Annotated in this window: 52 protein-coding genes, 2 pseudogenes and 1 riboswitch (1 of these 55 cut by a window edge); of the genes and pseudogenes, 20 read left to right on the top strand and 34 right to left on the bottom strand. The window is 63.2% G+C overall.

Going from position 1 to position 56695, the window contains the following annotated elements:
- A protein-coding gene (locus EOB36_RS11310) for an ABC transporter substrate-binding protein (protein ID WP_126105512.1) crosses the window boundary here: on the top strand, window positions 1-1553 show its 3' portion. It extends 34 nt beyond the left edge of the window; 1553 of the gene's 1587 nt are visible here — the last part of the coding sequence; its start codon lies off the left edge, out of view; the stop codon is at window positions 1551-1553.
- 324 nt (window positions 1554-1877) lie between these two features.
- The gene (locus EOB36_RS35065) at window positions 1878-4025 is read left to right on the top strand and encodes a hypothetical protein (RefSeq protein ID WP_245467745.1); all 2148 of its coding nucleotides are present in this window, start codon (window positions 1878-1880) and stop codon (window positions 4023-4025) included.
- Between the two features lie 140 nt (window positions 4026-4165).
- Here EOB36_RS35065 and EOB36_RS11300 read toward each other — a convergent pair whose 3' ends face one another.
- The 6 genes from EOB36_RS11300 to EOB36_RS11270 form a co-directional block, all read right to left on the bottom strand.
- Complete coding sequence (locus EOB36_RS11300) at window positions 4166-4822, bottom strand: hypothetical protein (RefSeq protein ID WP_127205007.1); 657 nt, start codon at window positions 4820-4822, stop codon at window positions 4166-4168.
- Window positions 4823-5091: 269 nt separating this feature from the next.
- On the bottom strand, window positions 5092-5829 hold the full coding sequence (locus EOB36_RS11290) for an MOSC domain-containing protein (protein ID WP_164759142.1): 738 nt from the start codon (window positions 5827-5829) through the stop codon (window positions 5092-5094).
- Between the two features lie 25 nt (window positions 5830-5854).
- Window positions 5855-7516 (bottom strand): dipeptide ABC transporter ATP-binding protein, encoded by a 1662-nt coding sequence (locus tag EOB36_RS11285; RefSeq protein WP_127205005.1) that lies wholly within the window; start codon window positions 7514-7516, stop codon window positions 5855-5857.
- An 11-nt stretch (window positions 7517-7527) separates the two neighbouring features.
- Window positions 7528-8355, bottom strand: a complete 828-nt coding sequence (locus EOB36_RS11280; protein WP_127205004.1) for an ABC transporter permease — start codon at window positions 8353-8355, stop codon at window positions 7528-7530.
- Window positions 8352-9293 (bottom strand): ABC transporter permease, encoded by a 942-nt coding sequence (locus EOB36_RS11275; protein ID WP_095489116.1) that lies wholly within the window; start codon window positions 9291-9293, stop codon window positions 8352-8354. Before EOB36_RS11275 ends, EOB36_RS11280 begins: the two co-directional genes overlap by 4 nt.
- Window positions 9275-10474: a C45 family peptidase gene (locus EOB36_RS11270; protein ID WP_127205003.1), complete on the bottom strand. Its 1200-nt coding sequence runs from the start codon at window positions 10472-10474 to the stop codon at window positions 9275-9277. Before EOB36_RS11270 ends, EOB36_RS11275 begins: the two co-directional genes overlap by 19 nt.
- 136 nt (window positions 10475-10610) lie before the next feature.
- On the opposite strand from EOB36_RS11270, the gene EOB36_RS11265 reads away from it, so the two are divergent.
- A complete protein-coding gene (locus EOB36_RS11265; protein WP_164547152.1) occupies window positions 10611-11543 on the top strand; it encodes a GntR family transcriptional regulator in 933 nt (310 codons plus the stop codon).
- A 48-nt stretch (window positions 11544-11591) separates the two neighbouring features.
- Here EOB36_RS11265 and dhaL (EOB36_RS11260) read toward each other — a convergent pair whose 3' ends face one another.
- The 8 genes from dhaL (EOB36_RS11260) to EOB36_RS11225 all read right to left on the bottom strand — a co-directional run bounded on the left by dhaL (EOB36_RS11260) (window position 11592) and on the right by EOB36_RS11225 (window position 20706).
- Entirely contained in the window at window positions 11592-12269 is a 678-nt protein-coding gene (gene dhaL, locus EOB36_RS11260; protein WP_126107395.1) for a dihydroxyacetone kinase subunit DhaL, read from the bottom strand.
- A 53-nt stretch (window positions 12270-12322) separates the two neighbouring features.
- On the bottom strand, window positions 12323-14419 hold the full coding sequence (locus EOB36_RS11255; RefSeq protein ID WP_126105520.1) for a bifunctional sugar-binding transcriptional regulator/dihydroxyacetone kinase subunit DhaK: 2097 nt from the start codon (window positions 14417-14419) through the stop codon (window positions 12323-12325).
- A 146-nt stretch (window positions 14420-14565) separates the two neighbouring features.
- Window positions 14566-15228: a dihydroxyacetone kinase subunit DhaL gene (gene dhaL / locus EOB36_RS11250; RefSeq protein WP_126105521.1), complete on the bottom strand. Its 663-nt coding sequence runs from the start codon at window positions 15226-15228 to the stop codon at window positions 14566-14568.
- A gap of 10 nt (window positions 15229-15238) precedes the next feature.
- Window positions 15239-16231, bottom strand: a complete 993-nt coding sequence (locus EOB36_RS11245; protein WP_128284869.1) for a dihydroxyacetone kinase subunit DhaK — start codon at window positions 16229-16231, stop codon at window positions 15239-15241.
- Between the two features lie 22 nt (window positions 16232-16253).
- Window positions 16254-17024: an SDR family oxidoreductase gene (locus EOB36_RS11240; RefSeq protein WP_095489121.1), complete on the bottom strand. Its 771-nt coding sequence runs from the start codon at window positions 17022-17024 to the stop codon at window positions 16254-16256.
- Window positions 17025-17084: 60 nt separating this feature from the next.
- Window positions 17085-18071 carry a substrate-binding domain-containing protein gene (locus EOB36_RS11235; protein WP_095489122.1) on the bottom strand — a complete coding sequence of 329 codons (987 nt, stop codon included), beginning with the start codon at window positions 18069-18071 and terminating at the stop codon, window positions 17085-17087.
- Between the two features lie 116 nt (window positions 18072-18187).
- The gene (locus EOB36_RS11230) at window positions 18188-19192 is read right to left on the bottom strand and encodes a sugar ABC transporter permease (RefSeq protein WP_095489258.1); all 1005 of its coding nucleotides are present in this window, start codon (window positions 19190-19192) and stop codon (window positions 18188-18190) included.
- A gap of 35 nt (window positions 19193-19227) precedes the next feature.
- Window positions 19228-20706 (bottom strand): sugar ABC transporter ATP-binding protein, encoded by a 1479-nt coding sequence (locus EOB36_RS11225; RefSeq protein WP_095489123.1) that lies wholly within the window; start codon window positions 20704-20706, stop codon window positions 19228-19230.
- 133 nt (window positions 20707-20839) lie between these two features.
- On the opposite strand from EOB36_RS11225, the gene EOB36_RS34345 reads away from it, so the two are divergent.
- The gene (locus EOB36_RS34345) at window positions 20840-21001 is read left to right on the top strand and encodes a hypothetical protein (RefSeq protein ID WP_158302706.1); all 162 of its coding nucleotides are present in this window, start codon (window positions 20840-20842) and stop codon (window positions 20999-21001) included.
- 36 nt (window positions 21002-21037) lie between these two features.
- Here EOB36_RS34345 and EOB36_RS11220 read toward each other — a convergent pair whose 3' ends face one another.
- A complete protein-coding gene (locus EOB36_RS11220; RefSeq protein ID WP_095489125.1) occupies window positions 21038-21223 on the bottom strand; it encodes a hypothetical protein in 186 nt (61 codons plus the stop codon).
- Window positions 21224-21526: 303 nt separating this feature from the next.
- Between EOB36_RS11220 and EOB36_RS11215 the strand changes: the two genes are divergently transcribed.
- Window positions 21527-21961, top strand: coding sequence for a hypothetical protein (locus tag EOB36_RS11215; protein WP_095489126.1), 435 nt, complete (start codon window positions 21527-21529; stop codon window positions 21959-21961).
- 148 nt (window positions 21962-22109) lie between these two features.
- Here the strand turns inward: EOB36_RS11215 and EOB36_RS11210 are convergent, their stop codons facing one another.
- Together EOB36_RS11210 and EOB36_RS11205 are read right to left on the bottom strand one after the other, a co-directional pair.
- Window positions 22110-23816: an HAD family hydrolase gene (locus EOB36_RS11210; protein ID WP_128241347.1), complete on the bottom strand. Its 1707-nt coding sequence runs from the start codon at window positions 23814-23816 to the stop codon at window positions 22110-22112.
- A 246-nt stretch (window positions 23817-24062) separates the two neighbouring features.
- Window positions 24063-24347 (bottom strand): acylphosphatase, encoded by a 285-nt coding sequence (locus tag EOB36_RS11205; protein WP_095489128.1) that lies wholly within the window; start codon window positions 24345-24347, stop codon window positions 24063-24065.
- Between the two features lie 194 nt (window positions 24348-24541).
- On the opposite strand from EOB36_RS11205, the gene EOB36_RS11200 reads away from it, so the two are divergent.
- Complete coding sequence (locus tag EOB36_RS11200) at window positions 24542-25354, top strand: hypothetical protein (RefSeq protein WP_095489259.1); 813 nt, start codon at window positions 24542-24544, stop codon at window positions 25352-25354.
- Window positions 25347-26099, top strand: a complete 753-nt coding sequence (locus tag EOB36_RS11195; RefSeq protein ID WP_095489129.1) for a metallophosphoesterase — start codon at window positions 25347-25349, stop codon at window positions 26097-26099. Before EOB36_RS11200 ends, EOB36_RS11195 begins: the two co-directional genes overlap by 8 nt.
- A 110-nt stretch (window positions 26100-26209) precedes the next feature.
- Here the strand turns inward: EOB36_RS11195 and EOB36_RS11190 are convergent, their stop codons facing one another.
- A complete protein-coding gene (locus EOB36_RS11190; protein ID WP_128284868.1) occupies window positions 26210-27400 on the bottom strand; it encodes an NADH-quinone oxidoreductase subunit D in 1191 nt (396 codons plus the stop codon).
- 69 nt (window positions 27401-27469) lie between these two features.
- Window positions 27470-27910 (bottom strand): hypothetical protein, encoded by a 441-nt coding sequence (locus EOB36_RS11185; protein WP_127293095.1) that lies wholly within the window; start codon window positions 27908-27910, stop codon window positions 27470-27472.
- Between the two features lie 235 nt (window positions 27911-28145).
- On the opposite strand from EOB36_RS11185, the gene EOB36_RS11180 reads away from it, so the two are divergent.
- Window positions 28146-28583 (top strand): CBS domain-containing protein, encoded by a 438-nt coding sequence (locus EOB36_RS11180; protein WP_095489132.1) that lies wholly within the window; start codon window positions 28146-28148, stop codon window positions 28581-28583.
- Window positions 28584-28767: 184 nt separating this feature from the next.
- Here EOB36_RS11180 and EOB36_RS11175 read toward each other — a convergent pair whose 3' ends face one another.
- The 6 genes and pseudogenes from EOB36_RS11175 to EOB36_RS35735 all read right to left on the bottom strand — a co-directional run bounded on the left by EOB36_RS11175 (window position 28768) and on the right by EOB36_RS35735 (window position 31689).
- Window positions 28768-29127, bottom strand: a complete 360-nt coding sequence (locus EOB36_RS11175; protein ID WP_128284867.1) for a nuclear transport factor 2 family protein — start codon at window positions 29125-29127, stop codon at window positions 28768-28770.
- Window positions 29128-29182: 55 nt separating this feature from the next.
- On the bottom strand, window positions 29183-29398 hold the full coding sequence (locus tag EOB36_RS11170) for a hypothetical protein (protein ID WP_128284866.1): 216 nt from the start codon (window positions 29396-29398) through the stop codon (window positions 29183-29185).
- Window positions 29395-29619: a hypothetical protein gene (locus tag EOB36_RS11165; RefSeq protein WP_095489135.1), complete on the bottom strand. Its 225-nt coding sequence runs from the start codon at window positions 29617-29619 to the stop codon at window positions 29395-29397. Before EOB36_RS11165 ends, EOB36_RS11170 begins: the two co-directional genes overlap by 4 nt.
- Entirely contained in the window at window positions 29616-30500 is an 885-nt protein-coding gene (locus tag EOB36_RS11160) for a hypothetical protein (RefSeq protein ID WP_128284865.1), read from the bottom strand. The genes EOB36_RS11165 and EOB36_RS11160 overlap by 4 nt, the downstream gene beginning before the upstream one ends.
- A gap of 163 nt (window positions 30501-30663) precedes the next feature.
- Window positions 30664-31561, bottom strand: a pseudogene (locus EOB36_RS11155) (FAD-dependent oxidoreductase).
- Window positions 31562-31563: 2 nt separating this feature from the next.
- On the bottom strand, window positions 31564-31689 hold the full coding sequence (locus EOB36_RS35735; RefSeq protein WP_280953402.1) for a hypothetical protein: 126 nt from the start codon (window positions 31687-31689) through the stop codon (window positions 31564-31566).
- 134 nt (window positions 31690-31823) lie between these two features.
- On the opposite strand from EOB36_RS35735, the gene EOB36_RS11150 reads away from it, so the two are divergent.
- Both EOB36_RS11150 and EOB36_RS11145 read left to right on the top strand, forming a co-directional pair.
- Window positions 31824-33194 (top strand): aspartate aminotransferase family protein, encoded by a 1371-nt coding sequence (locus EOB36_RS11150; protein ID WP_127205529.1) that lies wholly within the window; start codon window positions 31824-31826, stop codon window positions 33192-33194.
- A gap of 357 nt (window positions 33195-33551) precedes the next feature.
- Window positions 33552-33663, top strand: a riboswitch (TPP riboswitch).
- Window positions 33654-34262 (top strand): YkoF family thiamine/hydroxymethylpyrimidine-binding protein, encoded by a 609-nt coding sequence (locus tag EOB36_RS11145; RefSeq protein ID WP_095489260.1) that lies wholly within the window; start codon window positions 33654-33656, stop codon window positions 34260-34262. It overlaps the preceding riboswitch by 10 nt.
- 9 nt (window positions 34263-34271) lie before the next feature.
- On the opposite strand, the gene EOB36_RS11140 is transcribed toward EOB36_RS11145, so the two are convergent.
- The 4 genes from EOB36_RS11140 to EOB36_RS11125 all read right to left on the bottom strand — a co-directional run bounded on the left by EOB36_RS11140 (window position 34272) and on the right by EOB36_RS11125 (window position 38912).
- The gene (locus tag EOB36_RS11140) at window positions 34272-35381 is read right to left on the bottom strand and encodes an alcohol dehydrogenase family protein (protein ID WP_128284864.1); all 1110 of its coding nucleotides are present in this window, start codon (window positions 35379-35381) and stop codon (window positions 34272-34274) included.
- 8 nt (window positions 35382-35389) lie between these two features.
- A complete protein-coding gene (locus EOB36_RS11135) occupies window positions 35390-36769 on the bottom strand; it encodes an aspartate aminotransferase family protein (protein ID WP_127205531.1) in 1380 nt (459 codons plus the stop codon).
- A gap of 35 nt (window positions 36770-36804) precedes the next feature.
- On the bottom strand, window positions 36805-38298 hold the full coding sequence (locus tag EOB36_RS11130; RefSeq protein ID WP_128284863.1) for an NAD-dependent succinate-semialdehyde dehydrogenase: 1494 nt from the start codon (window positions 38296-38298) through the stop codon (window positions 36805-36807).
- Between the two features lie 131 nt (window positions 38299-38429).
- A complete protein-coding gene (locus EOB36_RS11125) occupies window positions 38430-38912 on the bottom strand; it encodes an Lrp/AsnC family transcriptional regulator (RefSeq protein ID WP_164759216.1) in 483 nt (160 codons plus the stop codon).
- A 93-nt stretch (window positions 38913-39005) separates the two neighbouring features.
- Between EOB36_RS11125 and EOB36_RS11120 the strand changes: the two genes are divergently transcribed.
- The 10 genes from EOB36_RS11120 (at window position 39006) to doeB (ending at window position 49126) form a co-directional block, all read left to right on the top strand.
- Window positions 39006-40391 carry a PLP-dependent aminotransferase family protein gene (locus EOB36_RS11120; protein WP_128284862.1) on the top strand — a complete coding sequence of 462 codons (1386 nt, stop codon included), beginning with the start codon at window positions 39006-39008 and terminating at the stop codon, window positions 40389-40391.
- A gap of 124 nt (window positions 40392-40515) precedes the next feature.
- Window positions 40516-41301 carry an ectoine/hydroxyectoine ABC transporter ATP-binding protein EhuA gene (gene ehuA, locus EOB36_RS11115; RefSeq protein ID WP_128284861.1) on the top strand — a complete coding sequence of 262 codons (786 nt, stop codon included), beginning with the start codon at window positions 40516-40518 and terminating at the stop codon, window positions 41299-41301.
- Between the two features lie 104 nt (window positions 41302-41405).
- Window positions 41406-42257, top strand: coding sequence for an ectoine/hydroxyectoine ABC transporter substrate-binding protein EhuB (gene ehuB, locus EOB36_RS11110; RefSeq protein ID WP_128284860.1), 852 nt, complete (start codon window positions 41406-41408; stop codon window positions 42255-42257).
- A gap of 240 nt (window positions 42258-42497) precedes the next feature.
- Entirely contained in the window at window positions 42498-43157 is a 660-nt protein-coding gene (gene ehuC / locus EOB36_RS11105) for an ectoine/hydroxyectoine ABC transporter permease subunit EhuC (protein WP_126105535.1), read from the top strand.
- A gap of 16 nt (window positions 43158-43173) precedes the next feature.
- Window positions 43174-43833, top strand: coding sequence for an ectoine/hydroxyectoine ABC transporter permease subunit EhuD (gene ehuD, locus EOB36_RS11100; RefSeq protein WP_128284859.1), 660 nt, complete (start codon window positions 43174-43176; stop codon window positions 43831-43833).
- 223 nt (window positions 43834-44056) lie between these two features.
- Window positions 44057-44830: an ectoine utilization protein EutA gene (eutA, locus tag EOB36_RS11090; RefSeq protein ID WP_128284858.1), complete on the top strand. Its 774-nt coding sequence runs from the start codon at window positions 44057-44059 to the stop codon at window positions 44828-44830.
- A 16-nt stretch (window positions 44831-44846) separates the two neighbouring features.
- Complete coding sequence (eutB, locus tag EOB36_RS11085) at window positions 44847-45845, top strand: hydroxyectoine utilization dehydratase EutB (protein ID WP_128284857.1); 999 nt, start codon at window positions 44847-44849, stop codon at window positions 45843-45845.
- A gap of 64 nt (window positions 45846-45909) precedes the next feature.
- The gene (gene eutC, locus EOB36_RS11080; protein ID WP_128284856.1) at window positions 45910-46902 is read left to right on the top strand and encodes an ectoine utilization protein EutC; all 993 of its coding nucleotides are present in this window, start codon (window positions 45910-45912) and stop codon (window positions 46900-46902) included.
- A 38-nt stretch (window positions 46903-46940) separates the two neighbouring features.
- Window positions 46941-48119 carry an ectoine hydrolase DoeA gene (gene doeA / locus EOB36_RS11075; protein WP_128284855.1) on the top strand — a complete coding sequence of 393 codons (1179 nt, stop codon included), beginning with the start codon at window positions 46941-46943 and terminating at the stop codon, window positions 48117-48119.
- A 5-nt stretch (window positions 48120-48124) separates the two neighbouring features.
- Window positions 48125-49126: a N(2)-acetyl-L-2,4-diaminobutanoate deacetylase DoeB gene (gene doeB / locus EOB36_RS11070; RefSeq protein ID WP_128284854.1), complete on the top strand. Its 1002-nt coding sequence runs from the start codon at window positions 48125-48127 to the stop codon at window positions 49124-49126.
- An 18-nt stretch (window positions 49127-49144) separates the two neighbouring features.
- Here doeB and EOB36_RS11065 read toward each other — a convergent pair whose 3' ends face one another.
- From EOB36_RS11065 to EOB36_RS11045, 5 genes and pseudogenes are all read right to left on the bottom strand, one after another.
- Window positions 49145-50245, bottom strand: a complete 1101-nt coding sequence (locus EOB36_RS11065) for a siderophore-interacting protein (RefSeq protein WP_128284853.1) — start codon at window positions 50243-50245, stop codon at window positions 49145-49147.
- Window positions 50238-52125, bottom strand: a pseudogene (fhuB, locus tag EOB36_RS11060) (Fe(3+)-hydroxamate ABC transporter permease FhuB). The gene EOB36_RS11065 and the pseudogene fhuB overlap by 8 nt, the downstream one beginning before the upstream one ends.
- A gap of 94 nt (window positions 52126-52219) precedes the next feature.
- Complete coding sequence (locus EOB36_RS11055) at window positions 52220-53104, bottom strand: ABC transporter substrate-binding protein (RefSeq protein ID WP_128284852.1); 885 nt, start codon at window positions 53102-53104, stop codon at window positions 52220-52222.
- 16 nt (window positions 53105-53120) lie between these two features.
- Window positions 53121-55295: a TonB-dependent siderophore receptor gene (locus EOB36_RS11050; protein ID WP_128284871.1), complete on the bottom strand. Its 2175-nt coding sequence runs from the start codon at window positions 55293-55295 to the stop codon at window positions 53121-53123.
- 139 nt (window positions 55296-55434) lie between these two features.
- On the bottom strand, window positions 55435-56337 hold the full coding sequence (locus tag EOB36_RS11045) for an AraC family transcriptional regulator (RefSeq protein WP_245330095.1): 903 nt from the start codon (window positions 56335-56337) through the stop codon (window positions 55435-55437).
- Window positions 56338-56695 lie beyond the last annotated feature (358 nt).

Raw genomic sequence — 56695 nt, 5'->3', positions numbered from 1 at the left:
TCCGGGTGCTGGCGGCAATCGCCATGATGGCGTGTGCGCTGCCGGCGATGGCGCAGGAGCAGCCGAAAACCGGCGGCACGCTCAAGGTTCGTATTAACGCCGACATCCGCGCCACCGACGGTCTTAATCGCGACGCGAACACCGACACGGTGCTGCACCAGATCTTCGAGACGCTGGTGGCCTACCGCGCCGATCTCACGGTCGGCCCGGCACTGGCCGAATCCTGGAAAGTGTCGGACGACGGCAAGACCTATGCCTTCACGCTGCGCGACGGCGCGGCTTTCCACAATGGCGACGCCGTGACCTCATCCGACGTCAAATGGAACTGGGACCGCCGCATGGATGCGGCCAACGAGTGGTTCTGCATTCCGTTCTTCGACGGCAGCCAGGGGCTCAAGGTCGATGAGGTGGCGACGCCTGATCCACGCACCGTTGTCTTCACGCTCAACGCGCCGAATGCGCTCTTTCTCGCGCAGCTCGCCAATGTCCAGTGCAATGGCTGGGTCGCCAGCCCGAAGAATGTCGGCACCGACGGCAAGTGGATCGCCGACAGCGCCATCGGCAGTGGCCCCTTCAAACTGAAGGAATGGGTCAAGGGCCAGTATGTCACGCTCGAACGCTTTGCCGATTACAAGCCGGTGAAGGAGGCGCCGAGCGGCTTTGCCGGCAGCCGTGAGGCCTATGTCGACGAGGTGCGCTTCATGGTCATTCCCGACACGGCGGCATCGGAAACCGCGCTGTTCGCCGGCGAGCTCGACGTTCTGCCCGATCTTGAATCATCGCGTGTCGAGGAAGCCAAGTCGCGGGGCATGACGGTGCTGTCGACGCAAGGCCTGTCGTGGACGGCGATCCTGCTGCAGACCAAGGATCCGCTGCTGTCGAACGTCAAGATACGCGAGGCGCTGGCGCATGCCGCCGACATCAACCAGATCGCCGCCGCTCGCACCAACGGTGTCGCCGCCGGTGACCCCTCTGCCGTCGCCCAGGCGAGCTCATTCTTCGACGGGGATTTTCTCAAATGGCCGGAATACGACCCGGTCAAGGCCAAGGCGCTGCTAGACGAGGCCGGCTACAAGGGCGAGCCGATCAAGATCCAGACCAACACCCGCTACCAGGGCATGTATGAAAACGCCGTGCTGCTGCAGGCGATGCTGACGGCCGCGGGCTTCAATGCGCAGCTCGAAGTGCTGGATTGGGCGGCACAGCTCGACAATTACCTTGCCGGCAAGTTCCAGATCCAGTCCTTCGGCTATTCGGCGCGTCTCGATCCGTCACTGATGTATGGCGTCATCCTCGGCGACAAGGCGACCGATCCGACAGCGCAGTGGGACAGCAAGGAGGCCCTCGACCTCTACACGAAGTCGATGGCCACGACCGACCCCGCGCAACGCAAGGCGCTGTTCAAGCAGCTCCATGCCCTCATGGCAAAGGATGTGCCGATCCTTGGCCTCTATTACGAGCCATCCGTCGACGCCGTGTCGCCGAAGGTGAAAGGCTATTCAGTATGGCCCGCGGCAAACCCCCGCGCATGGGGTGTCTGGAAAAGCGAATAGGAGCTGGCGGTTGTCTGTCGCTCGAAAGGTCGGAGGCGTGTGGCCTCCGATCTTTTGTTTGAGCTACCTGGTGGTGAAAACCTGACGCTTGGTACCGGGGCCGTAAACCCGCTCAGGGCGGGAAGGAGACCTAAACTCACCAGCTCTCCCATGGCGCGTTTGCCCCAGGAGCGATCGTTCGACAGCGATCCGAGCAGCAATGGCCGTTCTGCGTGGCCGAAGTGTCTCTGACCTTTAGTACGAGGTGACGGTTGACCGTGGAGGTCTGTGACCTAGCTTTGTGACCTAACTTAAAGCTCAAGCGGACCGCCCACAGGCACGGCAATGCCAAATCATCTTGCCGAAATTTACGCAAACAACGCAGATCTCGTTATCCTGGGCGGGATAGCAACACTTGCCTCGGTGGGCCTCTATCTTATGCTCCGGCGTATCCGTCGCCTCACATCAGATGAGAGCGAAGGCGAATCTGATCCCCCCGAGGAGGCATCTTGGGATTGGGAAAGCCCGGTCGACCTTGCAACCGAGCCTGCTTCTTCTTCTCAGGTTGCCGTGCCCTCAGACACGGCAGACCTGGATGATCGGCATCACGATGCCACTTACCTTCGGTTCGGGGTGCGAATCGAGTATTTCGACGTGATCTCCGAAGCTTACGAGAGCTCGTCTGTGGCCCAGACCAACGCTTTCGCTTCCGCGACGAACATGCCGCAATCCGGCCGCCTTGCGACATCGGTCAGAGAAATCGCTGGCTATGTTCGTAGGCAGGTGGCTGCTAATCTTGCCAACGTAAGTAGTCCAGTATTGAGGGCCCTGAGCCGTATGCCGACACAACTCGCCGCGGCGGAACGTGGGGAGCGAATTTGCGGGTCAGCATGGGACCAATTGGGTCATAAGGTTTCGCCGCGCAAAGTTGCTCAGTTGGCCAATCCGGCGCATCGCGGTTTGAATGTCACAGCTCAAAGGGGAGGGTTCAGCCTGGATCCCGAGCCGACCATCGTAACGGCCACCCCTCCTCGCGTTGGCAAGCCAATCGGTCTTGTGCCCCGCTTGGGCGTCGCCGCAATCTGTCTGGCCGTGCCGCTTAGCTATGCGATGACGAGACAAAACTGGGTCGAAAGCGCCCCCGCCATTTCGCGGGCCCAAGGCACGAGTGTCGACTTGCTCAGCCCGGATCTCACGGCTGCCCGGCTGCAAGTCGGGGCAGCCGGTGGTCAGGCAGCCGCTGCAGGGGAATTGGGCGGCCAGGAGCACCGGGTGGCGGAAAGCGAACGCGCCAGGAGCGCTGCTCTACAGGGAGCACTCCTCGAGTCGCGCAAGCAGATCGATGCGCTGAGGACAAGCATCGCAGCCTCCGACAACGCACACGAGGAGCGATTGCGCAACGAGCTCGCGGCAGCCCGCACACTTGACGCATTGCGGCGCATAGCGGGAGATGCCCGCACAATGCTGCGCGAGGCCACCAACTATGTCTTTACGGAGATGCCCGCTGCTCATCTGGAGCGTCAGCGAGCCGAATGGCGGGCGCGCGATCTGTCGCGAGCGCGGGCGAAAATTGAACAGCTTGAGGCCGAGGCGGCCGAGAATCGCGCCAAGGCCAAGGCTTCGCTGGCGCAAGCGAGCGGAATGCTCGACGACGAACGCCGGAAGTCAGAGAACCTTGGTGGCGATCTCGCCGAAGTGAAACTGTCCAATGCCGCGCTCAAGGAGCGCGCGGACGCGGCTGAGCAGGAACGGACCGGTGCAGTCACAGCGAGAGAACGAGTGGAGCAGACCGCGGCCCAGACGGAGGGCGCGCTGGCTCGAGAACGCGCTGCAGCAGCGTCGATTCGTGAGGAGCTAAAAAAAGCTCGCCTTGAGCGCGACGCGTCTGAACAGGAACGAGCAAGAGCGGTGTCAGCGAGAGAGCGTGCCGAGCAGACTGCAACCGAGACGGCACAGGCTCTGGCACGAGAACGTGCTGCAACAGCGTCGACGCGTGACGAGCTGGAAAAAGCTCGCCTCGAGCGCGTCGCGGCTGAACAGGAACGAGCCAGAGCAGTCTCAGCAACAGAGCGTGCAGAGCAGACTGCAACCGAGACGGCGCAAGCGCTGGCACGAGAACGCGCTGCAGCAGCCTCGACCCATGAGGATCTCGATAAGGTTCGCCTCGAACGCGCCGCCGCTCGAGCACTTTTGGTACGGGTCACCAGGCTGAACGAGGCTCTGGACAAGCAACGTGAAGACAATGTTTCTCTTGCCCGCGACCTGGCTGCGGCGCGCGCGGACAATGACAGGCTCAGGGCTGAGCGTCGCAGCGCGCAGATTGAGCGGCCGCCGAAGCCGCGCGCTGGCCGCGCAGCAGCCGCTGCCGGCGGGTTGAAGGCTGTCAGCCAGAAGACTGCACGCAGCAAGGTTCGCAACCCGTCGCGGATTGCCCGGGTGCGTTCTCTCACACTTCCCTATTCCCTCAGGCCAAGACACGTGACCTTGGAGTGATTTCCAAAACGAATGTGCATCCTCCTATCGAAGGCCCAAGGCCTTTGGGAGGCGTTGCCTCGCACCCTCTCACGACGCCGCGGATGGATCACCCTTCGAATTCATCCTGCTCTCGTCGGCGGGGAGTTCTGCGCGATACGCTATGTCAGCCCGATCACCCTGCCTGTCGCGTTCAATTCGCATTTGATCGGCGCCTGCCGCGTCTCCACGTTGCCTTGCCGTCCATAGTCGATGCTGACCTCAACGGGAGCCGAGATCGTATCCGGGCTCAACCGACGTATGGAACCTGCGCTGTTGACGCGCACACTGGTCGCGCCAAACGGGGCGGCGGCCGACTCGATTGCATCATGGCAGGCGCGAACGACTTCATCCGGGACGCCCGGCAGCGCCTTGATTGGACGGACCGTCGATGGACTGTTGCTGGCGCTGAGAGGCTGGAGGTTGGCCGGGAGGTCGAGCGACCGTCCGGCCCCTGCGGACCGGGCGACACTGACGGCAGTGGCTGCCGGAGTGGCCGGCACTGCCGCCGTTGCGGCGGTGCTGGTTCCATCGTCGTCCACCGGTGAACTACTGCTGGAGCCGCTGGGCTTGGCGCCAGGCCCTTTGTGCGAGCCGCCTTTGCGGCCTTCACCGTGATGGCTGCCAGCGCTATTGCCTCCGCCACCATGGTTGCCAGCGCTATTGCCTTCGCCGCGCTCGCCGCCGGCAGCAGCTCCTACGCAAGCTACCGCGATCGAGCAAACGAATGCGAAATATGCCCAGCTGGATTCAGGGGATTGACGCACGACCACCTCCATAAAGTGCGTCGGTCGAACCGTCTTTCCGCGGCATGCAGTCAGGACGGCGCGACCGCCGCCGCCCTCAGGCAAACTCGCGACTAAGGCGCCCACGGAGCTAAACTAGGGGATGAATCCGGTGTATCAAGGACGCGGTGCGTAGTGGCCGGCATCAGCAGCGAGTTCGGCAAACAACGCATACTCCGCATAGCCGCCATCAAACTTACGGCCCATCTCACCCATCAGCCGCCGCAACGTGCCGCCGTCCAACACCGAAAGCTGGATAAAGATCAGGCTTCGTTCAAGTTGACCCGGTCGGCCATCCTGACTTTGCCCGGCTGCATGACCCGACAGAGCGCGCCGAAACCGCCTTCGCCGTGGCGCGCTATGGTTTGCAGCACTGCCGGTTCGAAAGCGAGATCGCCTTGCGCCAGCGCGGTGAAGGTGCAGCGCGCGCAGGATTCCGAAATCATGATCCGCGCCTCGCCGATCGAAAGCACTTTTCCGATGATCTGCTGCTCGACGAAACCATCCCGCGAAGCGTCGGTCTCGATCACGATGTTGGGCCGGAACCGCCTGGAATCCACTTGCGAGGGATCCGCAAGCAGGCCGGCGAGCCTGTTCATCGAGGCTGACGTGACGATGTGGATGTCGGCGCGCTGATAGCGTGGCGCGATATGATCCTGGGCCTCCGAGCCGAAGGGGACGTGCGGGTGCAGCGCCGCCGGGAAATCGAGGAAGGCCGAAACCAGCTCGCCTGCGCGGCTGGAGCCGGCATCGATCCAGGAGCCATCGTCCAATCCGATTTCCGGCCGGTCGCCCTTCAGCCTTGCAAGAAGGTTGGGCAGCGGCCGCCAATGCTTTCGCTTCTCCGGCGCGGCAACAATTCCGTCGCGCCGGTCGACGATGCCCCAGATCCGGTCGCCCGGAATACCGCCTTCCGCAAGCTCCGTTCCGTCCAGCCGTTCGCCGCCCATCGAACTGACGGGATATCGCCAGATTTCCTTGATATGGCCGAACGGTGTCATGGTGCGGAGACGAGCCGTGTCGCCGTCATTGCGCCGCTGCCTTGCGTGCGCCCGCGCCATCGGCGAAACGGCGGTCGATCAGCATCGCCGCATCGAGAAGGGCGCGCGTATAGGCGTGGCGCGGCCGGTCGAAGACGTCGTCGCGGTCGCCGATCTCGACGATCTTTCCGTCCTGCATGACGGCGACCCGGTCGGCAACCTGCTCGACCGCACCCAGATCATGCGAGACGAAGAGACAGGCGAAACCGTAGCGTTCCTGCAACGACCGGATCAGAAGCAGGATCTGTTTCTGCACTGTCATGTCCAGTGCCGAAACCGGCTCGTCGGCGACGACGAAGGCCGGTCGCCTGACGATCGCCCGCGCGATCGCGACGCGCTGGCGCTGACCGCCCGACAGCTGATGCGGGAAACGCTCGAGAAGGTCGCGCGTCAGCCCCACTTCCTCAATGACCTCATCCATGCGGGCGGTGCGCCGCATGCGGTCCAATTCGGGGTCGAGCTTCAACGGCTCGGTGACGATCTCGGCAATGGACTGGCGAGGGTCGAGCGAGGAATAGGGATCCTGGAAGACGATCTGCATGTCGCGACGCTGCTCACGCGCGTCAGCCGATCGATCACTTGCAATCGCCTTGCCAAGAAACGAGATCGTTCCACTGGCCGGCCTGACGAGGCCGACAATGGCGCGCCCGAGCGTCGTCTTGCCGGAGCCCGACGCGCCGACCAACGCAAGGGTTTCGCCGCGCCGGATGGTCAGATCGACGCCGTCGACGGCGCGCTTCGGTTCCGCGCGCGCAAACAGCCTGGGACGGCCCGGATAGTCGATGACGACGTTGCTGATTTCGACCAAGGGAGGGCCGTTGACGGCTCTTCTCGATCCGCCGGCGCTGCGCTTGGGAAGGGCGTCGACCAACCGCCTTGTATATTCGTGCTGCGGCGCGTGAAGAACCTGGGTGCTGCTTCCCTGTTCGACCGCCTTGCCTTCGCACATCACCGTCACGTTGTTCACATAGTGCGACACCATGCCGAGGTCGTGGCTGATCAGCAGGACGGCGGTTCCATTCTCCCGCGTCAGCTCCACCATGAGGTCAAGCACGTCGCGCTGCACCAGCGTGTCGAGCGCGGTGGTCGGCTCGTCGGCAATCAGCAGGCGCGGTTTGAGCAGCATGACCGATGCGAGCATGATGCGCTGGCGCATGCCGCCCGAGAATTCGTGCGGATAGGCGGCAAGGCATTTGCCGGGATCCTTGATCTGGATTCTCTCCAGCATTGCCAGCGAGCGGTCCTTTATCTCGGCGCGCGACATGTCGCGATGCAGGCGAAGCCCTTCCGCCATCTGCTCGCCGATGGTGACAGCGGGATTGAGCGAGACCATTGGCTCCTGAAAAACCATGCCGATCTGCGCACCGCGTATCTGGCGCAGCGCCTTTGGGGCAAGGCTGGTGAGTTCCTGCCCGCCGAAGCGGATGCTACTGTCCGGGGTCGTGACCAGCGGGGCAGGGAGCAGGTTGAGGATCGAGCGGGCTGCCATCGTCTTGCCCGAACCGGATTCGCCGACCAGCGCCAGCATGTCACCGGGCGCGAGATCGAAATTCAGCTCGTCGACGATCCGCTTTCCCGATGGCCCGACCGAGATCGACAGGTTGCGCACTGAAAGCATCGTGTTCTTGTCCCCGGTCGGCACGAGCATGTTTCCAGCACCTACATTTTCGGGTCGAGCCAGTCGCGCACCGCGTCGCCCAGCATGTTGATGCCGAGCAGCGTGATCGAGATGCAGAGACCTGGCAGGATGATCAAATGCGGCGCCTGGCCGATATAGGGCCGTGCCGTCGACAGCATGTTGCCCCAGCTCGGCGCCGGAGGCGGGACGCCCAGTCCCAGAAAGCTCAGCGCGCTCTCCGACAGGATGATCCAGCCGAACATGGTGGTGGCGAGCACGATGATCGGGGCGACACAGTTGGGCAGCACGTGCCGCGCCATGGTGATGATCTCGCTGTTGCCCATCACGCGCGAGGCCTCGACATATTCCCGCTCGCGAATGGACATTACGGAAGCCCGCACCACGCGCACCACGATCGGCATATAGGCAAGGCCGAGCGCAAGGATGATGCCTTCGCGGCTGGCACCGATCACCGCCATCAGGCCAAGCGCCAGGAGCAGGCCTGGGAAGGCGAGGAAGGCATCGTTGACCATCATGATGATGCGATCGACCCAGCCCCGCAGGAAACCTGCGAGAACGCCGAACACGGTGCCGGTGATCAATGCGAATATAACAGTTGCAAAAGCGATCCAGGCGCTGGTACGCGCGCCGCTGGCGAGGCGGCTGAGCACGTCGCGTCCGAATTCGTCGGCGCCGAGCAGATGCAGAGACGAGGGCCCGCTGAGGCGCGACGGCAGATCGAGCTTGAGCGGATCGTAGGGAGCGATCCACGGACCGAACACGGCTAGAAGGATCAATGTTCCGGTGACGATGATCCCGAAGATCGCGTTGAATTTCAGACCGGGCCGGCCGAGAGCACGGGCGATCATGCGGTAACCCTCGGATCGAGCAGCGGATAGACGAGGTCGACGAGAAGATTGACCGCGACATAGATGAAGGCGACGAACAGCATCGTTCCCTGAACGACGGGATAGTCGCGGGCATAGATGGCGTCGACCAGCAGCCGGCCGAGGCCGGGAATGGTGAAGACGGTCTCGATGACGACGATGCTGGATAGCAGGCTGCCGAGCACGAGCCCGATCAGGGTCCAGGTGGGCGCGAAGGCATTCTTGAATGCGTGGCGCCACATCACCGCGCTTTCCGAAAGCCCCTTTGCCCGCGCATGGGTGATGTATTCCAGGCGCGCCACCTCGATCGTGCTGGCCCTGGCCATGCGCGCAATCGGGCCGGACTCGACGAGCACCAGGGTGACCACGGGCAGGATCACATACAGAGCGGCTTGCGCGAAGTCGCGGCTGAACGGCACATAGCCGACGATCGGCAACCAGCCGAGATAGAGGCCGAAGATCAGCATGAGCATCAGCCCCAGCCAGAAACTGGGGATCGAGAGCAGGATGGTCGAGGTGGCGACGACGGCGATATCGCGCAGACTGTCCTGCTTCCAGGCGGCCAGCATGCCGGCGGGCACGGCGATCGCCGAGGCGACAAGCACAGCAAGAAAAACGATGATCGAGGAGACGGCGAAACGGTCGAGGATCAGCGGCAGCACTTCTTGCCCGCTGCCGATCGAGCGCCCGAAATCGCCTGAAAGGACATTGCCGATCCAGATCAGGTATTGCACCACCACGGGCTGGTCGAGCCCCATCTGATGCCGCATCGCCTCGACCTGTCCGGGCTGTGCGAGGTCTCCCAGCATCAAGGTCGCGGGATCGCCCGGGATGAAGCGCATCATCACGAAGACCGCAACCGACACCAGGATAAGTGTCGGTATGGCGCTGGCGATGCGGGTCAGGACAAAGCGGACCATCGTTTCTCCTGTGCTGATATCGAAGATGTCTCCCGTGCCGGCACTGCCTTCTCCGCCCTTGCGAGGACCGCATCGTCCATGGTGAGCTCGTAGCTGGTGAACTCGCGGTTTTCAGCCGGCATCGGAGCGATCTCCATGACGCCGGTGGCTGGTTCGAAGACGATCATCGCGACTGTCGCCGAGAGATTGCCGCCTTCTTTCCTGACCACTGGACGGCACACGCTGAACGGCGAAGCGAAATCGTCGAACAGGGCTTCCTTCACATCGTCGATCGTGATGTCGCCATGCCGCGCCGACAAATGCCGGCGCACGCGATGGTCACGATAGAGACTGTCCGGCACATCGCGAAGTCCGGTCTCACGCAGCTTGGACAGCGCGACCGGGCTTTGCCAGTGATTGGCATGGACGATCATGTCCTTGTCCGGATAGATCGCAAACACCTCGTCCGGCGCGCATTCGAGATCGACCGTGAACCCCTCGGCGGTGCTCAGGATCATGTTGTTGGAGCCGGATTTCGGCGTCGTCGCCACCACCTTGATGGCGTGGGAGAAATGCTGCGCCTCGAGGGCCCGGCGGCGGATGAAGGGAAGCGGAATGCCGATCTCGCGATAGTCACGGTCGGATTCGAGATAGTTCGCGGTGATGCCGATGCCGGCCGCGTTGAAGCCGCTGCGCGCCAGTCCGCCGGCTTCGGTGAAGGTGAGGAGGTCCGGCCCGTCCGTTCGCCGGATGCGCAACACCACCGATGTCTCGGCGCATTCGGCCCTCCAGTCCCAGTTCTGGCCATGGATGAGCCTGCCGTTCCGGGTTGCTTCCGGCAGGATCGCCGCGCCCGTGCAACCGTCGGGCTCGTCGTCGGAAATGCCTTTCTCGCGCCGGGCAAGCTGCAGGATTTCGGTGCGCGCATTGACCAGGACGATCGAGGACAGATCGACATTGGCGCCTGACGCGATCCCTTCCATTTCCTCGACGAGGTCGGGCGCCCATTGCCGAAGGCGAGGCAGGAAGATGCCGGAGAACCGCCCGACATCGTCCCGCCTGAAGCCGAAACGGTCGAGCTGCGCAGCGTAGAGCGCCACCGAAGCGCCGATGCGCCCGCGCGCCTGTTCGCCGTAGGCCGTGCCGCGCGCTTTCGGCGCTCCTGCGATTTCGACAAGCGGAAATGGTGTGACTGTTGTCATCAAAAGGAAAGCCTCAAACTCGTATGAGTCCGGATAGTAATGCATTTTGATTGAATGAAAAGCAGAAAAATTCGATAGATTGCCAGTTCGAACTGCGTGGCGCATATCTATAATGCGAATGCCTGAGGAAGTGCATATGAACGAAACGATCATCGACCGGCAGCCACGCAGTGAGGCGGCCAGCCCGCTGCAGATAGATCTGGCGCGGCGGATCCTGGAGCGGATCAGGGATTCGGGCTGGACGGTTGGAACCCGCGTCTCGGTGCCGGACCTTGCCCGCACGTTCGGCGTTTCGCGTTCTCCCGTCAGCGCAGCGCTGGAACTGCTGGTCGCCCAGGGCATCTTAAGTCCCTTCGAGACGAGGGGGCTGCAATTGGCGCGCGATGTCGCCGATCTCGACCCGGAGGATATACTGCCCAGTTCTCCGCTCGAGGAGCTTTACCGCAGGATGATGCGGGAACGCGCGCTCGACCAACTGCCCCAGGAGGTGTCCGAGGCGGAACTGATGCCGCGCTATCAGGCATCACGCGGCATCGTGCGCAAGCTTTTGCTTCGCTTTGCCGCCGAAGGCCTGGTGCAGCGCCTGCCGGGGCACGGCTGGCGTTTCGCCGACACGCTTGTCGGCGAGGATGCCTACCGGGAAAGCTATGAATTCCGGATGGCTGTTGAATGCGCGGCGCTGCGGTCGCCCATGTTCAATGCAGACCCCCAGCAACTGGCGCCGGTCCGCCGCGCACACGAGCGCATCCTGGCGATCGTGTCGACAGGCAAGACGCTGATCGGCGGCGATGAATGGTTCCGGATCAACGCGTCATTTCATGAAGGACTTGCGGCCTGTTCCGGCAACCGGTTCCTGGCCGATGCGGTGCGTCAGCAGAACAATCTGCGCCGGTTGCAGGAATCGGCGGGTTTCGAGGAACTGCCGGCGGAACGCATCGAGCAGTCCTGCCGGGAACACCTCGCCATTCTCGATGCCGTCGAGGCGGGCGAGATCGAATGGGCCGAGGCGCTGCTGCGCCAGCATCTACGGCAGGCCTCCGAGTTCGGTGCGCCGCAGCGCTCTATCTGACGGGCAGCGATTCCGGCCGCTATTTGGGCTGGTCAGGTTCGAGCCTGATCAGTCCGTTCCACTACTGCTGATCGTTCCTGGTGCGCTGTCAGAAAAGGTGTCTTTCATTGCGCGCAGGATAATGACGGCCGAGGCCGCGCCTGGGTCGATGTGCCCCAGGGACCGCTCCCCGAGCCGTGCCGCCCGGCCACGGGCAGCGACCATGGACCGTGTCGAATTCGCGCCGGCTTCCGCGGCCGCCAGGATGCCGTTCCACATCTCCCGGCTGCCGGCGGCGCGCGCCTGTGCGCTGACCGCAGCTTCGGTTGCTGGAATCCAGGCGTCGAGCATGGTCTTGTCGCCGCGCTGCCCCTTGCCGCGCTCTCGAATGCCGGTCGTCATGGCCTCGATGATCGCCGCCTGGCCTGAAGGTGAAAGGCGTTCGTCCTGTTTGAGGGCTTGCGCCGCTCTGCGGAACGCGGTCGCATAAAGCGGCCCGGTGGAAGCACCGACGGCATCGAGAAAGGCGGACGCGGCAGCTGTGAAAACCTCTGACGGCAGCATATGGTCGAGATCGAGCTTGGCCAGCTCAGCGTTCACAGCCATGAAGCCGAGAGACATGGTAATGCCATGGTCGGCATCGCCAATGGCGCCATCGAGATCCGAGAGATGGTCCTTTCCCGCCTCGATCGCGATGGATATGCGATAAAACATCCTGCTCAGGCATTGCGCCGCGTTTTCGGACATCATGTTCCTCCCGGTTCCAGCAGGATGCGGCCACAGGCGCGTATCCTGTATCCTCAGCCGACCCGCAGGACAGCGGTATCGCAAGGATGGTGCAATAGCTCCGTCAACTCATTGTCGAGGTGCAGGATCGATATGGACGCACCGACCATGTCGAGCGAGGTGCAATAATGTCCCACCCAGTTCGCCTCTATCTTAATGTCCTTGGCGCTCAGCCGCTGCTCCACGCGCCTGAACAAAATGTAGAGTTCCATCAGCGGCGTTGCCCCGAATGAATTGATCAGCACCGCGACACGGTCGCCCGATGCCGGCTTCATTTCGGAAAAGATACGGTCCATCACCCGGTCGGTGATCTCGTCGGCGCTCATCATTTTTTCGCGGATGACGCCGCGTTCGCCGTGGATGCCCATGCCGATCTCAATGTCATCGGGACCGATCTCGAAATTGTGACGACGGGTCTGCGGGAGGGAGCAGGGCTCCAATGCGACCCCCATCGTGAATGTCCTCGAATTGGCCTTGCGTGTCGCCGCTTCGCAGGCATCGAGCGACAGGCCGCGATCGCAGGCGGCGCCGGCGATCTTGAACATGAAGAAGTTGCCGGCAACGCCGCGGCGGCCTTCCCTGTCCTCCAGCGGCGAAGAGGCGATATCGTCGGTCGTCACGACCGTTCGGACCTCGATGTTGTTTTCCGCCGCCATCTCGGCCGCCATCTCGAAGTTCATGACATCGCCGGCATAGTTGCCATAGACGAAGAGCACGCCTTGCCCGCCGGATGCCGCCCTGGCGCACTGAAAGATCGGGCCGGGAGGCGGCGATGAAAAGATATTGCCGACAGCCACGGCATCGGCGAGACCCTTGCCGACATAGCCGAGAAAGCAGGGCTCGTGCCCGGTGCCGCCGCCGATCACAAGCCCCACCTTGCCAAGTCGCGGCCCCGTGCGGGCAACGAGGGCGCGATGCGAGCCTTTGATCGGCTGGATATAGGCGCCATGCGCCTTCACCACGCCGTCAAGCATCTCCTCGACGACATCGTCAGGGTCGTTCAGGAACTTCTTGATGTGGGTCCGGAAGTTGCTGGGCAGGGCCACCGAGCTATCGATCTTCGGGCGTTGGGAAAGCTTTTGATCGAGCTCCGTCACGCCATCGGCATTCAGAATGCCGCGGCCCGTGGCAGCGTCGGTGATGAGCACGTTGACGTAGCCGCCGCGGAGCGCGGCAAGGATCGCCGGCACCTTGTCGAAACCACCGGCGACTGCAATCCGCAGGCCGATAGACCTGAGCATGTCGAGCGAAATTCCGATCGTCCGGTCGTCGAGCGGGCCAGCTACCGGGTTGCCCCGCCCGTCGATGAAGCGTCCCGCGAGGACGCCCACGGCATCTTTGGCGAGATATTGCTGCACCGAAACCGATTCGAAAAAACCGCTGGTGTGGATCGTTGAATTCGGACGCAGCGAGGCGATGCCGAATAGCGCTTTGTTGGCTTTAGAAAGCGCTGCGAACTGACTTTCGATCAGCGGCTCGCGCAGAAGAATGTCGCGGACTTCCGCATTGGAAACGATAGCCGGCGCGGTGATGTTGATCAGCTTGCCATTGACGGCATTGGCGATGGCGGCCGCGCAGAGTTCCGGAGTATAGGCAAAACTTGCTCGCGTGCCGCCAGTCGCCTGAACGACAGTGACGTCCTGAAGGCCGGGCACGGAGGCCTGCTCGCCAATCGCCAACACGGTTCGCCCCCAGGCAACGGCCACCGTGTCTCCGGATTTCAGAAGCTTGGTCAGAGCCTGCGCGGCCGCGGTGCCGAGACGATCGATCAGCGGACGCGCATTGTCGTCGCTCGGCACGACGAGGCAGTCATGCAGCCCGAAATGCCGTTTGAGTTCCTGTGCGATCGAGAGCGAACTCAGCCGTGATGGCTCGAGGGAAATGTTGACGATGCCGCGGGCGCGGGCATCGGCCAGGTAGCTGTTCACTGTCGCCCGCGAAATGCCCATGATTTCGGCGATATCGCCTTGCGTCATGTGGTCTTCGTAGTAAAGCCAACAGGCCCAGACATAGGGATCGTCACCATAGCGCAAGGGAATGGGTTCGGCGCCAGCCTCGGGTCCTGTCCGCACCGTTCCGTTCTTCCGCGCCGATGATGTCTTGACTGTCATGCTGCCTGGTTTCCCCGAATCCAGAATCGATCCTCAAGATGAGCGCAAACAGAGGAACTCACAATCTTGGTTCGATCAGGCGTTAACCTGGCTTCCGGCTGTAAAATCAGCCGGAGGCCAGCGCTCGGGAGGAGCGTAGTCGTAGCTCAATCACTCGCAGTCGCGGACTGCTGCAACTTCTCCTTGGCACCGAGCGCCAGTGCTTTCAGAATCAACGCACAGGATGTGGCGCCGGCGTCGAGCACGCCGAGCGAGCGTTCGCCCAGGCGGCTGGCGCGGCCAATCCTTGCAACCAGGTCCTTTGTGCCGTCACGGCCTTTTTCGGCTGCGACGACGAGCGCATCCAGAGCTTCCGGGAACGGCTTGCCGCCGGCGTTGGCGCCGTCGAACGCTTGGATCGCCGGCATGAGCGTATCGAGAAGCGTCTTGTCGCCGACCTTGGCCGATCCGATCGCCTGGATGCCGTCGAGACCACTGGTGAGCATGGCACTGAAAGTCCGGGCATCGATGGATGAAGATTTCTCGATCGTTTCGGCGAATTGCGTGAACATGACGCCATAGAGCGGCCCCATGGAGCCGCCGATCTCGGTCATCAGCACCGTGCCCAGCGTATCAAAGGCGGTGGCCAGCGACATGTCGTTGCCCCTGATCCGCTCCGCAGCCATGCCGAAGCCCTTGGCCATGTTGACGCCGTGATCGCCGTCACCGATTTTGCCGTCGATCTCGCTCAGATAGGCTCGGTTTTCGATGATCCGGTCGGCGATCGAAAGAACGATGTCGCCAGCGGAAGCGTTGTCAAACTGCTGCATTCGCCTGCTCCTAAAGCCTTGCGGGACAATCGACATCCACGTCCAGCAGCCTTTTCAACTCGGCGTCGAGCGCCATGACCGTGAGTGTGGCGCCGACCATTTCCAGCGAGGTGAAGTAGTTGCCGATGTAGGTCTTGTAGATGGCTAACCCGCGTCCGGTGATTTCCTGCTCGATCGTATCGTGGAGGATGTAGAGTTCGTTGACCGGCGTTGCGCCGAGGCCGGACACAAGAACCGCAACTTCGGTTCCGGCGGCAAGATCGTGATCATCAAGCACGATCCTGACCATCTGCTGCGCTATTTCGACCGCGGACTTCAGCGGCTCGACCCTGACGCCCGGCTCACCATGATGACCGATGCCGACTTCCATCGTGCCCGGCTCAATCAGGAAGTTGGGATGCCCCACGGCAGGCAGCGTGCAAGGGCCAAGGCCAACGCCGATGGAGCGGCAATTGTCGATCGCCCGCTGCGCCGTTGCCTGCACGTCCTCGAGGCGGGCACCTTGCTGGGCCTTGGCGCCGGCGCATTTCCACATGAAGATCTCGCCGGCGACGCCTCGGCGCTTCTCACGCTCATCCGGTCCGGCCGAGCATACATCGTCGTTGGCGACGACGGTTGCGATCGTAATGTCCTCCTTGGCCGCGAGCTTGACGGCCATCTTCACATTCATGTTGTCGCCGGCATAATTGCCGTAGAGGCAAACGACACCCTTGCCGCCATTCGCCTCCCTTGCGGCGTCAAGGAAGCTCTTTGCCGTCGGCGACGAGAAGAGCTCGCCGACCGCGACCGCGTCCAGCATGTTGCGGCCAGTGTAGCCGATGAAGGCAGGCTCATGGCCGGAGCCGCCGCCGGTGATCACGCCGACCTTGCCGCTGACCGGCGCATGGCGGGCTGCGATGACGCGCGGGTTGCTGCCGAGCCTGACGATGTCGGCATGCGCCTTGACGAAGCCCTTGACCGTATCTTCGACGACCTCGTCGGGATTGTTGATGAACCGCTGCATTGTTGCTCCAATCCTGCGCCGGTCAGACAATGGTGTAGCCGCCATCGACCAGAAGGTCGGCGCCGTTGATCATGTCGGCGCCGTTCGATGCCAAAAACACCGCCGCGGCGGCTATTTCTTCCGGAAAGGCAAAGCGGCCGGTCGGAATGCGTTGCTTCAGCGCCTCTCCGCGCGGCCCATCCCAGGCCTTTCTGCCGAGGTCGGTCAACACCACCGTCGGCGAGATCGTGTTTACCGTGATGCCGTGCTTGCCCCATTCGGCGGCAAGTGTCTTGGACAGGCCGATGACGCCGAATTTCGAAGCGCAATAGGCGACGTGCTGGTCGATCGCGACAGTGCCGGCCTGCGAGGCCATGTTGATGATCTTGCCACCCTTGCCAGCTTTGATCAGGGCACGCCCGGCGGCCTGGGAAACAAGGAAAGTTCCCTTGAGATTGATATCGATGGTCTTGTCCCAGGCATCGAGGCTGAGATCCTCGGCGGGAGCGAGCAGGGCGACGCCGGCGCTGTTGACGACGATGTCGATACGGCCGAAGGCGGCTTGCGCCGCAGCAAACACGGCTTCCACCGATCGCGGATCGGACACGTCGCAGACGAAGGATTTCGCACCGTTGCCGAGTTCGTCGGCCTTCGATCTCGCAACGGATTCATTGATGTCGATCACCCCGACGACCGCGCCCTTCGCGGCAAACGCCGATGCGATGGCGCTGCCGATGCCGGAGGCGCCGCCAGTGACCAGAGCGACCTTGCCGCCCAGTGAAAAATTGAGATCAACCTGTATTGAATCCGTCATGGTGCTCTTCCCGGCTTGTTGGAAAGTGGGGCGGGCAAGAGAGCCCACCCCACGGCTGGATTACTTGCGCGTCGCCAGAAGCTGATCGACGTTTTCCGCCGTCACCGGCGTCCACGGCACATTGTAGATCTTCTCCTTGCCGTCGTTCCACGGCATGTCCTTGTAGGTTGCCCAGATGTCGGATTGCGGCTTGTAGTCCCCCTTCTTGGCAGCGAAGATAGCAAGGTCGAGCGCACCTTGAGCCTGGGCGCGCGCGTCTTGAAGGATCGAGGTCATTTCACCGGCCTTGACGGCATGGAGCGCATCGGTGATGCCGTCGATACCGGCAATGGCGAAGCTCTTCACGTCGAGGCCGGCGGCCTTGATCGCCTCGATGGCGCCGAGCGCCATTTCGTCATTCTGGCCAATCACGCCGTTGATCTGGTTCGGATGCGCGGTGAGCCAGTTTTCCATGAGCGTCTGGGCTTCGGCGCGCGACCAGTTGGCGGTCTGATCCTCGAGGATCTTGACATCCGGGCACTCGGCAAGCGCTTTCTTGTTGCCTTCGAGGCGGGAAATCTGCGCGGACTGGCCGACCGGCCCTTCGAGGATAACCACATTGCCCTTGCAGCCGATCTTGTCGAGCACGGTCTTGGCTTCCATGTAGCCCGAGATCGTGTCGTCGGATCCGACATAGGAAGTCAACAGATCGGAGTTGACGCGGGTGTTCGAACCGACAACCGGAATGCCGGCATCGGCTGCCGTCTGAACGGCTGCCGCGCCGGCGTCGACGTCGATCGGAGCGAAGATGATCGCATTGTACTGCTGGGTGACCATCGTCTTGAACTGGTCCTGCTGGACCAGGGCATCATAGCGGCCGTCGAAGACCGTCAGCTCGACTTCGCCGCTCTTGACGGCCGGGTGCTCCTGAAGCGCTGCCGACCAGATCTGCATGAACTCCGCATTCAATCCGTAAGGCGCTGCGCCGATCTTGATCTTCTCCTGCGCCATGGCCGACGAGGCCAGCAGCGCGGTCGCAGACGCGAGCGCTATCATCAATCTTTTCATTCCGTACCTCCACTTAAGTGAGCGACCGACATGGTTCGCCTATCAACGGACACGCGCAGTGCAGGTCCGATTTCGAAAGGGGCCTTTTGTTTGAGCCTCGGATTGGGTCCGACGCCCTAAGCCCCGTAGTTTCTCTTCTGGTCAAGCATCACGGCGCCGACGATCAGGGCACCCTTGAGAACTTGCTGGTAGTAGGATTGGATACCCATCAGATCGAGGCCGTTGTTCATGACGCCGATGATCAGCGCGCCGATCAACGTGCCCGTCACCCGGCCGATGCCTCCCGAAAGGCTAGTCCCGCCGATCACCACCGCCGCGATCGCATCCAGCTCATAGGCAATGCCGGCCTGGGGAAGCGCCGAGCCGGTGCGGGCGCTGAGCAGCATCCCGGCGAGGCCGGCAAGGCCGCCGGATATGACATAGACGACGAACTGGATGCGGGTAACGTTGATGCCCGAGGTCCTGGCCGCATGAGGGTTGCCGCCGACGGCATAGATGTAACGGCCGAAACGGGTCCGATTGAGGATCCACCAGGAGACCGCAAACACGACTGCGAGAACGACGACCGGTGCGGGTATGCCAAGGACATTGCCTGTGCCGATCCAGCGGAATGCTGGTGTCAGCGCGGGAACCGGACGACCTCCGCCATAGATGAGGGTCAGTCCGCGCGCCGCCGACAGCATGCCTAGCGTCGCCACGAAGGCCGGCACCGAAAACCGCGACACGATCACGCCGGAAACGGCACCGCAGGCAATGCCGACCAGCAGGCCGATGCCGAGACCCAGGGCGACCGGATAGGGCGCGCCGGAAATCCCGGCGGTCGCGGAGGAGGTCACGAAGCTGGCGCTGACGATGCCGGCAAGCGCGACGACGGAGCCGACCGAGAGATCGATGCCGCGCGTCAGGATGACGAAGGTCATGCCGATGGCGAGGACACCGTTGATCGAGGTCTGCAGCAGCACGTTCGAGATGTTGCCGGCCGTCAGGAAGAACTCGTTGGAGACCGAGAGAACCGCCGCCAGGATCAGGAACGCGAGGAAGATCCCGTATTCCTGAATCAACAGCCGGCGCTGCTCCGAGCCGAGCCAGCCACTCGCATTCCTGTTGTCGCTAACCGACATCACCGGCTCCTTTGCCGCTGAGCGAACACCCCTGTTCATGTTGAAAGGTGGACGAGTGATTGGGCATTCGTTTCCTCCCGGCTGTAGATTCCGGCACTTCTGCCGGCGCGCATCACCATGATCCGGTCCGCCATGCCGAGGACCTCGTCGATTTCGGACGAGATCATCACGACCGTGCCGCCGGCAGCGGCGAAATCGCTGATGATCCGGTAGATTTCACGCTTGGCGCCGACATCGACACCGCGGGTCGGCTCGTCCAGAAGCAGGACTTTCGGATTGCGAAGGAACCATTTGCCGAGCACCACCTTCTGCTGGTTGCCGCCCGAAAGGCCGGAAACCGGCATCGTGTCGCGGGCAGCCTTGATCTGGAACTGCTCGCGCATGTCGCGGCTTGCTTGCGCCTCCCGAGCCCGATCCATGGCGAAGCTGGGGCTCATTTCAGGCAGGCTCGCCATGCAGATGTTTGCGCGCACGCTGTCGGAGAGATTGAGACCGGTCAGCTTGCGGTCCTCGGTGACCAGAGCCAACCCATGCGCCATGGCATCCGCCGGCTTTGAAATGGTGACCTCGATACCGTCGACCTTGATGCTTCCCGTCGATGGCTTGTCGAGCCCGAAGAGGCAGTTGAAGATTTCTGTCCGCCCGGCTCCCATCAGGCCGTAGATGCCGAAGATTTCTCCCTTTCGCACCGAAAACGAAATGTCCTCGATCTTGTTCGGGCAACTGAGCCCGGCAATTTCGATACCGGGTTCTTGCGTCGGCGTGCTGGTCTTGGCGAATTCCTCCGACAGCTCGCGGCCAACGATCATGCGAATGAGCTCGGGCCGATCGATGTCCGCAAGCGCGCCGCTGCCAACATAGGCGCCGTCGCGAAAGACCGTGTAGGAATCGGCGATCTGAAAGATCTCCGACAGACGGTGGGAAACATAGACGATGCCACGCCCTTGCGCCTGCAGGCGGCGGATCGCGGCAAACAGGTGCTGCGCCTCCCGCTCGCCGATCGCCGACGTCGGCTCATCCATGAAGATGACCTCGGCGTCGTGACTGAGCGCCTTGGCAATCTCGACGAGCTGCATCTGCGCAACCGAGAGGTTCATCATGTACTGCGTGGCCCGGATATCGAATTCCAGATCGTCCAGCAGCCTTTGCGCGGACCGGTTCATCGCACGGAAATCGATGCCTCCGAAGCGCGCCTTGGGCTCGCGGCCGAGATAGATATTCTCGGCAACCGTCATGTGCGGAACAGGGCTGAGCTCCTGCTCGATAATGGCAATGCCCGACGCCAGCGCGTCGGCGGGGCTTGCGAATTCCACATCCTTGCCGCGGCGGCGGATCGAGCCGGCATCGCGGTTGAAGATACCCATCAATATCTTGAGAAAGGTCGACTTGCCGGCGCCGTTACCGCCGCACAGGGCATGGACCGTGCCGGCGCGAAGCTGGAGGCGGCCTTCGCGCAAGGCTGCAACGCCGCCAAAGGACTTTGCCAGCCCTTCCACCTCGAGCAAAAGCTCCACGTAGTCTTCCTCCCTTTGGGCATTCGGCAATCCTTTTTGGTGGGGAGCCGATCGACACGGGGTAGCCTCCGCCCTGGTGCCAATGTGACAATAGTCAATATTTGTTCGACAAATGTCAAGTCATGGATTCGGCTTGATCGTGGCGCTGGAAATCAGGGTCGAAGCGGCCGCAACATCGCACTTGCCGGGTAGGTGCCGAGACGACGGCGACCGTAACGCGCATGCCGGCCGTTCGGCCACGCAGTGCGCCGACATCTTCTGCGGCATCCATAAGGAGTCGGGCGATCTGGAATGAGTGTTTCCCCGATCGCTTCACGCTAGTTCCGATCCGTCAAATGCCGGGATCGGACGCTTTGGGGCCAATTTTCAGTGGCGCGTCGTTTTCATCCGGATTGGGGACGGGGGCTTCGTCGGGAAGTCTGTCCGGATCCGGCTCACGCACCGGCTTCGGCTCGGGAAACGGCGGTGGCGTGGGCGCCGGAGTGGGCGTTGGTTCGGGAGTGGGAAGAATGGCCATGGTGTGATTTCCTTCCGCTCGCTGCATTCTGCCTTGGCGGGTCATCGACGTCGGGTGGGATTTCTGACGCCACCCGTTTCGACCGGTTTCGCTCTACGGGCTGATGCACGCAGAACGACCACGCGTGCCTATGGTTCCGATACGAGCCTCCGACGATCCCGCAGGCATCAGGCGCTCGTGGCAGGACGGCGCCGTCAGAAAATTGATCGAATGGTCCCCGCATGAGGGCCTTGTCGGCGTCGTGGAGCGCCATAATTTCCATTTCAGGGTGGGACAAACTCACCTGCTGAATAGGAGGCGGTCGTGAAGCACCAAACACTTGACCAACTGCATGCCGTTGCCGACGTTCACGCTGAAGCAACAGACCTCGTGGCGACTCGAAGCCAGCGTCTCGAACGTTGGGCGAAACTGCTAGAGCAAAATCCCGATCGGCGTCTCGAAGCGCTGACGGGCACCGAATACAAATCCCCTGAGATACGCGAAAAAATGCGCTACAACGACTCGCCTCTCACCGTTGCCTTCGAGGATCCGATTTTTCGCGCACAAGGCTTGAGAGATGACACCTATGGCGAAGCCAGGCGCTTCTTCGAGCTGACCGACTGGCAGTTGCACGAAATCGTCTGCCATTGCCATGTCGGCGCCACGATACGAGCGCGGTGGGCTGCCTCTCGCGTCCGTGCGGCAATGTCGGAGAGGTTCGGTTTCTTTGCCTGGCTGCGCGGAACATTCATGCATTGAAGCATCGGCATTGACGCTACAGGTAGGCATGTTCGGATGATGGAGGCGGCGAAGTGATTTTCACGCCTCCAATGGTCGTTGATGACGGATGCCGTTCGGCGGCGATCCGCCATCGGCGAGACTTGGATACCATCCGCATGGGCGGGATTCAGTCGGCGGGCGCGGTGTAGCGGCGATGGACCGCTTCCGCGATGGCGGCGCGGCTTCTATGCGGATCGAGACTATCGTCATCCTCGATGATAGCCGCTTCCTCCGCAAGTTCCATGTCCTTGACCTGGTTGCGGAACCAGGCCGAATAGTCGCCCGCGCGCAAGTGATGCTCCCAGGTGCGGTCGTCGATCCCCTCGGCGAGATGGAGGAACATCATGAGATTTTGCGCTTTCAGGTTGAGCGTGCCGTCAGCGCCGCGGAAATAGAAACTGTTGTCGCCAAGATCGCCCTCGGCATATTTGCGTATATGGCGCTTGCGTTCCTGCCGGGGACGTTCGACCGAGATCGGCCTCGCGGGATCGGCTGTCGAGCGGTTCCAATACAGAACCTTGTTTTCCGGTGGCGGCGCGACGCCCTCCGGCACGTCCTCGCCAATTGCGGCACAGAAGCTTTCGACGACCTTGTCGGCTTCCGGGCCAAGGGCCAGCACCGTGTCGACACCTGCCAGCACGTCGCGCGAAACCAGATCGGGATGGACTGTGACCAGAATGGTCGCCGAAAGGCTTTTTGGAAGCGCAAAGGATGTGCCGTCGCGTGCGTGCGGCAACAGGTGGTGTGCCTCGTCGATGATCAGCCAGTGCGGGCGTCCGGTGCGGGCGCGAAGCGCGGCAAGCTCCGGCAGCAGCTTGGCGAAGGCGTTTGGCCGTTCCCCGGTCTTGATCCCGAGCATGTTGACGGCGACATTGTTGGACGGCTTGGACAAAAGGTCGAAGATTTCGCGTGAGCTCGGCGGGCTTTTGGCGTCGCCAACCACCAGCACGTCCTCCAGTTCCTCGTAGTCGCCTTCCGGGTCGAGCACGCAAAACTGGAAGCCTTGCTCGACGAAGCGTTCGGTCAGGGCGGTGGCGAGGGTGGATTTTCCGATCCCGGACGTGCCGGCCAGCAGGACGCTGCCGCCGCGCGGTGAAAGGTGCATCACTGCGCCCGATCCGTCGTCCGCGCCAATCTCGATGCGTTGCCGCGCCGTGTCCAGCGAGGCGGCGTCATGCGAGATGAGGCCCTCGATCAACTCCCTCACGCCCGCGCCGCGGGCACCATTCGTCACGTGGCCCGCCGTCTCCCTTACCTTCGGCAGGGCATTGGCAACTGCAACGCCGAAGCCGACGGCGCGCAGAAAGGCGTGATCGTTCTCCGCATCGCCGATGCCGACGACATTGTGGGCGGACAATTCCAGATCCTCGAGGGCAGCGGCAAGACCGGTCGCCTTGTTGACCCCGCTCGGCAGCACCATGACGGCACCCTTGTTGAAGATTATCTCCAACTCCAAGCCAAGGTCCTTGATCACTTCCAGCACGATGGTCTCGTTGGGCTCCCTGGTGGCGACGACGGAACGTCCCATCGACAGGGGCGCGATCTTGCGCATCATCAGCCTGTCGACGAATTCCGCCGGAGGGGCAGGCGCAAGGATGCGCTCCTTCTTCGAAGCCGGCGTGTAGACGAGCGCGCCGTTTTCGGCGACGACCTTGTCGAAAATGCCAAGCTCCGGGAAAACGCTTTCGAGGTCGGCAAGCTCGCGACCGGTCACCATTATCAACTTGCGGCCGGTTTCCTTCAGCCGCTCGAGCGCAGCACGGGTCGCATCGGAAACGATCCCGTTTTCCGCGAGTGTGCCGTCGTAGTCAGTGGCTAGCGCAAGGGCATACATCGAGCCATTGTCGGCAGCCCGAAAGCCGACCGGAGATGCTTTCTCGCCGAACTGAGCGGAAAGGCATCTGTTTCGGTGACTTCCATTGGCCGAGTCCCGTCATCGTTTGTCATGGCCGCCCGCAATCATGGCTGATTGGTCCCAACGGCGCTGGCTGTCGATTGTTCCCAGCGGCGCAAGGCAAGAATCGCGGACGCCTGGCTTTTTGGTTGAGCATTGGGTTTTCCCAAAGCTGGTACCCACTTTCTAGCCGATGATCCTGAATCCGTTCGGCTCCTGACCGGGATCGACGTCTTGGGATGTCACGCCGGAAACCGACGCTCCGGTCGGCCCTTTCCACAACCGGTTCATCATCGTCGAAACCGCGCCTTCGGCCCCGACGATCAGTGCCGTTACGGATCCGTCATCTTCGTTGCGAACCCATCCGGACAGACCGAGCCTCTCGGCCTCGGTCCGTGTCCACACGCGAAACGAGACGCCTTGCACCCTTCCACTGAGCCTGACGCGTACCGCTTTGCGCCCATCCTCCATCATGATCACCTCCGTGCCAGTGGTTTTCTCATATCTTCAACTCCCCGGCGGCGGAAAAGGCTCCGCCTTCGCATTTCCAAGGGCTTCGGCCGGCCGCCAGTCCGATCCGCATGATATCGGCAACGGAACCATGCGGCGGCGGCTTTGTTAAGGACGGACAGCTGCAGGTTGCTGGGCTTCGGAGCCACGATTTCATGACTAACGATTCTCCAACGGGAGGCGCCATCCCGGCATCCGTTCCGACGATCGATCCAAAAGCCGCGCCGACGCTTCAGCACGCCGAGGCCGAGGTCTTCTACACAGAGGCGATCCGCGAGCTCGCCGCGACGGACATCCCCTTTCTTGTCGCCGGCACCTATGCGGTGAGCGCCTACACAGGCGTCACGCGCCAGACGAAGGACCTCGACATTTTCTGCAAGGCCGGCGACTACGCGCGCATTCTCGCGCATTTCAAGCAGGCCGGCTATGCGGTCGAGATCGTGGACGACCGATGGCTCGGAAAGGTCTTCAAAAGCACGCATTTTTTTGACGTCATATTCGCTTCAGCCAATGGCACCATGCCGGTCGGCGACCAATGGCTGGAGCATGCACGGCAAATCGAGCTGCTGGGCAGTCAGGTGCGGATCGTAGGTCCGACCGAGCTTATCTGGTCCAAGTGCTTCATCCAGGACAGAGGCCGCCACGACGGCGCCGACGTCGCTCATACAATCCTCAAAGCGCAGGATCAGATCGATTGGCACCGGCTGCTTTCCTATCTGGAGGTTCACTGGGAGGTGCTGCTGATGCAGCTTCTGAATTTCCGATGGATCTATCCGAGCGAGCGCGATCATATCCCGGCCTGGCTGCTCGACGAATTGCTTGACCGGCTCGCCAAGCAGAGGGAGTTGCCTACTCCCCGAATGAAAATCTGCCGCGGACGCCTGCTTTCGCCGACCGACTACGAGATCGACGTGAAGGAATGGGGCTTTGCCGGCGTCGGTGGAACAGGAGAATTTCGTGATGGCTGAGAAGGGCACAACCGCCACGGCAAGAGTTGGGAACGGCGGCACCGTCAGGATTGCGGCTGTCGGCGATCTGCATGTGCGTGAAGACGGCCAGGCCTCCTGCCGTGATCTCTTCGGCGAGGTCTCGCGCGAAGCGGACGTCCTCGTTCTCACTGGCGACCTCACCAATCTCGGCAAGCCCCGAGAGGCCGAAATCCTTGCGGAGGATTTGCGCGCCTGTGCAATCCCGGTCGTCGCCGTGCTCGGCAACCATGACTATGAATCCGGCGCGGTCGAAGACGTCGCCCACATCCTTCGGCAGGCAGGCGTCCATCTTCTTGACGGCCAGACGACGGAAATCAAGGAGGTCGGCTTTGTCGGCGTGAAGGGTTTCATTGGCGGTTTTGGGTCACGCATGCTCGGCTCGTTCGGTGAGCCGGCGATCAAGGCGATGGTTGCTGAAAGCGTCAGCGAGTCGATGCGGCTCGAAAACGCAATGCGGCAGGTTCGCACCGAACGCACGCTCGTCGTCCTGCACTACGCTCCGGTCATCGAGACGGTCGCTGGCGAGCCGTTGGAGATTTTTCCGTTCCTGGGCTCGTCGCGCCTGGCGGAGACGATCGATCGGTTCAAGGTCACCGCCGTGGTGCATGGCCACGCGCATCGCGGCGTCTATGAAGGCCGCACACCCGGTGGTGCCCCGGTATATAACGTCGCCATGCACGTGGCGAAGCCGACCGGCCGTCCTTACGCCTTGCTCGAAATCTGAAACTCCCTGCGCGTCGTTAGAGCGGGACGCGTTCAAGTTGAACTAGGCTCTCTGTTTGTTTTAGCCGCATTTCTGCGACGCCAAGTGATTCCGCTTGGCTGCAAAATGCTCTAGCGGTCGATCTCGCCGAATACGATATCGAGCGACCCGATGATCGCAGCGACATCGGCGATCATGTGCCCCCGCGACAGAAAATCCATCGCCTGCAGATGGGCAAAGGACGGCGCCCGGATCTTGCATCGATACGGAGTATTGCTGCCATTCGAAACCAGATAGACGCCGAACTCGCCCTTCGGCGCCTCCACGGCGGCGTAGACTTCTCCAGCGGGCACACGAATACCTTCCGTGTAGAGTTTGAAATGGTGGATCGTCGCTTCCATTGAGCGCTTCATCGTCGCTCGCGGCGGCGGCGTGATCTTCTGGTTCGGGATCGCGACCGGCCCGCGGCCTTCGGGCGCTCTCAATTTCTCCAGGCATTGCTTCATGATCCGGACCGATTGGCGCATTTCCTCCATGCGGACGAGATAGCGGTCATAGCAGTCGCCGTTCTTGCCGATCGGAATGTCGAAATCCATCTCGGGGTAGCATTCATATGGCTGTGCCTTGCGCAAATCCCATGCCGCTCCCGATCCGCGCACCATGGGGCCGGAGAAGCCCCAGGCCCAGGCGTCGTCCTGCCCGATCACACCGACATCGACATTGCGCTGCTTGAAGATGCGGTTGCCGGTGAGCAATTCGTCGAGGTTGTCGCAGACCTTGAGGAACGGGTCGCAGAAAGCCCAGATGTCGTCCAGAAGCTTCGGAGGCAGGTCCTGGTGCACGCCGCCGACCCTGAAATAATTCGCATGCATGCGGGCGCCGGAGGCGCGCTCGTAAAAGACCATCAGCTTCTCGCGCTCGGCGAAACCCCAGAGCGGCGGGGTCAGCGCGCCGATGTCCATGGCCTGGGTCGTGACGTTGAGGAGATGTGACAAGAGCCGGCCGATTTCGCAAAAGAGAACACGGATAAGCTGTCCGCGCTTCGGCACCGATATTTCGAGCAGCTTCTCGGCGGCGAGGCAGAACGCATGCTCCTGGTTCATCGGCGCCACGTAATCGAGCCGGTCGAAATAGGGCAAGGCCTGCAGATAATTCTTGTACTCGATGAGTTTTTCCGTGCCGCGGTGGAGCAGGCCGATGTGGGGATCGGCGCGGTCGACGATCTCGCCGTCCAGTTCCAGCACCAGCCGCAGGACGCCGTGAGCAGAAGGATGCTGCGGCCCGAAGTTGAGGGTGAAGTTGCGAACTGCGGCTTCGACCATGACGGTGCTCCGCTGTACTGGGTCTTTACGGCCGAAGCCGGGTGCTCCGGTCAGCCACGCCCGGCCCGATCAGGTCGTTGTCTGGATGATCAGCGTCAGCATGCCATCGCCATCGATGTTGGCAGCGACAACCTGCGAGGAATCCAGCCCGCTTGCCGCCAGCGCCGTTGCTGCCTGCGGCGACGCATCGATCGAGCTCTGCAGGGTGAGCAGATCTTCAACGCTGGTCTGGGTGATCACGGCCTCGGCTTGTGTCTTGAGTTCCGGAGGCAAATCCTCGAGGGCGACGATCGCAATCCCGGTAAAGTTCTGGTCCGTGAAACCCTGATCCGGTAGCGCTTGATCCGGCAGGGCTTGGTCGGGCGGCGTTTGGTTAGGCAGGCTTGGATCGGGCAGGACTTCCGGGGCCGGGGGTGCGATTTGGGGAAGCTGCGGGTCGGTGGATTGCGCGTGGATCGGCTGCGCCAGGGCCAATCCCGAAAGGGCGGCAATTGTCGTCAACATGCGCATGATCGTTCCTTCCGTTTTCCGTTTTGCTCAGGGAGGATCACTTGGTCACCACTCAACCATTGTGCCGGATTATGGTTCCCGTCGTCACGGATATGCCATTGGTGGAAGCTCTGCCGCATCGCCCATCCGGTCGCGCGTGGTCGAAACATGGAACGATTCCGAAAGGCGTTCATTCTCCCCCGATCACACCCTTGATCACAGGTTTGGCGGGGCGCTTCACCTCGAGGAGAAAGCCATGAGAATCAGCGAGTGCATGACACAGAATGTTCAGGTCGCCAGTCCGGAGCAGTCCTTGCGGGATGCCGCACGAGCCATGGCCGATCTTGACGCCGGTGTTCTGCCCGTCGGCGAGAATGACCGGCTGGTCGGCATGATCACGGACCGCGACATTGCCGTCCGCGGCATCGCGGAGGGCAGAGGCCCCGACGCCAAGATCAGGGACGTGATGAGCGCGGAGGTGCAATGCTGCTTTGACGACCAGGAAGTCGACGATGTCCTTCAGAACATGGGCAATCTCAAACTGCGGCGAATGCCGGTGATCAGCCGCGACCGGCGGTTGGTTGGCATTGTCTCGCTCGGCGATCTCGCCGCGAATGGCGAGGCGGCCTGGGCCGGCGAAGCGCTGGGCGGCATTTCGCAGCCGGGCGGCGACCATTCGCAGACAGCGCACTGATGCATCATACATCATAATTGAATTCGAAGTTCCTGCTCCATCGCCGGCATCGTCGCTCGGGAACTTCGAAATCCAAAACTGCACGGTTTCACGCCTTTGCGCTACAGCGCCGTGCGCCCGTTCGCATGATCCACCGGGAAAATCTATTCCGATTTTCCCGGTGGATCATGCGTCGGGCCCGATGTTATGCAACGGAGAATCGATCGATGACCCACAGCCATGTTCCGTCGCCTTGGCGGCGGGCGACCTCGGCGGTCACGGTGCCATCGGGAAGATGGGTTGAGGTGAGTGCCAGGTCTCCGCTGACAACAGCCGGGGCCTGATTTCCGGCAGCAAATTTTCGGCCCGTTGCGGTGATCTCCGCGAAGAGTGCCCGGATCGCTTCCCGGCTACGCGTCAGCTGCCCTTCACCGCTGTCGACGACGGCGTTCTGCTCAAAAAGCGCGGCCATGCCGTCGATGTCTCCCACCCACTGCCGGGAAATCAGCAGGCGCTCCAAATCCTGGGGATCATGCGCCGGCTCACGGCCTGGCTCATCGGTCATGGCGACACTCCTCCGACGCTCTCATGAACTACAGGTTCTCACGAACTGCAGGGTCTCATGAGTTGCAGGCTGCCGCAAAGGCCTTGGCGGCCTGGGCACTGCCCTTGAGGGAAACATCGTAGGTGGATTCTCCGCCGAGGTTGATGTGAAGACTGCTTCCGGATGCGATCCAGCCCAGCAGTGGATCCTTGGCGCTAGCCTTGAATACCGGCATGGACGCCAAGGTCGGGGAGACCTGGATTTCCCCGAGGTAGAGCAGCGTGGCGATCACCCTCCCCGGTCGACATCGCGGTCCGCAACTCGCCATTTGGCGGCGCCGGCGCGGCGCCGGTGGCTGCGGCCCTCGTTGAGGAAGTCGGCGATCCTTGCCGCCAACTTCGCCGAGGCGAAGGTGAGCAGCCGGTCGTGATGGACGACGGGCTCGTCGTTCTCATTGTCCCAGATCTCGAACCGGCAGCTTGGGTTCGGTATAGCTTCGAAACGGTGCTTCATATCGATGGTCCCGGTCGTTTGGTTGCCTTGGGCGGTCGAGGATGCAAGGGCATGGGCCGTGCCGTGGTGGGCAGTGCGGGCGCGCTTTCGCCAGCGCTGTTGGCAAACAGGAGAAGGTCGGCCCTGGCCCACAGCAGATAGCAGGCAAGCAATGTCAGCGGCGCGGCAACGAGGGCAGGGGAACCGCCCAACCACACCTCAGGCAAGGCGGCGCCCATCGACAGCGCCGCCGCGAGCATCGCCGGCAGGCGGCTGGCCAGCACCGCACTGCGGAACAGATCGGGCCATCCAGCCGGCCACCCGGGCACGCTGGCGCCGGGCCTGTAGGCGGCGCTGCCGAACTTGCCGAGCGCATGCAGCAGTCCGGCGGTCGCCGCCAGCACCGGCTGGCCGAACAGGAACAGTGCTGCGCCAAGCCCGATCGCGCCGATCCCCGACAGGAGATCGGCGAGGCGGTTAAGCGCTGGATCGGGGACATCCCGCCCGGCCCAGGCGCGGTGATAGACCTCGCCGCTGCAGAAGAAGACCAGCGTTGCCAACGTCAGCGCCACCGCACTGCTGCTGCCAGCGAAATAGTCGAACAGCGCGGCGCCGCCGCGCATGCCGGATCCCTGAGGGGCGGCGAGCTGGATCGTGACGCCCATCACCAGCCCGAGCGCGTTGCCAAGATTGTAGTAGCCGCCAGGACCGGCCATACGCGCCCGGATCGCCGCCGCAAATCGTGAAAGCGCCTCCGCGGTCCGGCCAGGACCCGCAGCCTTCGGTTTCGCGTCGAGACTCGACGGCTCGAAGGACAAGAGCTCGGCCAGCGCCGAGGCAGTGCGCCATTCGGATAGCGCGTCGTCCCGGCGGAGTGGCGCGTGATCGTTGTCGAATCGCATCGAACCCTCCTCGTCATGGAGCCGACGGTTCCGGAGAGCTCGAGGCCTCCGGTGATCGGCTGTGATCGACGGACCGAGGTTCTGCGACCCCGGCTTACGGATGGCTTACGGGCGTTTTGGATTATGCTTTTGGCAGCGGCACGCTCGCTCGATGTCGCCTCGGTTAGCTTGCCTTTGGCGCGAGCCGCTGCGCGACATGGTCGGCGATCGTCAGGCTTGAGGTCAGGCCGGGGCTCTCGATGCCGAACAAATTGACCAGACTGTCCACGCCGTGCACCGCCGCGTCCTGGATGACGAAGTCGGCATTGGCTTCGCCCGGACCGGACAGCTTCGGCCGGATGCCGCTATAGGCGGGCTGCAGGTCGCCAGCGGCGAGGTCCGGCCAGTATTTGCGGATCGTAGAAGCGCTCGCCACGCGTTGGATCGACGCGATAGTCGAGCTGATCCGTCCATTCGACGTCCGGCCCGAAGCGGGCGACGCCATCGCCGCTGGTGCTGTCGACTGCGTCGAGAACGATGCGCCCACCCTCGATGCGGCCGCAGACGATGCGGGTGTTGAGGCTGAGTGCCGCCCCGTGCTCCTCTACGTCGCCCCGCAAAGCAAGCATCAGGGCGTGGCTGTCGATGATGCCGGTGGCGGGCGACAGCAGGGCGGCCGTGCACCGCAGCTTGGGCTCCAGCGCGCGTGCCCCTGCTGCGGTCAAGGGTGTCAGGTCGCCCGCGCCGCAAGCAGAGGCGTTGGCCAGAATGGAAGCAAGCACCGGCTCCTGTTCGGCATCTGTGGCGACGATGAGCTTGCCGCAGCGCGCATGCGGAACCGCCCGCTTCTCGCAATAACGGTAAAGCTGTTCCCGGCCTGCCACGCAGAGCCGGGCCTTCTGCGATCCGGCCGGATAGTAGATGCCGGCATGGATGACCTCGGAATTGCGCGAACTCGTTCCGGTGCCGATGGCATTCTCGGCCTCGAGGACCAGGGTGTCCATCCCGCGCTGCGCCATCTCTCGCGCGATCGCGAGGCCAATGACGCCGGCGCCGGCGACGATGCAGTCGACGTGGTCCATGATCAGGCCACCTCAGCCTTGTTGTTGTGCCTGCTGGTGAGCCGTTCGGGAATCATGTCTCGGCGATGCGCACAGCCGGCTTGGCGCAGCTTCTCGCGTTCCAAGGCCTCGAAGCTGAAATTCTGCATGTCTTTGTCCATCCGCCAGCCCTTCCGAAAGGGCTTGACACCCTTACAAGAAACAGATGCACCAAACACCATTAATGCTAGAGGCGATGCGCGCCGAACGGCGGCAGGACCCGGCGTGCAGGACAGGACCCATCATGGACGCTCGACCGAATTCTCCCGAAGCTCGCGACATCAGCTATCACATGCACGGCTACACCAATGCCCGCAAGCATGAGGAAGCAGGGCCGCTCGTCATCGAGAAGGGCGACGGCATCTATGTCGAGGATCTGGCCGGCAACCGCTACATCGAGGCGATGGCCGGGCTTTGGAGCGTCGCGGTCGGCTTCTCGGAGAAGCGGCTGGTCGATGCGGCGGTGCGCCAGATGTCCAAGCTGCCTTATTATCACGACTTCGGCTCCAAATCGCATTCGCCGCTGATCGATCTCGCCGAGAAGCTGGTGCAGATGGCGCCGGTGCCGATGAGCAAGGCGTATTTCACCAATTCCGGCTCCGAGGCCAACGACACGGCCATGAAGATGATCTGGTACCGGTCGAATGCGCTCGGCCAGCCGGCACGCAAGAAGATCATCAGCCGCATTCGCGGCTATCACGGCGTCACCATCGCCTCGGCAAGCCTGACCGGCCTGCCCAACAATCACATTTCCTTCGACCTGCCGATCGCCAGTGTGCTGCACACGTCGACGCCGCACCATTGGCGCGAGGCGCTGCCAGGCGAGAGCGAAGAGCAGTTTTCGAGCCGGCTTGCCGACGACTTGGAAAAGCTGATCCTGGCCGAGGGCCCGGAAACCATCGCCGCCTTCTTCGGCGAGCCGATCATGGGCGCCGGCGGCGTCATCGTTCCGCCGGCCGGCTACTGGGAGAAGATACAGGCGGTCCTGTCGAAGTACGACATCCTGATCGTCGCCGACGAGGTCATCTGCGGTTTTGGCCGAACCGGCGAGATGTTCGGTTCGCAGACCTTCGGCATCAGGCCTGACATCATGGTGCTGTCGAAGCAGATCTCTTCTTCCTACCTGCCGATCTCGGCCCTGCTGATCAACGAGAAAATGTTCGAGCCGATTGCCGACGAAAGCAATCGGATCGGCACCTTCGGTCATGGCTTCACCGGCGGCGGCCATCCCGTCGCGGCGGCGGTCGCGCTCGAGAACCTGAAGCTGATCGAGGAGCGCGACCTTGTCGGCAATGCGCGCACGGTCGGCGCGCATATGCAGAAACGGCTGCGCAACCTCGCTTCGCACCCGCTTGTCGGCGAGGTGCGTGGCGTCGGCCTGATCGCGGCGGTCGAACTGGTCGGCGATAAGGTGACCAAGACGCCGTGGGAGACGGCCGGCGCGCTGGGCGGGCTTGTCAACGGCTTCATGCAGCAGAACGGCGTCATCTCGCGCAACATGGGCGACGCGCTGGCCTTCTGCCCGCCGCTGATCATCACCGAGCCCCAGGTCGATCAGATGATCGACGCGTTTGAAAGATCGCTCGAAGCCGCAGTCAAGCAGGTCGGACTATAGGGCTGAACAGCCCACCCGAAGGCAGAGGCTGAATGGGCGTTGGTGATTGGCGAAAGCCGAAGCGGTATCCAATCTCCCCCCTTGCGGGGGAGATGTCCGGTAGGACAGAGGGGGGTGTGAAGGATCGCCAACTTTCGACTTCAGCCTTGCCAACCCGAATCAGCTTGAGGGCGCGGCTGCGATCGATTGACAGGTCGGAGGGAAGCACCCCCCTCTGCCTGCCGGCATCTCCCCCGCAAGGGGGGAGATCGGCAGCTTCGGCGGCGCCGCCAAGCTCGGTAATTGGTCTGAAGCGATTGCTGGGAACGATTGCCCAGGACCATTACTTGAACATCCTTTGCGCAGGTGCTACGTCGCCCATATCGACAGGGGCGCTCCGTATTGCCGGGGCTGAGATGGTGGGTGCAAGCCTTCGGTCCCTCAAGCTGATCTGGGTAATGCCAGCGGAGCGAGGCGACCATGTTTTCAGGTGCACAGATTTCCCTGTATCCGATGTGCGACGATTTTGTCGACGTCATCCTTGGGGCACTTTCGGCGATGGACCCCTATCGACCGAATTTCCGCATCGAGACCGACGACATCTCGACGCTGATCGTCGGCCCGCCGGAACAGCTTTTCCCGGCCATGCGCGACCTCTTCGCATCGGCGGCGGCAAGTGACGTGCATTGCGTGTTGTCGGCGACGGTGTCGCGCGGCTGTCCGGGCGAGCCTGACGATCCGATCTGCACACCGATTTCCGGCAGCAGCCACGAGCTGTCCCTGGCCGAGCGCATCGGCGCGGCGCGGGCGCATGTCGACAGTGCGAAAAAGCTTGGACAGGAGGTCGCCGCGCAGTTCTCGCTCTATCCGCTCGGCGAGGGCCATCACATGGACGAGATCTACGGCTGTATCGACTTCCTCAAGACTTCGGGCGTCTTCGACAGGTCGAAGAATTTCTGCACGAAGCTGAAAGGCGACGCCGGACCGGTGTTCGCGACGCTGTCGGAAGCCTTCCTTCGTTTCGGCGCGCCGCAAGGCCATGTCGCGCTCGATCTCACCGTGTCGGCGAACAGCCCGAGTCCTTGTTAGTGTTGGCTGTCAACGGGTTGCAGCGAAATCCGAAACAGCATCCGGAACGACCACCAGCTTGCCGACAAAGTCCTTGGCAATGAAATCAGCCTGGGCGCGGTGGAAATCGGAGAGCTTGTAGACGCCGCCGACCAGCGGCCGGATCTTCTTGTCTTCGATGTAGCGAACGATACGGCGGAAGTCGTGCCGCGTGCCCTGGCTGGAGCCATGCAGCTGCAACTGCTTGAGATACATGGTGCGCAGATCGAGCTGCACGACCGGGCCGGCAATTGCGCCGGCTGTGGTGTAGCGGCCTTCGGGCCTGAGGATGCGCAGCAGATCGTTGAAGATCGCACCGCCGACCAGGTCGGCCACCACGTCGATCGGCTGGCCGCCGGTCGACTCATTTACCGCAGCCGGCAGGTCAGCCACGCCACGGGTGATCACCGCCTCGGCGCCGATGTCGAGCACGGCCTGTTCCTTGCCCTTGCCGACGACGGCATATGGGATGGCGCCGCGCGCCCGCGCCAGCTGCACGATGCCGGAGCCGACGCCGCCCGACGCGCCGGTGACCAGCACGCGCTCGCCGGCCTTCAATGCGGCGCGTTCCAGCATCTGCTCGCCGGTGAGATAGGCGCAGCAGAAGGTGGCGAGTTCGACATCGGTCAACTCGGTGTCGACGACATGGGCGTTCTCGGCCGGCACGGTCTGATACTCGGCATAGCCGCCGTCACGGCCGTGGCCCATATAGTCGATGTCGGCGAGTGAATCGTCGTCGCGGTTGTAGATGGAGAAGTCGACCATCACCCGCTCGCCGATACGGTCCGGCGAGACACCATCGCCGACTGAGACGATGTGGCCGACCGTGTCGGTGCCCTGGATGCGCGGGAAGGTCAGCGTGTTGCCCTGACGCCGCCAGGTCGATACGGCGGCAGCATCTTCCTCCGTGCCATAGGCGCCCTGTCGCACCCAGACATCGGTGTTGTTCATGCCGCAAGCGGTGACCTTGATCAGCACTTCGTCAGGGGCGGGCGACGGCACTTTCACGTCGGTGCGGTAGACGAGCTTTTCCGGTCCGCCGTGACCAGTCAGCTGCACGGCGGCCATGGTGGCGGGGAGGGTTTTGGTCATGGCGTTCATGTCAGTTTTCAGATGTTGGCAAACACGCTCTTCACCGCATCCGCCGTCTTCGACACGACGATGTCGGCCTCTTCGCGCGTCAGGCAGAGCGGCGGCGCGAAGCCGAGAATGTCGCCTTGCGGCATGGCGCGGCCGATGACGCCGCTTGCCGCAAGGGCGGTAGCGACCTGCGGCCCGATCTTCTGCGAGGCGTCGAAGAACACGCGGTCGTCCCGGTCGGCGACGAACTCGATTGCCGCCAGCATGCCGTCGCCGCGGACGTCACCGACATGTTTGTGGCCGCCGACGGCTTTCGTCAGTTCGGCGCGGAAATAGGCGCCGGTCTCGCCGGCGTTGGTCACCAGGTCCATCTCGTCGATCAGCTCGAGATTGGCGACGCCGGCGGCAACGCAGATCGGATGCGCCGAATAGGTCCAGCCATGGCCTATGCTGCCGAGCTTGTCGGAACCCTGCACCAGCACCTGCCAGACCTTGTCTGCGACGATGACGCCCGACAGCGGCGCATAGGCCGAGGTCAGGCCCTTGGCGATGGTGATCAGGTCGGGCTTGATGCCGTAGTGGTCGGAGCCGAACATGGTGCCCAGCCGGCCGAAGCCGGTGACCACTTCGTCGGCGACCAGCAGCACATCGTATTTCTTCAGCACCGCCTGGATCTTTTCCCAGTAGAGGACGGGCGGCGGCACGATGCCGCCGGTGCCGAGGATCGGCTCGCCGATGAAGGCGGCGACCGTGTCCGGGCCCTCGGCCAGGATCATCTCTTCGAGCTTGTCGGCGCAGTGTTGGGAAAACTGTTCCTCGCTCATCGAGCGGTCGGCGCGGCGGAAATAGTAGGGCGCCTCGGTGTGCAGGATCGGCGCACGCGGCAGGTCGAAGGCGTTGTGGAACAGGTCGAGCCCGGTCAGCGAACCGGTCATGACGCCGGAGCCATGATAGCCGCGCCAGCGCGAGATGATCTTCTTCTTCTCCGGCCGGCCGAGCACGTTGTTGTAGTACCAGATCAGCTTGATGTTGGTCTCGTTGGCGTCGGAGCCGGAGAGGCCGAAATAGACCCTCGACATCCCTTGCGGGGCGCGGTCGATGATCATCTTGGAGAGCGTGATCGACGCCTCGGTGCCGTGGCCGACATAGGCATGGTAGTAGGCGAGGTTCTTGGCTTGCGCGGCGATGGCATCCGCGATTTTCTGGCGGCCATAGCCGACATTGACGCAGTAAAGCCCGGCGAAAGCATCGATGCTCTTGCGCCCATTATTGTCCCAGATGGTGACGCCTTCGCCGCCGGCGATGATGCGGGTCGGGCTCTCGCCGCGCGCGTGGGTGCCCATATGGGTCGAGGGATGGAAGAAGTGGTCGCGGTCCCAAGCGGCGAGTTCGTTGGACTGGTCGAGCATCTTTTTTACTCCTAAGGAAAAGTGTGGGGCGCGGCCTAGGCCACATCCAGGCAGAGGTATTTGAGATCGGTAAAGGCTTCGAGCCCATGGCGCGAGCCCTCGCGGCCGATGCCGGACTGTTTGACGCCGCCGAACGGGATCGGCGCGCCGGTGATCTTGACCCGGTTGATGGCGACCATGCCGTAGTCGAGCGCGCGGCCCATGCGCAACTGGCGGCCGCCGTTCTCGGTGACGACATAGGCGACGAGGCCGTACTCGGTGGCGTTGGCGCGGGCGACGACTTCCTCTTCGCTGTCGAAGGGCGTCACCGCGGCGACCGGACCAAAAGTTTCCTCGCGCATGATCAGCGCGTCGTCGGTGACATCGGCCAGCAGGGTCGGCTGGTAGAACAGCGGTCCTGCAGAATCGCGTTTGCCGCCGGTGAGGCAGCGTGCGCCATGGGCGAGCGCATCGGCGACCTGCTCCTCGACCTTCTTGACGCCGCGCTCGTGCATCAAAGGCCCGATGTCGGTGTCATCGGCCAGGCCATTGCCTGTCCGCAACGCGTCGATGCGCCTGGCGAAGGCGGCGCAGAAACGATCGTAGATCGGGCGCTGGACATAGATGCGGTTGGCGGCGAGGCAATCCTGGCCGGACGTGGCGAATTTGGCGTCGACGGCGATGGTCACAGCCTTGTCGAGATCGGCGTCGGCAAAGACGATCAGCGGCGCATGGCCGCCAAGCTCCATCACCAGCCGCTTCATCGTCGGCGCACTTTGCGCGGCGATCAGCCTGCCGATCTCGGTCGAGCCGGTGAAGCTCATGGCCCGCACGCGAGCGTCTTCGCACATCCGCCCAACGATGGTCGAAGCCTTGCCGGTGAGAACGTTGAAGACGCCTGCCGGCAGGCCGGCGCGTTCGCCGAGCTCGGCCAGCGCCAGTGCCGATAGCGGCGTTTCAGACGAGGGGTGCGCGACGATGGTGCAGCCGGCGGCAAGGGCGGCGGCCGCCTTGCGGGTCAGCATGGCCGCGGGAAAATTCCACGGTGTGACGACGCCGACGACACCGAGCGGTTCGCGCCGCACCATCATCTCGGCATTTGGCAAATGGCTGGTGACGCTTTCGGCGTTGAGACGTTTTGCCTCCTCGGCATACCACTCGACGAAAGAGGCGGCATAGTCGATCTCGCCAAGCGACTCCTTAAGCGGCTTGCCTTGTTCGAGCGTCATCAGGAGCGCCAGATCATCCTTGGCGGCGATGATCAGGTCGAACCATTTTCGTAGGATTTTCGAGCGCTCCTGCGGCAAAAGTCCGCGCCAGGCGGGAAAGGCGCGCGATGCCGCGTCGATCGCCTTGCTCGTCTGCCTGCTATCGAGCGCGGCAACCCAGGCAACGGTGGCGCTTGTGGCAGGATCGGTCACCTCGAAGCTCTCGGCGGCCTCACTCGCCGTCCAATGGCCGTCGACATAGGCGAGCTCGCGCAGCAGCCGGCGGTCGGCGAGGCGGTCGAGTGCATCATGGCGGTGTGGGCGGGCAAAATGCGCGGACATGTTCGAGGTCTCCCGATGTCGAGGCGATGTGGAGAGACTATGCGCGCGGTGCAGACAGAGAGACTGTTTCAACGCCGTTGCGTAGAGAGATTGTCTCTATTGCATCGCCCGGGTAGACGATCTCTCTAGCGTTACGACGACACCGGCAGCAGATCCGCCACCGGCAAGGAAATCTCCTCCTTCACCGTCTTGGTGACGATGTAGGTGAAATAGCGATCGATGCCGATCTCGCGTTCGAGCAGCGCGTCTACGAGCCGCTGATAGGCGTCGATGTCGCGCGCCATCACTTTCAGCAGATAGTCGACGCCGCCGCCCACCGACCAGCAGGCAACGATTTCGGGAACATCGCGGATGACGCGCTCGAAGCGGTCGAAATCGGCTTGTCGGTGGCTGGCCAGCGTCACCTCCATCAGCACGGTTGCGACCGGCGCGACGGCGCGCATCGCAACCTTGGCGTGATAGCCGGAGACGATGCCGGCCTTTTCCAGCTTGCGCAGCCGCATCCAGCACGGCGTCGGCGACAGGCCAACCTTGTCGGCCAGCGCCAGCTTGGTGATGCGCCCGTCGCGCTGAACCGCGTCGAGGATTTTGAGGTCGATCTGATCGAGTTTCAATGCGGCCATGAGCGTCTGCTTTTTTCTTGCCCGACACCATGACGGCGCATTATTTCGATTGTCAATTGCACTGATTTCGATCTCTAATAAGTCATGACATTGTGGCGTCCAGATCCCGCGCTCATCCGGCGGCCGGCCTATCAATCGCTCGCCGACCAGTTTGCGCGTGCGATCCATGACGGGCGGCTGGCCAACGGCGCGCGGCTGCCGACGCATCGCCGGCTGGCCGACGACCTGAAGCTTTCGGTGCAGACGGTCAGTCGCGCCTATGAGGAACTGATCCGCCGGGGCCTGGTTTCCGGCGAGATCGGCCGCGGCAGCTTCGTGCAGACACAGCGCCGCGAGCCGGAGCCGCCATACCTGCCGGAGCGCCTCGGCGAGGTCATCGATCTCTCCATCCTGAAGCCGGTGTGCGAGCCGATGCATCTGGAGCGGCTAAAGCAGGCGCTGGGCTGGCTCGCCGAGAACCTGCCGTCTAGCTCGGCGCTGTCGTTCCGGCCGAACATGGTGTTTCCGCGCCACCGCGCCGTCGCGGTCGACTGGCTGCGGCTCTGCGGTCTCGATGTGTCCGCGCAGAATGTCAGCCTGACCAACGGCGCCACGGCCGGCATGACGGTGGCGCTGATGAGCGTGGCGCCGCCGGGTTCGACCGTCGCCACCGAGGCGATCGGCCATCACACGCTGATCCCGCTGGCGCGCTATCTCGGCTTCAACCTCGAAGGACTGCCGATCGACGACAATGGCGTGATCCCGGAGGCGCTCGACGAGGCTTGCCGGTTGTCCGATATCCGCGCCGTATTCGTGCAGCCCTCGGTGATCAACCCGACCGCGACGCTTATGGACGCCGCGCGGCGCGAGCAGATCGCCGCGGTTGCGCGCAAGCACGACATCGCCATCATCGAGAACGACGTGCTCGGCCCCCTGGTCGAGGGCCGTCCGCCGCCGGTCGCCGCCTTCGCGCCCGAGCGCACGCTCTACGTCACCTCCTTCACCAAGATCGTGGTACCGGGCCTGAGCATCGGCTATCTCGCGGCGCCCGACCGCTATGTAGCCGCCGTCGCCAACCGGCATCTCGTCTCCAACTGGATGGCGACGCCACTGGTGGCGGAGATCGCCACAAAATGGGTCGCCGACGGCACGGCGATGGAGCTCGTCCGCTGGCAACGTTCGGCGCTGCGGCGGCGGCAGGAGATCGCCGCCGAAGTGCTTGCCGGGGTCGACTACCGTGTCCATCGCGACGGATTGCATCTGTGGCTGCAGCTGCCCGGCGACCGCGCCGAGGAGAGTTTCGTCTCACAGGCCCGTTTGCAGGGCGTGGCGATCGCGCCAGGCACATCCTTCCGCATTTCGCAGGAGCCATGGCAGCCGGCAGTGCGGATCTCGCTGGGCTCGACCACCGAGGGGGAACTGCGCGCCGGCTTGAGCGTTGTCACCAAACTTCTGCTCGGCGATCCGGAGCATCTTCTGCTGGCGATCTAGGCAGACATTGCCGCGAAATTGTGCGGAGCCAGAAACATTGTCATGATATTATTTTCCTGATTGACATGATTTGGCGCGTTCCGCATCGTTGAAGGCACCAGGTTCTCCAGCACGGGGAAATTCATTGTCCGCGCCCATCATCACGATCGACGGCATTTCGAAAAGCTTCGGCACCTTCAAGGTGCTGGACGGCCTGTCGATGCAGGTCATGCCGCGCGAGAAGCTGGCGCTGATCGGCCCATCCGGCTCGGGCAAGACGACGATCCTGCGCATCCTGATGACGCTGGAGAGGATCGACAGCGGCCACATCCAGATCGACGGTGAGCAGCTTTACCACATGGAGCGCAACGGCCAGTTGCTGGCCGCCGACGAACGGCATCTGGCAAGAATGCGCCAGAAGATCGGCATGGTCTTCCAGCTGTTCAACCTGTTTCCGCACAAGAGCGTCATCGACAACGTCACGCTGGCGCCGATCTTGACCAAGGGCATGCCGCGCGCCGCCGCCGAAAAGCGGGCGATGGAACTGCTCGACATGGTCGGCATGGCCGACAAAGCCAAAGCGATGCCGGCGCAGCTCTCCGGTGGGCAGAAACAGCGCGTGGCGATCGCCCGCGCGCTGGCGCTGCAGCCAAGGATCATGCTGTTCGACGAAGTGACATCGGCGCTCGATCCGGAACTGGTCGAGGAGGTGCTGAACGTCTTATGGCGACTCTGCTCCGAGACCGACATGACCATGCTGCTCGTCACCCACGAAATGGGTTTTGCCCATGATTTCGCCGACCGGGTTCTGTTCTTTGACCGCGGCAAGATTGTCGAAGAAGGCAAGCCCGACGAGATTTTCCGCAATCCCAAGCAGGAGCGCACGCAAGGCTTCCTGAAGAAGATCATCGCGGCCGGACATCGCGTCTGACCGCCATGCCAGAGGCGGCAACGCCGTCCTCAACGGCGGCGAAGCCGTCCCGTAACCAAACCGAGAACGACCAAACCAAGAAGAGACACAAGGAGTTGGGAACAATGAAGAAACTTGGCATTCTGGCCGGCGCGGCCGGTGTTGCACTGACCGCGATTCTGGCCGCCTCGACCGCGGGATCGGCCGACGACGGCAAGCTCGAAGAGCTCAAGGCACAGGGCTTCGCCCGCGTCGCCATCGCCAACGAGCCGCCCTATACGGCGGTTGCGGCCGACGGCAAGGTTTCGGGCGCGGCGCCCGATGTGGCGCGCGAGATCTTCAAGCGCCTCGGCGTCAACGACATCGTCGCCTCGATCTCGGAATATGGCGCCATGATCCCCGGCCTGCAGGCAGGCCGTTTCGACGTCGTCACCGCCGGCCTGTTCATGAAGCCGGAGCGTTGCGCAGCGGTCGTCTATTCGGAGCCGGTGTTGTGCGACGCCGAGGCGATGCTGGTGAAGAAGGGCAATCCGAAGGGCTTCAAGAGCTACGAGGATGTCGCCAAGGATGCCACCGCGACGATCGGGGCGCCGGGCGGCGGCACCGAGGAGAAGCTGGCGCTCACCGCCGGCGTGCCGCGTGACCGCGTCATCGTCGTGCCGGATGGCCAGAGCGGCCTGAAGATGCTGCAGGACGGCCGTATCGATGCCTATTCGCTGCCCGTGCTGTCGATCAACGATCTGGTCAAGAAGGCCAACGATCCGAACCTCGAAGTCGTCGCTCCGGTGGTCGGCGCGCCGGTCTATTGCGACGGCGCGGCGTTCAAGAAGGGCGATGAGGCGCTGCGCGACGCCTATGACGTCGAGCTGGCCAAGCTGAAGCAGTCCGGCGAGTTCGCCAAGATCATCGAGCCTTACGGCTTCTCGGCGGCGGCGGCGATGTCGACGAGCCGCGACAAGCTCTGCTCGGCAAAGTAGGCGCCTTTTTCCTTCTCGCCGTTCACGGGGAGAAGGTGGTCCTAATGCATGTCGCCCAAAAGTGCGCAGCGGTTTTGGGATAACGACATGCACAAACAAGGCCGGATGAGGGACAGCACAAAGTTTTACGAAGCTGGCCCTGCCCCTCATCTGCCTGCCGGCATCTTCTCCCCGTGAACGGGGAGAAGGGGCCAAGACTACCGCCTCGCACAACTGTAAACGTTGGAAACTCTTGACTTCATGACCCAATGGTCCGGCTATTTCGGCCTGATATTGCAGGGAGCGCTGATCACCATCGAGCTGACGCTGATGGGCTCGGTGCTTGCCTTGATCATGGCCTTTCTCGCCGGGTTGGGACGGCTGTCGCGTTTTTTCGCCATTCGGGCGCTGGCCACCGCCTATATCGAATTCTTCCGCGGCACGTCGATTTTCGTGCAGCTGTTCTGGGCCTATTTCGTGCTGCCCTTCATCGGCATTTCGCTGACGCCGCTGCAGGCCGGCGTGCTGGCGCTTGGCCTCAATGTCGGCGCCTATGCGGCGGAGGTGGTGCGCGGCGCCATCCAGTCGATCGGCCGCGAACAGTACGAGGCCTGCACCGCGCTCAATCTCGGCCGCTGGCAAGCCATGCGCCATGTCATCCTGCCGCAGGCGCTGCTGGTCATGCTGCCGACCTTCGGCAACAACGCCATCGAATTGCTCAAGGCCACCGCCGTCGTTTCGCTGATCTCGCTCACCGACCTGACCTTCCAGGCGCAAGTGGTGCGCTCGCAGACCGGCAACACGCTGGTGCCGTTCACCACCATCCTCATCATCTATTTCGTCCTTGCGCTGATCATTTCCTGGGGCGTGCGTTCGCTCGAACGCCGTATGGCGCGCGGCCTCGACGGGGTGCGCGTCTGATGGATCGGGCCTCATAATGGAGTGGGATTGGAATTTCGTCTGGGAGATCATGCCGACGCTGATCCAGGGCGTGAAGATCACCATCCTGGCGACGCTGCTCGGCTCGGTTCTGGCCGCGATCGTGGGGCTGGCCATCGCGCTGGCGCGGCGCTCGCCGAACAAGACCTTGTCGCGCACCGTCGGCTTCCTCGCCGAATTCATCCGCGGCACGCCGCTGCTGGTGCAGCTCTATTTCATCTTCTACGTGCTGCCGGATATCGGTATCCTGCTGCCGCCGCTGGTGGCGGGCGTCATCGGCCTCGGCCTGCACTACGGCACCTACACGGCCGAAGTCTATCGCGCCGGCATCGAGAATGTGCCGCGCGGCCAGTGGGAAGCCGCCAAGGCCTGCAATCTGAACGCCAGGCAGACCTGGACCCACATCATCATGCCGCAGGCTATTCCGCCGATGATCCCGGCGCTTGCCAACTACTTCATCGCCATGTTCAAGGAGACGCCGCTGCTTTCGGCGATCACCGTGCTGGAACTGATGAACCAGGCCAAGAGCGTCGCCAACACCTATTACCGCTACGTCGAGCCGATGACCTTGGTCGGCGCTTTCTTCCTCGTCATCAGCCTATTCTCGGTCGTGCTGCTGCGCTGGCTGGAACGCCGCTACGGGCGGATCGAAACATGACAGTGGTTCCTGCAATGCCCCTGCTCTACGGCGCCCCCCTCTGTCCTGCCGGACATCTCCCCCACTTGGGGGGAGATTGGCTGTCACCGTTGCTTTCGCCAATCTCCAACGTTGATGAACAGGCGCTGTCAGCGAAGCTGCCGATCTCCCCCCGTGTGGGGGAGATGTCTGGCAGGACAGAGGGGGGCGCCGTAGAGTGCAAACCGTTGGCAAGGAGCGCGTGGTGACCGCTCCTGTCGACATCCGCTTGCACTCGACACGGCCGGCGCTCGACGCGCGTCCGCTGGAAAAGCGCGTCGGCCTGATCATCCTTGCCACCGACCATACGACCGAGCCGGATTTTCGCCGCATGGTGGCAAGCGACCGGGTAGGCGTCTATGTCGCGCGCATCCCCTACGCCAATCCGACGACGCCGGAGAATTTGCGCAAGATGCAGCCGTCGCTGACGGCGGGCGCGGCGCTGATCCTGCCCGACGAGCCGCTCGACGCGATCTGCTATTCCTGCACGTCGGCCTCGGTGGTCATCGGCGATGCCGAGATCGAGGCGGCGGTGCAGGCAGCCAAGCCCGGCGTGCCCGTGGTCACACCGCCGATGGCAGGCGTGCGCGGCTTGAAGGCGTTAGACGCCAGGACGATCAGCATCCTCACCCCCTACACGGTCGAGACCAGCCGGCCGATGGCGGACTATTTCGCGGCGCACGGTTTCGATATCGCCAGCTTCACCTGCCTCGGCTTCGAGGACGACCGCGAGATGGCACGGATTGCGCCGGCATCGCTGGTCGATCTGGCGCGCGAGGCGACCGATGCGCAGGCGGACGCGCTGTTCGTCTCCTGCACGGCGCTGCGGGCTGCACTTGCTGTGATCGGCATGGAAGAGGCGATCGGCCGTCCGGTCGTCACCAGCAACCAGGCAACGGCCTGGAACTGCCTGCGGCTTTGCGGCGACGACGAGCCGCGCGCCGAATTCGGCCGTCTGATGACGCTGCCGTTGAATTGACCGCGGAGCAAAGGCCATGGCCGCGAACGACGTCACCCTCTCCGATATCCGCGCCGCGCGCGAGCGCATCGCAGGCAAGGTTGAGCGCACGCCGACCGTGCTTTCCCCGAGTCTTTCCGGGCACTTGGGCGCGCCTGTTTATCTCAAGCTCGAACATCGGCAGACCACCGGCAGCTTTAAGCTGCGTGGTGCCTCGAACGCCATCGCGTCGCTGAACACCGAGGAGAAGGCGCGTGGCTCGGTCGCCGCCTCGACCGGCAATCACGGCCGGGCGCTGGCTCATGCGGCGAAGCTCGAAGGCATGCGCGCGACGATCTGCATGTCGCGGCTGGTGCCGCAGAATAAGCTCGACGAAATCCGGCGGCTCGGCGCCGATATCCGCATCGTCGGCAACAGTCAGGACGATGCGCAGCAAGAGGTCGACCGATTGGTCGCGGAAGAGGGACTGGTCATGCTGCCGCCCTTCGATCATCCTGATATCATCGCCGGACAAGGGACGCTTGGGCTCGAGATTATCGAGCAGGTTGCGGATGCCGCTTTGGTGCTGGTGCCGCTGTCAGGCGGTGGGCTGGCGGCGGGTGTCGCCGCTGCCGTGAAGGGTGTAAGCCCGAGCACGAAGGTCATCGGCGTTTCGATGGCGCGGGGTGCGGCGATGAAGGCAAGCCTTGATGCCGGACATCCAGTTTTGGTCGAGGAACTGCCGACGCTGGCGGATTCGCTCGGCGGCGGCATCGGCCTCGACAACCGGCTGACCTTTTCGATGTGCCGCGACCTGCTCGACGATGTGATCCTGCTCAGCGAGGACGAGATCGCCGCCGGCATCCGCCATGCCTATGAACAGGAGCGCGAGATCGTCGAAGGCGCCGGCGCGGTCTGCATCGCCGCCGTGCTTGCCGGCAAGGTCAGGGCGAGCGGCCCCACGGTGCTCATTCTGTCGGGCCGCAACATCGATATGACGCAGCACAGGAAAGTCGTTTGCGGCGAACACGCCTCATTCAAGGAGCACTCGGGATGAAAGTTCTTTCACGTCGAGTTTCTTCCCAAGGATCGCTATCCTTTGCAATTGAGGAGCACGCCGCATGAGCCGGATGACGATACTCACCGAAGCCGAATTGCGCGCGATTGTTAAGCTCGATCTCGATGCCGTCGCCTGCGTCGAGAACGCCTTCCGCGCGCTTGCCACCTTGCCGGTGGCTATGCCGCAGATCCTGCGGCTCGACATTCCCGAGCATCGCGGCGAGGTCGACGTCAAGACTGCCTATGTGCCTGGGATCGACGGTTTTGCGATCAAGATCAGTCCCGGCTTCTTCGACAATCCGAAGCTCGGCCTGCCCAGCGTCAACGGCATGATGGTGCTGCTGTCGTCAAAAACAGGACTGGTCGAGGCCCTGCTGCTCGACAATGGCTATCTGACCGACGTCCGCACGGCGGCGGCTGGAGCGGTCGCGGCGAAACACCTTTCGCGGCCGGACTCCTCGATTGCCGCGATCTTCGGCGCCGGTATCCAGGCCGGGCTGCAGCTCGAGGCGCTTATGCTGGTGCGGCCGATCGCCGAGGCCCGCATCTGGGCCAGGGACGCCGCCAAGGCCGAGACCGCGGCGGATGCATTGCGCGAAAAGCTGGGCATTGTAGTGAATGCCGAGCCCGACGCGGCAAAGGCGGCGGCTGGCGCCGACATCATCGTCACCACGACGCCATCGACCGAACCGCTGATCAAGGCCGGCTTCATCTCCGCCGGCCAGCACATCACAGCTATGGGCTCGGATGCCGAGCACAAGAACGAGATCGCTCCGGCGATCCTGCGCATGGCCGATCTCTACGTCGCCGACAGCGCGAAACAGACGCGGCTGCTGGGCGAACTGCATCATGCCATCGCGACAGGTGTCATGGCAGCCGATGCCGAGATTACCGAGCTTGGCCAGATCATCGCCGGCGAAAGACATGGCCGGCGCTCGGCCAGCGACATCACCATCGCCGACCTCACCGGCACCGGCGTGCAGGACACGGCGATAGCCACGCTCGCCCGCGACCGTGCCCGAGCAGGCAACACCGGTACGATTTTCGAAAGCTGATGCTGGCCGCAAGGCCCAACAAACGAGGACCAAGAACAATGCAGCCTAATCTCAAGTTCTCGCGCGGCGAATATGCGGAGCGCCTGGCCAAGACACGGAAGGCCATGGAGGCCAAGGGCGTCGATCTGCTTGTTGTCAGCGATCCATCCAACATGGCGTGGCTGACCGGCTATGACGGCTGGTCGTTCTATGTGCACCAGGCCGTCATCGTGCCGCCGTCGGGCGAACCGGTGTGGTACGGGCGCGGCCAGGACGCCAACGGCGCCAAGCGCACCGCCTATCTCGCCCACGACAACATCGTCGGCTATGCCGACCACTATGTGCAGTCGACCGAACGCCACCCGATGGATTTTCTCTCGCAGGTGCTGACCGATCGCGGCTGGGGCAAGCTCAGCATCGGCGTCGAGATGGACAATTACTGGTTCTCGGCGGCCGCCTTTGCTTCGTTGCAGAAGCATCTGCCCAATGCCCGCTTCGTCGACGCCACGGCACTGGTCAACTGGCAGCGCGCGGTGAAGAGCCCGACCGAGATCGACTATATGCGCAAGGCCGCCCGCATCGTGGAAGCGATGCACCTGCGCATCGTCGACAAGATCGAAGTCGGCATGCGCAAATGCGATCTGGTCGCGGAGATCTATGATGCCGGCACGCGCGGCGTCGACGGTATCGGCGGCGACTATCCGGCGATCGTGCCGCTGCTGCCGTCGGGCGCCGATGCGTCGGCGCCGCATCTGACCTGGGACGACAAGCCGATGAAGTCGGGCGAGGGCACCTTCTTCGAGATCGCCGGCTGCTACAACCGCTACCATTGTCCGCTTTCGCGGACTGTGTTCCTTGGTAAACCCACGCAGGAATTCCTCGATGCCGAAAAGGCGACGCTGGAAGGCATGGAGGCTGGGCTTGCCGCGGCAAAGCCCGGCAACACATGCGAAGACATCGCCAATGCCTTCTTCGCCGTGCTGAAGAGATACGGCATCGTCAAGGATAACCGCACCGGCTATCCGATCGGGCTTTCCTATCCACCGGACTGGGGCGAACGCACGATGAGCCTGCGCCCTGGCGATCGCACCGCGCTGAAGCCCGGCATGACTTTCCATTTCATGACTGGCCTGTGGCTGGAGACGATGGGGCTCGAGATCACCGAATCCATCCTGATCACCGAGACAGGGGTCGAGTGCCTTGCCAATGTGCCGCGCAAGCTGGTGGTGAAGAATTGAGCCCGATGTCCCAGCTTCGCCCGTCACCGATCACGCCGACCGTCGATTTCGACCGCGACGGCGTGCAGCACGGTTTCCTGCGCCTGCCCTACAGCCGCGACGATTCGGCCTGGGGATCGGTGATGATCCCGATTTGCGTGATCCGCAACGGCAACGGGCCGACCGCACTGCTCACCGGCGGCAATCATGGCGACGAATATGAGGGGCCGCTGGCGCTCTACGATCTCGCCCGCACGCTCGATCCGAAGCACGTCAGCGGCACGGTCATCATCGTGCCGGCGATGAACTATCCGGCGTTCCGCGCCGGCACCCGCACCTCGCCGATCGACAAGGGCAATCTGAACCGAAGCTTTCCAGGCCGGCCAGACGGCACGGTGACCGAGAAGATCGCCGACTACTTCCAGCGCGAACTCTTGCCGCGCACAGACATCGCGCTCGACTTCCATTCCGGCGGCAAGACACTCGACTTCGTGCCGTTCTGCGCCGCCCATATCCGGCCCGACAAGGTGCTGGAGGCGAAGGGCTTCGCCGCGGTCGAGGCGTTCTCGGCACCGTGGTCGATGAAGATGCTGGAGATCGACGCGGTCGGCATGTTCGACACTGCGGCCGAAGAAATGGGCAAGCTGTTCATCACCACCGAGCTTGGCGGCGGTGGGACTTCTCGCGCGGAAACGGTGCGGATCGCTCGTCGCGGCGTGCTCAATGTGCTACGCCATGCCGGCATTGTCGCCGGTGCGGTCGAGATGCAGCCGACCCGCTGGCTGGACATGCCGTCAGGCGATTGCTTCTCGTTCGCCGAGGACGACGGGATGATCGAAACGATGATCGATCTCGGCGAGCCCGTCGAAGACGGCCAAGTCCTGGCGCGCATCCATTCCATCGGTCGCACCGGTGCCGCACCTCAGGAGATCAGGGCAACAATGTCCGGCCTTCTGGCCGCGCGGCATTTCCCCGGACTGGTCAAGGCGGGCGACTGCACCGCAGTGGTCGCCGTGCTCGTTGACTGACGGCAGAGCCAGCCAAACTCAGGTTTGGTCGTTCTGCCGCGCGGTATCGCCTTCGAAGCCGCAACGCCAATAGGCGACGACGAGGTGCGCGTCGCGCGGCAGCTTCCGGTCCTGCCTGAGGTAGGACCGGATGGCGCGGAAGCTCTTGTGCTCGCAGCCGACCCAGGCGAAGACGCTGCGCCCATCTTCGGGCCAAGGCACGTTCCGGACCGCATCCTGAAGCAAAGCGGATTTGCCTGGGGCCACGCCATTCCTGTGCAGCCATTTTATGTCCAGTGTGGCCTGGGAAACCAGCTTCTGCTCCTCGTCGCCATCAGCGACTTCGATGCGAACGACGGCGTGCACGCCCCCCGGCAGCGCCTCCACGATGCGGCCGATCGCGGGCAGGGCGGTCTCGTCGCCGGCAAGCAGGCACCAGTCGGCTGTGGGCACGTCGCCGCCGCCCGGGCCGGTCATCCCGACGATATCGCCGATCCGTGCATTGGCCGCGAAACGCGCGCCGGGCATGCCATCGCCATCATGCAATACGAAGTCGATATCGACCTCTCCCTTTTCGACGTCGATGCGGCGGATCGTGTAGACGCGCACATCCGGCCGCCGTTCCGCTTCCGGCCATACCGGACGGCCGTCCACGCCGGTGACCGGCCAGGCGGGTACTGCGCCATCCTTGGGAAGCAGCAGACGGACATGAAGCCCGCCCGTTGCGAAGCGTCCAAGGTCGCTTCCGGCCAGGGTCAGCCGTCGCATATGCGGTGTCACATCGGCGGTTCGCACGACGCGCATCTCGCGGAAATAGGGTAGCGGTTGCCCTGCCGCCCCGTCGCCCTGCCAGATGATGCTGGGGCTCTCCGCCGCCGCGAAATGCAGCAGGTGCTCGGCGATGGAGAGCTTCACATAGGCCAGGGATGTCTCGTCCTTGCCTTCGGCAAAAACCTTCAGGCAGCGTTGGCAGGCTTCCATGCTGGCTGAACCGAAGGCGGTGTCGATGCGGCTGCAGGCGCCGTCGACGGCGACATCGCCATGATCGGCAAAATGCGCGCAAAGCTGCTTCATGATGTCTTGCGGACAAGACAGCACGATTTCGGCGGATGCCTTGAGGTTCCTCGGCATTTCAACCATGGCGCGGCACTCCTTTTGCGAACAGATGGACGAGATAAGGTCCGCCAAGCAGCGAGGCGAACAGGCCGACGGGCAGTTCGTATGGAAAAGCCACCATGCGCGACAGCCAGTCCGACACGATCATCAGCAACGCCCCGACCAGGACCGCGCCGGCGAGGTGAAGACGGGCGCGGGCAAAGCCGATCAGCCGCGCAAGGTGCGGCGCGATGAGACCGACGAAGCTCAGCGGCCCGACGAACATTGCGGCAAGCGCGGTCAGGATTGCTGCGAGCACGATCAGCGTCAGTCGTCCGCCCGCGATCGGCAGGCCGAGCCCGCGCGCGGTATTTTCGCCGAGCGGCAAGATATCGAGCCAGCGGGCGGCGAGAAACAGCGGCAGCGTCAACAGCATCAGACACGCCAAGGCCCCAGGCATCGGCGCCGGTCGCCTGGCTGGTCGAGCCGCTGAGCCAGCGCAGCAGGACATAGGATTGCGAATTTCCCATCGCGATCGTCGCGGTGATGACGGCGCTGCACAGCGCGCTCATGGCGATGCCGGCAAGCAGCAGCCGCTCGGAGCCGAACTTCGCCCGTGCGGCGATTGCCAGCATGGCGATCAGCACCGCCAGCGAGCCGAAAACGGAGCCGGCGAGCTGCCAACCGGGCGCCGCCGTGGCGCTGACCATCAACACCGCGGTCAGGCCGGCACCGGCACCGGTGCCGACACCCAGCACCTCGGGGCTTGCCAATGGATTGCCGGTGATCCGCTGGATGACGACGCCGGCCGCCGCAAGCATGGCGCCGGCGGCTGCCGCCACGCCGATCCGCGGCGCGCGCCAGGCGGCGAGATCGGCCAGCATGTCGCCACTGGCGATCGACCAGCCCGCTGGACCGCGCCCGAGGACAAGCGCCACCACCGCCGCGACAAGGGTCAGCAGAAGCAGCAGCAGGATGACGAGGCGGGGATGGCCGGCCTTGCGCGGGGACGTGCCTGATGTGCCGAGGTTCGGCCATTCGAGCAGGCGCAGCCTCGGCAGCAGCCAAAGCAGAACCGGGCCGCCCAGAAGCGCGGCGCCCGCGCCGGTTGGAATGCGTTCGCCGCCGGCGCCTGCCGCCAGCTGCACCAGCCCATCCGTCAGCCACAGCAGGATGGCGCCGATCAAGGGCGCGGCCAGCAGCTTTTGCCCTAGCGAACGCGCGCCTGAAAGCGTGGCGAGCGCCGGTGCTGCAAGGCCGACAAAACCGATGACGCCGACCTCGGCGACCACCGTGGTCGCCATCCACACGGCAAGCGCAATGACGAGGAAGCGGCTGGTGTGGCGGGCGATGCCGAGACTGCGCGCAGAAGCGTCGTCAAGGCCAAGGATCGTCAGCGGCCTGAGCAGCAGCAGGGCGGCGCCGGCGCCGACCGCAAGCCTGGTCGACAGGGCGATGGTCGGGCCCCAATCCTGCTGGACCAGCGATCCGCCGCCCCAGATGAACAGCGAGAACAGATAGTCGCCATTGGCGAGGATCAGGGCGGCGCTGATGGCGCTTGCGGTGAGCGCCACCATCATGCCGGCAAGCACGACGGAGACAGGCTCAAGCCCGCGCCGCCAGGTCAGCGACAGCACCAGCAGCACCGCAGCAGTGCCGCCGGCAAAGGCGACCGTGCCTTGCGACCGCTCCATCAGAAACGGCGCATAGACGGAGGCGGCCGTCATTGCCAGTTGCGCACCCGACGAGATGCCGAGCGTCGACGGCTCGGCCAGAGGGTTGCGCAGCACACGCTGCAGCAGAAGCCCGGACAGGCCAAGGACGGCGCCGGCCAGCACCGCCACCACCGCACGCGGCAGCGTGCTGTAGAACAGGATGATGCGATCGAGGTTACCGTCGGCCGGCGTCGTGGCCGGCCATTGCATGTTGACCCGCCAGGTGAACAAAAGGGCAGCCGCCGCCGCCAAAGCGCCCCACAAGGCGATCGGCGGCAGCGTGCGGTCAGTCATGAGCGTGCGCTCAGCCATGGATCTGCCCGGCAAGTGCCGCCGTGGCGAGGCGTGCGAAGCGGCGCGCCGAGGGCAGGCCGCCGAAGTGATTGACGGGCTCGAGCAGGGCGACACGGCCCTCGCGGACCGCCGGCAGGGCGCTCCACAGCGCATTTTCGGGAAGCGAGTGGCCGACATCCGCCGGCAGCGGCGAGACGACGAGGATCGACGCGTGGGGAACGCGCGCCAGTGCCTCCAGCCCGACCGGAGCAGCGGCGCTGTAGCTCGTCTCGTCGGCCCAGGCATTCTTAATGCCGAGACGCAGCAGCACGTCGCCGAACATCGAATCCCGGCCAAAGGCACGGAAATGGCGTGAATCGCCAAGGCTGATGACGAAGACCGGCCGCCCGGAGGCGGGCGGCAGCGTGGCGCGCCGTCGAGCGATTTCGCCTGATGTCTCGTCGACGTAGCGTTTCGCTTCGGTCTGTCGCCCGAGCTTTTCGCCAAGCGCCAGCGTCGCCGCTTCGGCGAGCGGGTAGGGCGGCACGCCAGGTTCATAGACCGTTTGCGCAAGGACTGGCGCGATGCGCTCGAGCATCGGGCGCTGGTATTCGTAGAAACTGGAGATGGCGATGAGATCCGGCGCGACGATGCGCAGCAGCTCGTAATTGGGCGTGCCTCGCAGTCCGAGATCGGTCACGGACGGCGGCACTTCGGGTTCCACCGCCAGCTTGCGGAACTGGATGAGTTCGGTCGCCGCGACCGGCTCGATGCCAAGCGCGATCAAGGTCTCCAGCATGCCCCAGTCGATCGCGGCTACGCGCAGCGGCGCAGCCCGGCTGACGATCGGCGATAGCATGGCCGCCAGGCCAAGCGCTAGCACCCGTCGTCTGCTGGGAAAGGGGATTATCGCCATCGGCTACAGCACATGACTACCAAGTCGTGTGGGCCTTCAGCTTGAACGACCGGCCTTCGCCATAGGCACAGGTCAGAGTCGTCTGGCAGCTTGCCACATATGTCTTGTCAAAGAGATTGGTGATGTTGAGGTCGACGCCCCAGTTCTCCTTCTCGTAGCCGAGCTTCAGGTCGGCCAGCGTGACGGCCGGCACCTTCGCCGTGTTCTCGTTGTCAGCCCATGAGGAGCCGAGATGGCGTACACCGGCGCCGATCGAGATGCCGTCATACCAATCGCCGCGGAAGGTGTAGTCAACCGACGCCGAGACCATGACTTCGGGCACGATGAAAGGCGTCTTGCCGATCAGGTCTGGGTCGTCGCTCTTGGTGAAGTCGATATCATAGGCGGTTAGCGCCGCAGTCACCCTGAGATCCTCGGTGACGTTCACCTTGCCTTCGAGCTCCACACCGCGAGAGCGCAGCTCGTCGGCCTGGACCTGGGCAAAAGGATCGGTGTCGCTGGCGATGGCCACGTTCTGGCGTGTGAGGTCGAAGACCGACAGGGTGAACAGGCCATCGATGAAGGTCGGTTCATACTTGACGCCCACCTCATACTGCACGCCCTCTTCCGGCTTGAACAGGTCGCCATTCGCGTCGGTTCCGATGATCGGATTAAAGAAGGTGGCGATGCTGGCATAAGGAGTGATGCCGTTGTCGAACTCATAGGCGAGACCAGCGCGGCCGGAGAAATCGCCAACGGTGCTGCTCTGGTCGATGACGGGAAGGCCGAAGGTCTCCGAATAGTAGGTCGGACGGTTGTCAGCTTCGAGCCAGCCGCGATCGTAGCGGCCATTCAGCGTCACCAGCCAGCCATCGCCGAAGCGAAGCTGGTCCTGTGCATAGAGGCCGAGCTGCTTTTGCGTCAGGTCCTGGTTGAGGTAGCTGACGCGAGGCGTCAGTGGCGAGCCATAGATCGGGTCGAACGCATCTATGGGATTGTCATAGTTTAGATCGAAGAGGCCAGACGACTGCACCTGGTCGATGTTGTAATATTTGAAGTCCACACCGACGAGAATCGTATGTTCGATCGGGCCGGTTTCGACTTTGCCCTCGATCTGGTTGTCCATAAGGAAGGTTACGACGTCGGTGTCATGGTCGAAATTTATGCGGGCCAAGTCAGTAGGCCCTCCGATGGTCGACCAGCCGTTTGGATAGACGCTCACTTCATCGATGCTCGCTGCGCCGAAGCGAGCGTTCGAGCGCACCGTCCAGTCATTGTCTAACGTGTGCTCGAACTCGTAGCCGATCGAGCCCTGTTCGCGCTTGTAGAGATCGATGGACGGTTCTGTGAAGTTGGCGTCGGGATCGATGCGTCCGTAGTTGACGCCGCCGACTATGTGATCCACCACCGTTCCGTCATAAGGCAGGAAGTTGCCGCCATTGTGGTTCTCGTCGATGTGGCTGAAATTCGCGAGCACCGTCAGCCGGGTCTGCTCGTCGGGCTGCCAAGTGATGCTTGGCGAGATGAAGCCGCGCCAGCCGTCCTGCAGATCGCTATAGGTGTCGCCGCCGGCGACGCGACCGTTGACGCGATAGCTGACCACGCCGTCGCCGGACACGTCGCCGATGTCGAAGCCGAGATAGGCCCTACCGGCGTCGTTGACGCCGGTTTCGACATAGCGCTGCCTGCCGTCGGGACGCTTGCTGACATAGTTCACGATGCCGCCCGGATTGCTGCCGCCATAGAGCACCGAGGCCGGACCTTTCAGCACTTCGATGCGCTCGATCCCGAAGGAATCGACGTAAAATCCACCGAAGCCATAGCTGAACAGCTGCAGGCCATCCATGTAGATGCCGGTGTCCGTCGCCTGGAAGCCACGGATGAAAATCCAGTTGGTGTCGCTGTCGGGGCCGAAGGGCTGCGTGAAAACGCCGGCCGTATATCGCAGCGACTCGTCGATCTTCTGCGCTCCCTGATCGTCGATTTCCTGCCGTCCGATCACCGAGACGGATTGCGGGATCTCGGTGAGTTTGGTCGCGGTCTTGGACCCGGTCTTTGTCTCCTTGGCAACGACGCCGTCGACCGGTCCGGTCGCGCTGTCGCCGGCCTCGCCCTCGACCACCACGGGTTCTAGCTGGGTGTTGTTTTGCTGGGCGAACGCGCTCACGGGCGGAATCAAAGCGAGGGCGACGCCCGCCAACAGCGGCTTCATCCGGCAGATTCTGTTCATAAGGCAAACCCCAGGGTTCTCGAACGCATATACCTGACTGTTTACCTCAGCTTATGTCGGGGTCATTGGATGGATTTGCGCAGTTTGTCGGTTTTTGTCCCAAAAGGCCGATATTGCGATTTCATGTTGCGGAAATCTTGCCGCGCCTGCCGGCACTCTTCATCCACGCACCAGGCGTCAATCCGACGACGGATTTGAACACTCGCGTCAGATGGGCCTGATCGAAAAAGCCGGTTGCTTCCGCGATATCGCCGAGTGAGGCGGATTCATGCGCCATCATTGTCTGAATTTTTCGAACCCGTGCCTGCATCTGCCAACGGTGCGGCGGTATACCCGTAGCCGCCTTGAACGCGTGGCTAGTTGCGGTTTCCGACAGGCCGGTCAGCGCGGCCAGATCGGCGAGACGGATCTTGCCCAGGCAATGCGCGTCGATGTAGTCGGTGACCAGGCGCAGTTTTCGACGAGACAGCGGCGAGCGCCGCCGCTGTCGGCCCGGTTGGCCGATCTCGAAAAGTCCGGCGAACAATGCGTTCAGCAAGCCCTCGCCGTAGAGATCGTGCATCGGCTGGCCGCTGTTGCATTCGGCCGCGATCAGGCCGGCAAGCATGGCGATCCGGTCGTCGCGAAACTGAAACCGCGCCACATGCAAGGCGTCGCGGTCCAGGCTGCCGCCGAAACGGCGCGTCAGCGCTGCCTCGTCGAAGTGCAGATCGAGGTGCTTGATGCGGTGCAGGCCCTCGACCCTGCCTCTGATGGGGACCCCGGCCGGTATATAGGCCATCGAAAATGCCCGGTCGTGACGGCGCAATTCGCCCTGCGAACCCTCGACGAAAAAGGCGCCGTCGCCATCCACATCCAGCGCGACAAAGAGCCGGGGGTCGGGAGAGACATAATAGCCTCCCGCTTGCTCCCCGCACGCAACGTCCCAGAGGTCGGCGACGACGCCGTCCCAGACATGCCCTTTCAGGCCGCCAATGACGGAAAAACCTTGGATGCGACTTTCCATGCGTGGTGCGAAGGCCACTTCCCGTTTCCCTGTAGTGCCATGAACCATTCGCCTTGATATATATCATGATGGAAATTATCAAGTTTTACTGGAAGGCAACAACGGGCAATCGCTTCACGGTTTGGCGAAAGCGGAAGCGACATCCGATCTCCCTCGCAAGGGCAGGGTCATCGCAGGTGGAAAGCCGAGGCTTTCGCTCTACGATGTACCCCCACCCCTAACCCCTCCCCACAAGGGGGAGGGAGACTTCAGTTGGCGCTGACCTCGGCAAATTGCCTGCCTTTCGGCGGCAAAGGGAAAGTAAGGGCAGCGGCAGCGTTCCCTCCCCCTTGTGGGGAGGGTTAGGGTGGGGTCCATCTTCGCAAGAATCCAAATG

It is taken from the genome of Mesorhizobium sp. M6A.T.Cr.TU.017.01.1.1, assembly GCF_004023115.1.
Classification (GTDB): Bacteria; Pseudomonadota; Alphaproteobacteria; order Rhizobiales; family Rhizobiaceae; genus Mesorhizobium; species Mesorhizobium mediterraneum.
The sequence above is the reverse complement of the archived record's forward strand: the minus strand, read 5'-3'. Positions and strand labels throughout refer to the sequence as shown.

What these genes read in the sequence shown, in the direction of transcription:
- EOB36_RS35065 (WP_245467745.1), top strand. Translation starts at nt 1,878, where the DNA reads ATGCCAAATCATCTTGCCGAAATTTACGCAAACAACGCAGATCTCGTT.
- EOB36_RS11300 (WP_127205007.1), bottom strand. Translation starts at nt 4,822, where the DNA reads ATGGAGGTGGTCGTGCGTCAATCCCCTGAATCCAGCTGGGCATATTTC.
- EOB36_RS11290 (WP_164759142.1), bottom strand. Translation starts at nt 5,829, where the DNA reads ATGACACCGTTCGGCCATATCAAGGAAATCTGGCGATATCCCGTCAGT.
- EOB36_RS11285 (WP_127205005.1), bottom strand. Translation starts at nt 7,516, where the DNA reads ATGCTCGTGCCGACCGGGGACAAGAACACGATGCTTTCAGTGCGCAAC.
- EOB36_RS11280 (WP_127205004.1), bottom strand. Translation starts at nt 8,355, where the DNA reads ATGATCGCCCGTGCTCTCGGCCGGCCCGGTCTGAAATTCAACGCGATC.
- EOB36_RS11275 (WP_095489116.1), bottom strand. Translation starts at nt 9,293, where the DNA reads ATGGTCCGCTTTGTCCTGACCCGCATCGCCAGCGCCATACCGACACTT.
- EOB36_RS11270 (WP_127205003.1), bottom strand. Translation starts at nt 10,474, where the DNA reads ATGACAACAGTCACACCATTTCCGCTTGTCGAAATCGCAGGAGCGCCG.
- EOB36_RS11265 (WP_164547152.1), top strand. Translation starts at nt 10,611, where the DNA reads ATGAACGAAACGATCATCGACCGGCAGCCACGCAGTGAGGCGGCCAGC.
- dhaL (WP_126107395.1), bottom strand. Translation starts at nt 12,269, where the DNA reads ATGTCCGAAAACGCGGCGCAATGCCTGAGCAGGATGTTTTATCGCATA.
- EOB36_RS11255 (WP_126105520.1), bottom strand. Translation starts at nt 14,419, where the DNA reads ATGACAGTCAAGACATCATCGGCGCGGAAGAACGGAACGGTGCGGACA.
- dhaL (WP_126105521.1), bottom strand. Translation starts at nt 15,228, where the DNA reads ATGCAGCAGTTTGACAACGCTTCCGCTGGCGACATCGTTCTTTCGATC.
- EOB36_RS11245 (WP_128284869.1), bottom strand. Translation starts at nt 16,231, where the DNA reads ATGCAGCGGTTCATCAACAATCCCGACGAGGTCGTCGAAGATACGGTC.
- EOB36_RS11240 (WP_095489121.1), bottom strand. Translation starts at nt 17,024, where the DNA reads ATGACGGATTCAATACAGGTTGATCTCAATTTTTCACTGGGCGGCAAG.
- EOB36_RS11235 (WP_095489122.1), bottom strand. Translation starts at nt 18,071, where the DNA reads ATGAAAAGATTGATGATAGCGCTCGCGTCTGCGACCGCGCTGCTGGCC.
- EOB36_RS11230 (WP_095489258.1), bottom strand. Translation starts at nt 19,192, where the DNA reads ATGTCGGTTAGCGACAACAGGAATGCGAGTGGCTGGCTCGGCTCGGAG.
- EOB36_RS11220 (WP_095489125.1), bottom strand. Translation starts at nt 21,223, where the DNA reads ATGGCCATTCTTCCCACTCCCGAACCAACGCCCACTCCGGCGCCCACG.
- EOB36_RS11210 (WP_128241347.1), bottom strand. Translation starts at nt 23,816, where the DNA reads ATGTATGCCCTTGCGCTAGCCACTGACTACGACGGCACACTCGCGGAA.
- EOB36_RS11205 (WP_095489128.1), bottom strand. Translation starts at nt 24,347, where the DNA reads ATGGAGGATGGGCGCAAAGCGGTACGCGTCAGGCTCAGTGGAAGGGTG.
- EOB36_RS11200 (WP_095489259.1), top strand. Translation starts at nt 24,542, where the DNA reads ATGACTAACGATTCTCCAACGGGAGGCGCCATCCCGGCATCCGTTCCG.
- EOB36_RS11195 (WP_095489129.1), top strand. Translation starts at nt 25,347, where the DNA reads ATGGCTGAGAAGGGCACAACCGCCACGGCAAGAGTTGGGAACGGCGGC.
- EOB36_RS11190 (WP_128284868.1), bottom strand. Translation starts at nt 27,400, where the DNA reads ATGGTCGAAGCCGCAGTTCGCAACTTCACCCTCAACTTCGGGCCGCAG.
- EOB36_RS11185 (WP_127293095.1), bottom strand. Translation starts at nt 27,910, where the DNA reads ATGCGCATGTTGACGACAATTGCCGCCCTTTCGGGATTGGCCCTGGCG.
- EOB36_RS11180 (WP_095489132.1), top strand. Translation starts at nt 28,146, where the DNA reads ATGAGAATCAGCGAGTGCATGACACAGAATGTTCAGGTCGCCAGTCCG.
- EOB36_RS11175 (WP_128284867.1), bottom strand. Translation starts at nt 29,127, where the DNA reads ATGACCGATGAGCCAGGCCGTGAGCCGGCGCATGATCCCCAGGATTTG.
- EOB36_RS11165 (WP_095489135.1), bottom strand. Translation starts at nt 29,619, where the DNA reads ATGAAGCACCGTTTCGAAGCTATACCGAACCCAAGCTGCCGGTTCGAG.
- EOB36_RS11160 (WP_128284865.1), bottom strand. Translation starts at nt 30,500, where the DNA reads ATGCGATTCGACAACGATCACGCGCCACTCCGCCGGGACGACGCGCTA.
- EOB36_RS35735 (WP_280953402.1), bottom strand. Translation starts at nt 31,689, where the DNA reads ATGCAGAATTTCAGCTTCGAGGCCTTGGAACGCGAGAAGCTGCGCCAA.
- EOB36_RS11150 (WP_127205529.1), top strand. Translation starts at nt 31,824, where the DNA reads ATGGACGCTCGACCGAATTCTCCCGAAGCTCGCGACATCAGCTATCAC.
- EOB36_RS11145 (WP_095489260.1), top strand. Translation starts at nt 33,654, where the DNA reads ATGTTTTCAGGTGCACAGATTTCCCTGTATCCGATGTGCGACGATTTT.
- EOB36_RS11140 (WP_128284864.1), bottom strand. Translation starts at nt 35,381, where the DNA reads ATGAACGCCATGACCAAAACCCTCCCCGCCACCATGGCCGCCGTGCAG.
- EOB36_RS11135 (WP_127205531.1), bottom strand. Translation starts at nt 36,769, where the DNA reads ATGCTCGACCAGTCCAACGAACTCGCCGCTTGGGACCGCGACCACTTC.
- EOB36_RS11130 (WP_128284863.1), bottom strand. Translation starts at nt 38,298, where the DNA reads ATGTCCGCGCATTTTGCCCGCCCACACCGCCATGATGCACTCGACCGC.
- EOB36_RS11120 (WP_128284862.1), top strand. Translation starts at nt 39,006, where the DNA reads ATGACATTGTGGCGTCCAGATCCCGCGCTCATCCGGCGGCCGGCCTAT.
- ehuB (WP_128284860.1), top strand. Translation starts at nt 41,406, where the DNA reads ATGAAGAAACTTGGCATTCTGGCCGGCGCGGCCGGTGTTGCACTGACC.
- ehuC (WP_126105535.1), top strand. Translation starts at nt 42,498, where the DNA reads ATGACCCAATGGTCCGGCTATTTCGGCCTGATATTGCAGGGAGCGCTG.
- ehuD (WP_128284859.1), top strand. Translation starts at nt 43,174, where the DNA reads ATGGAGTGGGATTGGAATTTCGTCTGGGAGATCATGCCGACGCTGATC.
- eutB (WP_128284857.1), top strand. Translation starts at nt 44,847, where the DNA reads ATGGCCGCGAACGACGTCACCCTCTCCGATATCCGCGCCGCGCGCGAG.
- eutC (WP_128284856.1), top strand. Translation starts at nt 45,910, where the DNA reads ATGAGCCGGATGACGATACTCACCGAAGCCGAATTGCGCGCGATTGTT.
- doeA (WP_128284855.1), top strand. Translation starts at nt 46,941, where the DNA reads ATGCAGCCTAATCTCAAGTTCTCGCGCGGCGAATATGCGGAGCGCCTG.
- doeB (WP_128284854.1), top strand. Translation starts at nt 48,125, where the DNA reads ATGTCCCAGCTTCGCCCGTCACCGATCACGCCGACCGTCGATTTCGAC.
- EOB36_RS11065 (WP_128284853.1), bottom strand. Translation starts at nt 50,245, where the DNA reads ATGGTTGAAATGCCGAGGAACCTCAAGGCATCCGCCGAAATCGTGCTG.
- EOB36_RS11055 (WP_128284852.1), bottom strand. Translation starts at nt 53,104, where the DNA reads ATGGCGATAATCCCCTTTCCCAGCAGACGACGGGTGCTAGCGCTTGGC.
- EOB36_RS11050 (WP_128284871.1), bottom strand. Translation starts at nt 55,295, where the DNA reads ATGAAGCCGCTGTTGGCGGGCGTCGCCCTCGCTTTGATTCCGCCCGTG.